At 70.4% G+C, this 56991-nt stretch carries 49 protein-coding genes (2 of these 49 running past the window's edge); 20 read left to right on the top strand and 29 right to left on the bottom strand.

Annotated elements, in window-relative coordinates; all coding sequences use genetic code 11:
- Positions 1 to 402 carry the start of an efflux RND transporter periplasmic adaptor subunit gene (locus tag GGQ91_RS21820; protein WP_182592830.1) on the bottom strand. 921 nt of this gene lie to the left of the window's left edge, so 402 of the gene's 1323 nt are visible here — the first part of the coding sequence; its start codon is at positions 400 to 402; its stop codon lies beyond the left edge, outside the window.
- 294 nt (positions 403 to 696) lie between these two features.
- Here GGQ91_RS21820 and GGQ91_RS21825 point away from each other — a divergent pair, with 294 nt between their 5' ends.
- The 3 genes from GGQ91_RS21825 (at position 697) to GGQ91_RS21835 (ending at position 6494) form a co-directional block, all read left to right on the top strand.
- Positions 697 to 1704 (top strand): CobW family GTP-binding protein, encoded by a 1008-nt coding sequence (locus GGQ91_RS21825; protein ID WP_043385135.1) that lies wholly within the window; start codon positions 697 to 699, stop codon positions 1702 to 1704.
- A gap of 125 nt (positions 1705 to 1829) precedes the next feature.
- On the top strand, positions 1830 to 3101 hold the full coding sequence (locus tag GGQ91_RS21830) for an O-antigen ligase family protein (protein WP_182592831.1): 1272 nt from the start codon (positions 1830 to 1832) through the stop codon (positions 3099 to 3101).
- A 54-nt stretch (positions 3102 to 3155) separates the two neighbouring features.
- Complete coding sequence (locus tag GGQ91_RS21835) at positions 3156 to 6494, top strand: ATP-binding protein (RefSeq protein WP_182592832.1); 3339 nt, start codon at positions 3156 to 3158, stop codon at positions 6492 to 6494.
- A gap of 60 nt (positions 6495 to 6554) precedes the next feature.
- On the opposite strand, the gene GGQ91_RS21840 is transcribed toward GGQ91_RS21835, so the two are convergent.
- The 4 genes from GGQ91_RS21840 to maiA all read right to left on the bottom strand — a co-directional run bounded on the left by GGQ91_RS21840 (position 6555) and on the right by maiA (position 9344).
- Positions 6555 to 6860 carry a hypothetical protein gene (locus GGQ91_RS21840; RefSeq protein WP_043355733.1) on the bottom strand — a complete coding sequence of 102 codons (306 nt, stop codon included), beginning with the start codon at positions 6858 to 6860 and terminating at the stop codon, positions 6555 to 6557.
- Complete coding sequence (locus GGQ91_RS21845) at positions 6857 to 7168, bottom strand: EthD family reductase (protein WP_043355731.1); 312 nt, start codon at positions 7166 to 7168, stop codon at positions 6857 to 6859. Before GGQ91_RS21845 ends, GGQ91_RS21840 begins: the two co-directional genes overlap by 4 nt.
- A 65-nt stretch (positions 7169 to 7233) precedes the next feature.
- Complete coding sequence (locus GGQ91_RS21850) at positions 7234 to 8565, bottom strand: NAD(P)/FAD-dependent oxidoreductase (RefSeq protein ID WP_182592833.1); 1332 nt, start codon at positions 8563 to 8565, stop codon at positions 7234 to 7236.
- Positions 8566 to 8696: 131 nt separating this feature from the next.
- Positions 8697 to 9344, bottom strand: coding sequence for a maleylacetoacetate isomerase (gene maiA / locus GGQ91_RS21855; RefSeq protein WP_182592834.1), 648 nt, complete (start codon positions 9342 to 9344; stop codon positions 8697 to 8699).
- Positions 9345 to 9484: 140 nt separating this feature from the next.
- On the opposite strand from maiA, the gene moaB reads away from it, so the two are divergent.
- Positions 9485 to 10042, top strand: coding sequence for a molybdenum cofactor biosynthesis protein B (moaB, locus tag GGQ91_RS21860; RefSeq protein ID WP_182592835.1), 558 nt, complete (start codon positions 9485 to 9487; stop codon positions 10040 to 10042).
- A gap of 85 nt (positions 10043 to 10127) precedes the next feature.
- Here the strand turns inward: moaB and GGQ91_RS21865 are convergent, their stop codons facing one another.
- Positions 10128 to 11576, bottom strand: a complete 1449-nt coding sequence (locus GGQ91_RS21865; RefSeq protein WP_043385144.1) for an amino acid permease — start codon at positions 11574 to 11576, stop codon at positions 10128 to 10130.
- A 134-nt stretch (positions 11577 to 11710) separates the two neighbouring features.
- Positions 11711 to 12241 carry a hypothetical protein gene (locus tag GGQ91_RS21870; protein WP_083683565.1) on the bottom strand — a complete coding sequence of 177 codons (531 nt, stop codon included), beginning with the start codon at positions 12239 to 12241 and terminating at the stop codon, positions 11711 to 11713.
- Positions 12242 to 12398: 157 nt separating this feature from the next.
- On the opposite strand from GGQ91_RS21870, the gene GGQ91_RS21875 reads away from it, so the two are divergent.
- Both GGQ91_RS21875 and GGQ91_RS21880 read left to right on the top strand, forming a co-directional pair.
- Positions 12399 to 13514, top strand: a complete 1116-nt coding sequence (locus GGQ91_RS21875) for a PA0069 family radical SAM protein (RefSeq protein ID WP_051976158.1) — start codon at positions 12399 to 12401, stop codon at positions 13512 to 13514.
- 366 nt (positions 13515 to 13880) lie between these two features.
- Positions 13881 to 15926 carry a methyl-accepting chemotaxis protein gene (locus GGQ91_RS21880; protein WP_246410860.1) on the top strand — a complete coding sequence of 682 codons (2046 nt, stop codon included), beginning with the start codon at positions 13881 to 13883 and terminating at the stop codon, positions 15924 to 15926.
- A 16-nt stretch (positions 15927 to 15942) separates the two neighbouring features.
- On the opposite strand, the gene GGQ91_RS21885 is transcribed toward GGQ91_RS21880, so the two are convergent.
- The 3 genes from GGQ91_RS21885 to GGQ91_RS21895 form a co-directional block, all read right to left on the bottom strand.
- The gene (locus tag GGQ91_RS21885; protein ID WP_043385177.1) at positions 15943 to 16542 is read right to left on the bottom strand and encodes a ribonuclease HII; all 600 of its coding nucleotides are present in this window, start codon (positions 16540 to 16542) and stop codon (positions 15943 to 15945) included.
- Positions 16543 to 16673: 131 nt separating this feature from the next.
- On the bottom strand, positions 16674 to 17720 hold the full coding sequence (locus GGQ91_RS21890; protein WP_043385150.1) for a glycosyltransferase family 4 protein: 1047 nt from the start codon (positions 17718 to 17720) through the stop codon (positions 16674 to 16676).
- 10 nt (positions 17721 to 17730) lie between these two features.
- Positions 17731 to 18528 (bottom strand): UDP-2,3-diacylglucosamine diphosphatase, encoded by a 798-nt coding sequence (locus tag GGQ91_RS21895; protein ID WP_210274854.1) that lies wholly within the window; start codon positions 18526 to 18528, stop codon positions 17731 to 17733.
- 537 nt (positions 18529 to 19065) lie between these two features.
- Between GGQ91_RS21895 and GGQ91_RS21900 the strand changes: the two genes are divergently transcribed.
- The 8 genes from GGQ91_RS21900 to GGQ91_RS21935 all read left to right on the top strand — a co-directional run bounded on the left by GGQ91_RS21900 (position 19066) and on the right by GGQ91_RS21935 (position 29555).
- Positions 19066 to 20274 (top strand): aminotransferase class V-fold PLP-dependent enzyme, encoded by a 1209-nt coding sequence (locus tag GGQ91_RS21900; protein ID WP_043385155.1) that lies wholly within the window; start codon positions 19066 to 19068, stop codon positions 20272 to 20274.
- 103 nt (positions 20275 to 20377) lie between these two features.
- Positions 20378 to 21319 carry a D-2-hydroxyacid dehydrogenase gene (locus tag GGQ91_RS21905; protein WP_043355704.1) on the top strand — a complete coding sequence of 314 codons (942 nt, stop codon included), beginning with the start codon at positions 20378 to 20380 and terminating at the stop codon, positions 21317 to 21319.
- Positions 21320 to 21553: 234 nt separating this feature from the next.
- The gene (locus GGQ91_RS21910) at positions 21554 to 22417 is read left to right on the top strand and encodes an NADP-dependent methylenetetrahydromethanopterin/methylenetetrahydrofolate dehydrogenase (protein WP_043381233.1); all 864 of its coding nucleotides are present in this window, start codon (positions 21554 to 21556) and stop codon (positions 22415 to 22417) included.
- A gap of 14 nt (positions 22418 to 22431) precedes the next feature.
- Positions 22432 to 23076, top strand: coding sequence for a methenyltetrahydrofolate cyclohydrolase (fchA, locus tag GGQ91_RS21915; RefSeq protein WP_111473640.1), 645 nt, complete (start codon positions 22432 to 22434; stop codon positions 23074 to 23076).
- A 237-nt stretch (positions 23077 to 23313) separates the two neighbouring features.
- A complete protein-coding gene (locus GGQ91_RS21920) occupies positions 23314 to 24492 on the top strand; it encodes a malate--CoA ligase subunit beta (RefSeq protein WP_111473641.1) in 1179 nt (392 codons plus the stop codon).
- Between the two features lie 15 nt (positions 24493 to 24507).
- Positions 24508 to 25398 carry a succinate--CoA ligase subunit alpha gene (gene sucD, locus GGQ91_RS21925; RefSeq protein WP_043355698.1) on the top strand — a complete coding sequence of 297 codons (891 nt, stop codon included), beginning with the start codon at positions 24508 to 24510 and terminating at the stop codon, positions 25396 to 25398.
- Positions 25399 to 25685: 287 nt separating this feature from the next.
- Complete coding sequence (locus GGQ91_RS21930; protein WP_053609022.1) at positions 25686 to 28436, top strand: phosphoenolpyruvate carboxylase; 2751 nt, start codon at positions 25686 to 25688, stop codon at positions 28434 to 28436.
- Positions 28437 to 28583: 147 nt separating this feature from the next.
- The gene (locus GGQ91_RS21935) at positions 28584 to 29555 is read left to right on the top strand and encodes an HpcH/HpaI aldolase/citrate lyase family protein (protein WP_043355694.1); all 972 of its coding nucleotides are present in this window, start codon (positions 28584 to 28586) and stop codon (positions 29553 to 29555) included.
- 204 nt (positions 29556 to 29759) lie between these two features.
- On the opposite strand, the gene GGQ91_RS21940 is transcribed toward GGQ91_RS21935, so the two are convergent.
- The 4 genes from GGQ91_RS21940 to GGQ91_RS21955 all read right to left on the bottom strand — a co-directional run bounded on the left by GGQ91_RS21940 (position 29760) and on the right by GGQ91_RS21955 (position 32430).
- Positions 29760 to 30611 (bottom strand): glycosyltransferase family 2 protein, encoded by an 852-nt coding sequence (locus tag GGQ91_RS21940; RefSeq protein WP_179697110.1) that lies wholly within the window; start codon positions 30609 to 30611, stop codon positions 29760 to 29762.
- A complete protein-coding gene (locus GGQ91_RS21945; RefSeq protein WP_182592837.1) occupies positions 30608 to 31201 on the bottom strand; it encodes a class I SAM-dependent methyltransferase in 594 nt (197 codons plus the stop codon). Before GGQ91_RS21945 ends, GGQ91_RS21940 begins: the two co-directional genes overlap by 4 nt.
- Positions 31198 to 31935: a PIG-L deacetylase family protein gene (locus tag GGQ91_RS21950; protein ID WP_182592838.1), complete on the bottom strand. Its 738-nt coding sequence runs from the start codon at positions 31933 to 31935 to the stop codon at positions 31198 to 31200. Before GGQ91_RS21950 ends, GGQ91_RS21945 begins: the two co-directional genes overlap by 4 nt.
- 171 nt (positions 31936 to 32106) lie before the next feature.
- Positions 32107 to 32430 (bottom strand): helix-turn-helix domain-containing protein, encoded by a 324-nt coding sequence (locus GGQ91_RS21955; protein WP_043355970.1) that lies wholly within the window; start codon positions 32428 to 32430, stop codon positions 32107 to 32109.
- A gap of 221 nt (positions 32431 to 32651) precedes the next feature.
- Here GGQ91_RS21955 and GGQ91_RS21960 point away from each other — a divergent pair, with 221 nt between their 5' ends.
- Positions 32652 to 33167: an META domain-containing protein gene (locus GGQ91_RS21960; RefSeq protein ID WP_043381219.1), complete on the top strand. Its 516-nt coding sequence runs from the start codon at positions 32652 to 32654 to the stop codon at positions 33165 to 33167.
- 605 nt (positions 33168 to 33772) lie between these two features.
- Here GGQ91_RS21960 and GGQ91_RS21965 read toward each other — a convergent pair.
- Positions 33773 to 34051, bottom strand: a complete 279-nt coding sequence (locus GGQ91_RS21965) for a hypothetical protein (protein WP_043758962.1) — start codon at positions 34049 to 34051, stop codon at positions 33773 to 33775.
- Positions 34052 to 34208: 157 nt separating this feature from the next.
- Here GGQ91_RS21965 and GGQ91_RS21970 point away from each other — a divergent pair, with 157 nt between their 5' ends.
- Positions 34209 to 34742 (top strand): gamma carbonic anhydrase family protein, encoded by a 534-nt coding sequence (locus tag GGQ91_RS21970; protein ID WP_182592839.1) that lies wholly within the window; start codon positions 34209 to 34211, stop codon positions 34740 to 34742.
- Positions 34743 to 34781: 39 nt separating this feature from the next.
- Here GGQ91_RS21970 and ppa read toward each other — a convergent pair whose 3' ends face one another.
- Both ppa and GGQ91_RS21980 read right to left on the bottom strand, forming a co-directional pair.
- On the bottom strand, positions 34782 to 35315 hold the full coding sequence (ppa, locus tag GGQ91_RS21975) for an inorganic diphosphatase (protein ID WP_043347104.1): 534 nt from the start codon (positions 35313 to 35315) through the stop codon (positions 34782 to 34784).
- Positions 35316 to 35426: 111 nt separating this feature from the next.
- Positions 35427 to 35933: a GNAT family N-acetyltransferase gene (locus GGQ91_RS21980; protein ID WP_043347102.1), complete on the bottom strand. Its 507-nt coding sequence runs from the start codon at positions 35931 to 35933 to the stop codon at positions 35427 to 35429.
- A gap of 215 nt (positions 35934 to 36148) precedes the next feature.
- Between GGQ91_RS21980 and GGQ91_RS21985 the strand changes: the two genes are divergently transcribed.
- Positions 36149 to 36874 (top strand): tyrosine-protein phosphatase, encoded by a 726-nt coding sequence (locus tag GGQ91_RS21985; RefSeq protein WP_043381213.1) that lies wholly within the window; start codon positions 36149 to 36151, stop codon positions 36872 to 36874.
- 3 nt (positions 36875 to 36877) lie between these two features.
- Here the strand turns inward: GGQ91_RS21985 and GGQ91_RS21990 are convergent, their stop codons facing one another.
- Together GGQ91_RS21990 and GGQ91_RS21995 are read right to left on the bottom strand one after the other, a co-directional pair.
- A complete protein-coding gene (locus GGQ91_RS21990) occupies positions 36878 to 37735 on the bottom strand; it encodes a prephenate dehydratase (protein WP_043347099.1) in 858 nt (285 codons plus the stop codon).
- Positions 37736 to 37759: 24 nt separating this feature from the next.
- Positions 37760 to 38503: a 3-deoxy-manno-octulosonate cytidylyltransferase gene (locus GGQ91_RS21995; protein ID WP_043347096.1), complete on the bottom strand. Its 744-nt coding sequence runs from the start codon at positions 38501 to 38503 to the stop codon at positions 37760 to 37762.
- Positions 38504 to 38811: 308 nt separating this feature from the next.
- On the opposite strand from GGQ91_RS21995, the gene GGQ91_RS22000 reads away from it, so the two are divergent.
- Complete coding sequence (locus tag GGQ91_RS22000) at positions 38812 to 39789, top strand: c-type cytochrome (protein ID WP_179697108.1); 978 nt, start codon at positions 38812 to 38814, stop codon at positions 39787 to 39789.
- Between the two features lie 143 nt (positions 39790 to 39932).
- The gene (locus GGQ91_RS22005) at positions 39933 to 41114 is read left to right on the top strand and encodes a multidrug effflux MFS transporter (RefSeq protein ID WP_043381210.1); all 1182 of its coding nucleotides are present in this window, start codon (positions 39933 to 39935) and stop codon (positions 41112 to 41114) included.
- A gap of 81 nt (positions 41115 to 41195) precedes the next feature.
- Here GGQ91_RS22005 and GGQ91_RS22010 read toward each other — a convergent pair whose 3' ends face one another.
- Positions 41196 to 41705, bottom strand: coding sequence for a GNAT family N-acetyltransferase (locus GGQ91_RS22010; RefSeq protein ID WP_043350027.1), 510 nt, complete (start codon positions 41703 to 41705; stop codon positions 41196 to 41198).
- A gap of 64 nt (positions 41706 to 41769) precedes the next feature.
- Positions 41770 to 42966 carry an MFS transporter gene (locus tag GGQ91_RS22015; RefSeq protein ID WP_043758956.1) on the bottom strand — a complete coding sequence of 399 codons (1197 nt, stop codon included), beginning with the start codon at positions 42964 to 42966 and terminating at the stop codon, positions 41770 to 41772.
- A gap of 80 nt (positions 42967 to 43046) precedes the next feature.
- Between GGQ91_RS22015 and GGQ91_RS22020 the strand changes: the two genes are divergently transcribed.
- The gene (locus GGQ91_RS22020; RefSeq protein WP_043350024.1) at positions 43047 to 43838 is read left to right on the top strand and encodes an AraC family transcriptional regulator; all 792 of its coding nucleotides are present in this window, start codon (positions 43047 to 43049) and stop codon (positions 43836 to 43838) included.
- Between the two features lie 13 nt (positions 43839 to 43851).
- On the opposite strand, the gene GGQ91_RS22025 is transcribed toward GGQ91_RS22020, so the two are convergent.
- The 8 genes from GGQ91_RS22025 to GGQ91_RS22060 form a co-directional block, all read right to left on the bottom strand.
- Entirely contained in the window at positions 43852 to 45294 is a 1443-nt protein-coding gene (locus GGQ91_RS22025) for an FAD/NAD(P)-binding protein (RefSeq protein ID WP_043381205.1), read from the bottom strand.
- A gap of 245 nt (positions 45295 to 45539) precedes the next feature.
- Entirely contained in the window at positions 45540 to 46646 is a 1107-nt protein-coding gene (locus GGQ91_RS22030; protein ID WP_043350022.1) for a microcin C ABC transporter permease YejB, read from the bottom strand.
- A gap of 4 nt (positions 46647 to 46650) precedes the next feature.
- Positions 46651 to 48450: an extracellular solute-binding protein gene (locus GGQ91_RS22035; protein WP_246410862.1), complete on the bottom strand. Its 1800-nt coding sequence runs from the start codon at positions 48448 to 48450 to the stop codon at positions 46651 to 46653.
- 62 nt (positions 48451 to 48512) lie between these two features.
- Positions 48513 to 50426, bottom strand: coding sequence for an ABC transporter substrate-binding protein (locus tag GGQ91_RS22040; RefSeq protein WP_053609031.1), 1914 nt, complete (start codon positions 50424 to 50426; stop codon positions 48513 to 48515).
- 150 nt (positions 50427 to 50576) lie between these two features.
- Entirely contained in the window at positions 50577 to 52661 is a 2085-nt protein-coding gene (locus tag GGQ91_RS22045; protein ID WP_182592841.1) for a hypothetical protein, read from the bottom strand.
- 214 nt (positions 52662 to 52875) lie between these two features.
- Positions 52876 to 55695 (bottom strand): DUF4159 domain-containing protein, encoded by a 2820-nt coding sequence (locus tag GGQ91_RS22050; RefSeq protein WP_043381194.1) that lies wholly within the window; start codon positions 55693 to 55695, stop codon positions 52876 to 52878.
- Between the two features lie 7 nt (positions 55696 to 55702).
- A complete protein-coding gene (locus GGQ91_RS22055; protein ID WP_053609034.1) occupies positions 55703 to 56614 on the bottom strand; it encodes a DUF58 domain-containing protein in 912 nt (303 codons plus the stop codon).
- A gap of 103 nt (positions 56615 to 56717) precedes the next feature.
- A protein-coding gene (locus tag GGQ91_RS22060) for an AAA family ATPase (RefSeq protein WP_182592842.1) crosses the window boundary here: on the bottom strand, positions 56718 to 56991 show its final stretch. 731 nt of this gene lie beyond the right edge of the window; the window shows 274 of its 1005 coding nt (coding positions 732–1005); its start codon lies beyond the right edge, outside the window — the gene reads right to left on this strand; its stop codon occupies positions 56718 to 56720.

Raw genomic sequence — 56991 nt, forward strand, 5'->3', positions numbered from 1 at the left:
CAGGACCTTCGTCACGCGGCCGGCATAGGGCGAGACGACAGGGACGTTGTCGTCCTCGTTGAGGGCGATCCGTCCCTCGGCGGTGCCCTCGGGCCGGAACACCAGGTTGGCGACCGGCAGGATCTCGAAGGCGGCACGCTGCTCCTTGGAGGGCCGGAACACCCGTTCCACCGGGCCGGCCTTCTCCACATCGATGCCCGGGTCAGGGTTGGCTGGTGCGAACAGCCCCGTCAGCGCGGCGACGAGGTTCGAGGCCGTCTCGCGGGTCCGGTCGGAGAACGCGAAGGCCAGGCCCGCAGCGGCCGCGAGCAGGACGGCGACGACCAGGAGGCGGGCCCACCGACGGTTGCGCGGGGGCACGGTGACGGCCTCGTCCTGGTCCAGCGGATTTCGGGCGTCCATGCGGATGATCTTCTAGGTCCGGGCCATGGGACCGGGCTGATTGACGAGGGTACGATTCGTGCCAGGACGACGCCGAGATCAATGCGATCGCTGGTGCTTTTCTATGGCGCTCCGCGGGATGGTTCCCGGCAGCAACGCGTGCCTAGAGCAAAGCTTGTCAGACAGGCAATCGATCTGGCGCCCCAGTCGCGAAACCGTGTGGCCCCGTCTTCCTTTGACGGGATTTGTTACAATATGACAACGCTCGCGGGGCCTGACCCGCCCGATCCCGATTCCGTCACCGAAGAACCCGTCATGTCCGAAACGAGCAACGCTCCCGCCCCGGCCGCATCCGGCTCAGCCGCCGGCAAGATCCCGGTCACCGTGCTCACCGGCTATCTCGGCGCTGGCAAGACCACGCTCCTCAACCGGATCCTCACCGAGAATCACGGTAAGCGCTACGCCGTGATCGTCAACGAGTTCGGCGAGATCGGCATCGACAACGACCTCGTCGTCGGCGCGGACGAGGAAGTGTTCGAGATGAACAACGGCTGCGTCTGCTGCACGGTGCGCGGCGACCTGATCCGGATCATGGATGGGCTGGTCAAGCGCCGAGGCAAGTTCGACGCGATCATCGTCGAGACCACCGGCCTCGCCGATCCGGCCCCCGTGGCGCAGACCTTCTTCGTCGACCAGGACGTGGGCGAGGCCGCCCGCCTCGATGCGGTGGTGACGGTGGCCGACGCCAAGTGGTTGTCCGACCGCCTGAAGGACGCCCCCGAGGCGAAGAACCAGATCGCCTTCGCGGACGTGATCCTGCTCAACAAGAGCGATCTCGTCTCCCCGGCCGACCTCGACCGGGTCGAGGCCGAGATCCGCACGATCAACCCCCTGGCCAAGCTCCACCGCACGCAGAACTGCGCGGTGCCCCTCGAGGCCGTGCTGGAGCGCAACGCCTTCGACCTCGACCGCATCCTCGACGTCGAACCCGACTTCCTGGAGGCGGGACACCACCACCATCACGATTCCGACATCCGCTCGGTCTCGGCCAAGATCGAGGGTGAGGTCGATCCCGACAAGTTCATGCCGTGGATCTCGAACCTGACCCAGTCGCAGGGTCCGGACATCCTCCGGTGCAAGGGGATCGTGGCCTTCCCGAACGAGCCGAAGCGCTTCGTCTTCCAGGGCGTGCACATGATCCTCGACGGCGACGTGCAGGGCGACTGGGGGAAGGACGAAAAGCGGGTCTCGCGGGTGGTGTTCATCGGGCGCAACCTCGATCCGGCGGCGATCACGGAGGGCTTCGAGGCCTGCCGCGCGTGAGCCGACCGGCCGCCTCCCACGGGGGCGGCCGGGCCCTGAGCGCCGCCCGAAGGCGATTCTCAACGATTGGATGGCATCACGGCACGAGCGGGCCAGCGTAACCGGCCCGTGGAGCCCGCGTAGCCATGGCCCACACCGCAGCGCCTGCAGGCCCGGTCCCGTCCGGGATCGCGGGCGGACTCCCGCTCATCGTGGCCGTCGAGGGGCTGGCCAAGGCGCTGTTTGCGGCGTTCATCTTCTTCGCCTGCTTCGCCTTCTCGGAGACCTCCCCGTACGACGCGGTGGCGATCCCCACGATCCTGCTCTGGCTCTGCCTCGGCGTGCGGCTGCACCGCGGGGCGGTGCCGCTGGTCGCACTCCTCCTGCTCTACCTCGCGGCCATCGTCTCCGCGCTGCTGCCCTACCTGAACGAGGAGTTCCCGGTCACCTGGACGGTGCAGCTGATCTACCTCGCGATCACCTGCATCTTCTTCGCGATGTTCTTCGCGGACGACACCCACGCCCGGATGGAGCTGGCGCTCAAGGCCTACACGGCGAGCTGCGTGTTCTCGGCGGTGCTCGGCATCGTCGGCTATCTCCAGTGGCTCGGGATCGAGGACCTGTTCTACAAATACGACCGGGCCTCGGGCACCTTCCAGGACCCGAACGTGTTCGGCTCCTTCCTGACGCTCGGCGCCCTCTACCTGATGCACGGCCTGCTCACCGGCTCGACCCGGCGACCGCTGGTCTCGCTCGTCGGCCTGCTGATCATCGTCGCCGGCATCTTCCTGTCGTTCTCGCGGGGCTCCTGGGGCGGGAGCGTCGTCGCAGTGCTTCTGATGGTGGGATCGGTCTATGCCGGCAGCACCGCCCCGCGCCTGCGCCGCCGCATCGTGCTCCTGACCCTCGCCACGGTCGTCCTCGGCACCGTCGCGGTGATCGGGCTGCTCTCGGTCGACCACGTCCACAAGATGTTCGAAACCCGCGCGGCCCTGACCCAGGACTACGACCAGGGCGAGACCGGCCGCTTCGGCAACCAGATCCGCGGCTTCGCGATGCTGCTGGAGCGGCCGTTCGGCATGGGGCCGATGCACTGGCGGCTGACCTTCGGGCTCGAACCGCACAATTCGTATATCGGCTCCTTCGCCAACGGGGGCTGGCTCGGGGGCACGGTGTTCATCGGCCTCGTGGTGATCACCGGCATCGTCGGGTTCCGGCTCCTGGCACGGCCGTCGCCCGTCCGGGCGCACGCGCAGATCGTCTGGCCGGCGCTGCTGATGTTCTTCCTGCAGGCGGTCCAGATCGATATCGAGAAGTGGCGCCACGTCTACATGATGCTGGGCATGGTCTGGGCGCTGGAGGCGGCGCGGCTGCGCGCGGGCGCGCCGCAGGCGGGTGCGCTTGAAACGCGGCGCTAGGCGCGGCATCGCTCGGCTCCGGCCGAGCTGCCAATCCGCACCCGGAGACGGTACGTGAACACACAGCCGGACAACGAGGGCGATCGGGTCGCCGCCCTTGAGGCCCTCGGGATCGTGGGCACGCCGCCCGAGCCGCATTTCGAGGCCGTCTGCCGGACAGCCTGCCGCCTGTTCGGCGTGCGCCACGCGTTCGTGGCCTTCCTCGGTGACACGCATCAGTGGCTCAAGACGCCCTGCCAGGCCTTGCCGACCACGATGCGGCGGGATCAGAGCCTGTGCCAGCACACGATCCGCAGCGATGCCCTGCTCGTCGTACCCGACACCCGTCTCGACGCGCGCTTCCGTGACCTGCCCGCCGTCGCTGCGCCGGACGGGATCCGGTTCTATGCCGGTATCCCGCTGAGCCTCGAGCCCGGCCTGCGGATCGGCACCTTCTGCCTCGCCGACCCGGAACCCCGAGCCGGTCTCTCGCCGGCGGACGCCGCCGCCTTCCGCGACCTCGCCGCGATCGTCGTGGCCCATCTGAGGCTGACGGAGGCCAATGCCAAGCGCGAACGCGAGATCGCGCAGGCCGCGATCCGCGAGGCGGTGATCCGCGAGCAGCATCGCGAGATCCATGCCCGGTCCCGCACTCAGGAGGCGGCGAACCACCAGCTCCTGATGGCCGAGCAACTCGCCAGCGTCGGAAACTGGCGCGTGGACCTCTCGGACGGTCAGCCGGTCTGGTCGGCCAGCCTCTACGCCATCGCCGGTCGCGACCCCGCGACACCGCCGCCGCGTCTCGACGCCTTCTCGCAGATCTACCATCCCGACGACCGCGCCCGGCTCGAGGCGATCGTCGCCGACGCGGTCGCCCGCAGAACGCGATTCGATTTCGAGGCGCGGCTGATCCGTCCGGACGGCGAGCTCCGCGACGTGGTCGTCCGCGGCATGTGCCGGGGAGAGGACCCCAATGCCGGCCTCGTCGGCGTTCTCATCGACGTGACCGAGCGCCGGCGCGCCGAAGACGAGGTGCGCCGGAGCGAGCTGCGCTATCGCGGCCTCGCCGAGGCGCTGCCGCTGCTGGTCTGGACCATGCGGGTCGGGGACGGACAGTCCACTTACGCCAACGCCCAGTTCCAGTCCTATTACGGGCCGATCGGGCCCGAGCGCGCGGAGCGCCTGATCCGGAACCACCCGGAGGATGCGCCCGCTATGGAGGCGGCCTGGACCCGGGCGGTCGAGACCGGGACGGGCTATAGCGGCCAGTGGCGGATCCGCCGCCACGACGGCCTCTACCGGTGGCACAAGATCTCGCTGATTCCGATCCGCCTCGATCCGGCGGACGGCGCTGTGGCGGAGTGGCTCGGGACCGCACTCGATGTCGACGACATCATCACGGCGCGGCTCGCCGTCGAGGAGGCCCGCGGCCTGCTGGGCATTGCCCTGGACGCCGCCGAGGCCGGCACCTGGGACTGGGACATGCGCACCGGGCTCGTCACGCTGAGCCCGGAAAGCGCCCGGATGCACGGTCTGCGGGATAACGGCGCCGCACACACGCTGTCGGCGTCCGAATGGACCGCGTTGATTCATCCCGACGACGTCGCCGATGTCTGGATCGAGATCCGACGGGCGGTCGAGTCCGGGACCTCCTATGCGGCCGAATTCCGGGCCGGCGGGCGCTGGCTCTACGCGCGCGGGCGGACGCTCTGCGGCGCCGAGGGGCACCCTCAGAGCATGGTCGGCCTTCATCTCGACATCACCGAGCGCAAGGCGGTCGAGGCGGCCCTGCGCACCGCCACGCGGGATGCCGAGGCGGCCCGCACCGAGGCGGAGCGCGCGAGCGCGGCCAAGAGCGAGTTCCTCGCCGCGATGAGCCACGAGATCCGCACGCCGCTCAACGGCATCCTCGGCTATGCCGAGCTGCTCCTCGACGGCGATGCGATCCAGAGCGAGGACCGGCGGCGCCTGGAGCTGATCCAGAGTTCCGGAGCGGCCTTGCTCACGGTCGTCAACGACATCCTCGACTTCTCGAAGATCGAGGCGGGCGAGCTGACCCTCGATCCGGTCCCCTTCCCGCTGGTCTCGATCGTGGACGGGACGGTCTCGATCGTGCGCGGCAGTGCGCTGCGCAGCGGCCTCGCCATCGAGGCCCGGATCGACCCGGCCCTTCCGACCTTCGTGATCGGTGACGCGGGACGCTTGCGTCAGGTGCTGCTCAACCTCCTGAACAACGCCGTGAAGTTCACGCCCGAGGGTTCCGTTACGGTGACCGTGGAGCGGGAAGGCGATGATCGCGCCGCCGACGGTCGCCCCGGCGACGCGGTGCGGTTTTCCGTGATCGATACCGGCATCGGCATCGCGCCGGCGCAGCAGGACAGGCTGTTCAAGCGGTTCAGTCAGGTCGACGGCTCCATCAGCCGGCGGTTCGGCGGCACCGGCCTCGGTCTCGCGATCTCCCGGCACCTCGTGACCCTGATGGGCGGCGAGATCGGCGTCGTGAGCCGCGAGGGGGAGGGCTCGACCTTCTGGTTCCGCCTGGTGCTGCCGCGGGGCGAGCAGGGCGCCGACGCGGCGGAGGACCGGATCGAGGCGGATCCGGCGCTGCTGCGGTCGCAGTCCGTGGCCGCCCCGGCGGCCGGCGCCGTGCCAGCCTCCCCGATCCGGCTGCTCCTGGTCGAGGACGTCCCGCTCAACCAGGAACTGGCCTGCGCGGTGCTCGAATCCCAGGGCTACACGGTGGATGTCGCCGGGGACGGGGCCGAGGCGATCACGGCGGTCGGATCGTCCGTCGCGGCGGGGCGCGCCTACGATCTCGTGCTCATGGACGTCCAGATGCCCCGGGTCGACGGGCTCACGGCGACCCGGCGCATCCGCGCCCTGGCGCCGCCCGCCTGCGACATCCCGATCGTGGCCATGACGGCGAACGTCCTGCCGTCGCAGATCGAGGAACTGCGCGAGGCCGGGATGGACGATTATGTCGGCAAGCCGTTCCGGCGGGCCGATCTCTTCGCCACGATCAGCCGCTGGACGGCCCCGGGCGCGCGCCGCCCGGCGCGGGCCGAGGAGCCGCGCACCGTACCCGACATCGATTCCGCCGTCCTCGATGCCGCGGTTCTCACCGAAATGACGGCGAGCTTCGGCTCCGACCGGGTGGGGGCGCTGCTCGATCTCCTGGCCAACGAGCTGTCCGAGCGGTTCCGGCCGAGCGAGACCGACCGTCTTCAGATCGCTCACGACGCGCACGCCCTGGTGGCGGCGGCGGGGCTCCTGGGCTTCGTCGGCCTGTCGAGCCTGTGCCGCGAGGTCGAGGCCGCCGCCCATGCGGGGGCCGACCTGATGCCGCTGATCCGGCGCCTGGAAATCCAGCGGGCGACGGCGCTGCGCGCCATCCGGCAGCTGCGCGCGGCCTGATGCGACGCGGCTGAGGCGCGGGCCGGCGCCCCGACAGGGGCCGCCCCGCGCGGTTGGGACCTATGCCTCGTCGGTCTCGGGCAGCGGGTCGCCGGTCCAGGTCGTCGCGAAGGCGGCGAGCTCCCGGGCGTCGGTGAAGGCCGCCACGGTGACCTCCCGCTCCGCCGGTTCCGCGCCCGGATAGGGCGCGAGCAGGATCCGCACCCGCGCCAGCCGGCCGCTGGGCGCCTTGTCGGCGATCCAGGCCTGCGCGTCCGGCGTAAAGCGTTCCGGGCCGTCGAGGGCCCGGGCGTCGGTGCGCAGCACGACCACGTAGGTGCCGAGGCTCGGATCGGCCTCCTGAACAGCCTTGACGATGTCGATCACGGGCTTTCCGCGAAGTCGTTGATTTGAACCTGGGCCTGCGCCGACGTGAAGTTAGGGATGTCCGCGAAGATCTCCTCGCCATGGGCGGCGACGGCTTTCTGGAAGGCGTCGACCGACGCGAAGGTCAGCAGCGCCATCACCTGGAACGGGGCGGTGCCGCCGTCCGGCGTGCCGGCGCCCTTGACCACCTTGGCCTCGTGCAGGCCGAGGGACGACCAGCGCTCGCGCACCAGCGGCATGTGATGGCCGAGATAGTAGCCCATGTCGAAGCTCGGGCCGGCCGGATACATCACGCTTACCAGGATCATGGGGCTTCCTTTCTGTGTCACGCCCGGTCCGCCCGGGCGCCCGTCCTCGGTTCGTGGGGCGACGGTCAGTGCAGCTTCACTCGCGGCTCGGTGCGCCGGGTCAGCGCGCGCGCCAGGGTGTCGAGGACCGTCTTGGCCGTGCCGTGGAGCGCCCGCTCGTGCATCTTGTAGAGCGAGCGGTACATCATGCGGGCGAACAGGCCGGCGATGAGCATGTTCTTGCCGCGGACGAACCCCATCAGGCTGCCCACGGTCGAGTACTCGCCGAGCGAGACCAGCGAGCCGAAATCCTTGTACCGGAACGGCTTCAGCGGCTTCCCGGCGATCTTGGCCGGGATCTGGCTGATGAGGTGGCTCGCCTGCTGGTGGGCCGCCTGGGCGCGGGGCGGCACCGGCGTGTCGGAGCCGGCCTCCACCAGATAGGCGCAGTCGCCGATGGCGAAGATATCCGGGTCGCGGGTCGTCTGCAGCGTCGGGGTCACCACCAGCTGATTGGTCCGCGTGGTCTCCAGGCCGCCGATACCCTGCAGGAAGGGTGGCGCCTTCACCCCCGCCGCCCACACGACCAGCTCGGACGGGATGAAGGTCCCGTCGGCGAGCTGGACGCCGTCGGCGCGCACCTCGGTCACCCGGGCCTTCACGCGCACGTCGACGCCGATCTTGTTGAGGAGCTGCATCACCTCGGCCGAGAGGCGCTGCGGCACCGCCGGCAGGATCCGGTCCGCGGCCTCCACCAGGGTGATGCGGATGTCCTTGCCCGGGTCGATCTTGTCGAGCCCGGTGGAGACGACGTGGCGCAGCGTCCGGTGCAACTCGGCGGCGAGTTCGGTTCCGGTGGCGCCCGCGCCGATCACCGTGACGTGGAGCTGGCCGGGCCGGACCGGGCCGACCTGGGTGTGGGCCCGCAGCGAGGCGTTCACGAGGCGCTGGTGGAAGCGCACCGCCTGCTCCTGGGTGTCGAGGGCGATGGCATGCTCGGCGACGCCCGTCGTGCCGAAATCGTTCGTGGTGGAGCCCACCGCCATCACCAGCGTGTCGTAGGGGACGGCGCGCTCGGGCGTGACCTCGCGCCCTTCCGCGTCGTGGCTCGCCGCGAGCTGGACCGTGCGCGCGTCGCGGTCGAGGCCGGTCATGCGCCCGATCCGGTAGCGGAAGCCGTGCATGTGGGCGTGATGCAGGTAATCCACCGCGTGGTGGCCCACATCGAGGCTGCCGGCCGCCACCTCGTGAAGCAGCGGCTTCCAGATATGCGTCCGGGCGCGGTCCACGAGGGTGATGTGCGCGCGCTTGCCGCGCCCGAGCTTGTCGCCGAGCTTCGTCACCAGCTGGAGGCCGGCGGCGCCGCCGCCGACCACCACGACACGATGCAGGCCGGACTCGTTCTCGACGGATGCCATCGACACTCTTTCTTTCCCCGGACCGGGATTAATCGCCGGCCTCCTTACACGGCCTGGGCCGCCGAATTCCACAACCGCTTGTCGCGGCCCCAGGTCACCAGCGCGGATTCACGCGCACGCGTGGCGCGCGATCACGCCGACGGGGCACCCGGCTGACGCAACGGGTGTGCCTCCGCGACCGCGGGCAGGGCGAGGCAGGCCTCGGCGATTCGCGCGACAGTCGGGTAGGCCGCCGTGTCGATGCCGAAGATGCCGGTCCCGACCCAGAGGCTGACGAGGCAGAGATCGGCATGGCTCACCGAATCGCCCTGGCAGAAGCGTCCCGTGCCCGCCTCGGTGGACAGCCGCGTCTCCAGGGTCACGAGGCCGGTCGTGAAGGCGTTGCGCAGGAAATCCAGCATCCGCTCCCGGGGCAGACCGTAATGCTCCATCAGGAAGGTGCGCACCCGGGGCACGTAGAGCGGGTGGGTATCGCACGCGACCACCTGTGCCAGCGAGCGGGCCCGGGCCCGCGCCCGGGGCTCCTCCGGCAGGAGGCGCACGCCGCCCCGCGTCTCCTCCAGGTAATCGAGGATCGCGAGCGACTGGGTGAGCGGCGGCCCGTCGCCGTCGAACAGGGCCGGTACCGCGCCCTGCGGGTTGATCCTCCGGAACTCCGGCTTGTGCTGGTCGCCCGCGTCGAGATCGATGAAGGTCTCCTCGTAGGCGATGCCCTTCAGCTTCAGGGCGATCCGCACCCGGAAGGCCGCAGCCGAGCGCCAGTTGCCGTACATGTGCATGGGGAGCGATCTCCGACGGGATCGGAAGAGCACAGCCGAGTTTGCCGCGCACCGCAAGTGGGACGTGGACGCGGCCGCCCGGGGGCGACAAGCGGCTTCGGCCGGCCCATATCGGTCTTCCGTCCCGGAGAGCCCGCACGATGGCCGATCAGACCGACGCCCGCCGCTTCATCCCCCTGAACATCGCGGTCCTGACCGTCTCCGACACGCGCCGCCCGGAGGACGACCGCTCGGGGGACACCCTGACGCAGCGCCTCACCGAGGCGGGGCATCGTCTGGCGGCCCGGTCGATCGTGCCGGACGAGGTCCCGGCGATCCGCGGCCAGGTGGAGGCGTGGCTGCGCGATCCCGGCGTCGACGTGGTGATCACCACCGGCGGGACCGGCTTCACCGGCCGCGACGTCACCCCCGAGGCGCTGGAGCCGCTGTTCGAGAAACGGATGGACGGCTTCTCGGCCGTGTTCCACCGGATCTCGTACGACAAGATCGGCACCTCGACCCTGCAATCCCGCGCCACCGCGGGGGTCGCGCAGGCGACCTACGTGTTCGTGCTGCCGGGCTCACCGGGCGCCTGCCGGGACGCCTGGGACGGGATCCTGGCCCAGCAGCTCGACTACCGGCACCGGCCCTGCAACTTCGTGGAGATCATGCCGCGTCTCGACGAGCACCTGCGGCGCGGGGCCAGCATCGCGGTGTGAGCATGAGCCTCAGTCCGGGCCCGCCCGCGGCGGCCCGGAATGACGGGATCGTCATGGAGGATCGTGAGGGGCCGGTCCGTCTGACCTACGCCGCGTTCCCCTCCTTCCGGCGCAGGACCGAGTGCTTGCGGCCGTAGAAGAAGTACACGACGAGGCCGATCGCCATCCAGATCACCAGCCGCAGCCACGTGTCGAGGGGCAGGCCGATCATCAGGAGCAGGCAGAACAGGATGCCGAGGATCGGCACGACCGGCACGGCGGGGGCCCGGAACGGCCGCTTCATGTGGCGCTCGGTCCGCCGCAGGTAGAGCACCGAGCCGCAGACGAGGATGAAGGCGGCGAGCGTGCCGATGCTCACCATCTCCCCGAGGATGTGGATCGGCACCAGGGCCGCCACCACGGCGACCACGGCCCCGATCAGCGCCTGGCTGCGATACGGCGTCTGGTAGGTCGGATGGACGTGGGAGAACATCTTCGGCAGCAGGCCGTCCTGGGCCATGGTGAAGAAGATCCGGCTCTGGCCGTAGAGCAGGACGAGGATCACCGTCGTGAGCCCGGTCAGCGCCCCGAGCTTGATCAGGAGGGCGAACCAGCCGATGCCGATCACGTCGACGCCCTTGGCGATCGGGTCGGGGACGTTCAGCTCCTTGTAGGGGACGAGGCCGGTGAGCACGGCGGCGACGAGCACGTACAGGATCGTGCAGACCGCCAGCGAGCCCAGGATGCCGATGGGCATGTCCTTCTGGGGCTTGCGCGCCTCCTGGGCGGCGGTGGAGACCGCGTCGAAGCCGATGAAGGCGAAGAACACCACGCCGGCGCCGCGCAGGATGCCGCTGGCGCCGAAATGCCCGAAGGTGCCGTCGTTGTCGGGGATCAGCGGGCTCCAGTTCGCGGTGTCGACGTGGCCCCAGCCCAGCGCGATGAAGGCCACCACCACGGTGAGCTTCACCGCGACCATGATGTTGTTGAAGCGCGCCGATTCCTTGGTCCCGCGCATCAGCAGAATCGTGATCAGCGCCACGATCAGCACCGCCGGCAGGTTGAACAGAGCCGTCCCGCCGCCGTCGATCGGCGTGCCGGGCGCGTTCGCGAACTGGGCCGGGATCACGATCCCGACGGTCTTCAGGATGCTGATGACGTAGCCCGACCAGCCCACCGCCACGGTGGCGGCACCCATGGCGTATTCGAGGATCAGGTCCCAGCCGATGAGCCACGCGAAAAACTCGCCCAGCGTCGCGTAGGTGTAGGTGTAGCTCGACCCCGCCACCGGGATCAGCGCGGCCATCTCGGAATAGCACAGGCCGACGAAGGCGCAGGCGATGCCGCCGAGCACAAAGGACAGCATGATCCCCGGTCCGGCATACTGGGCCGCCGCCGTGCCGGTGAGAACGAAGATGCCGGCGCCGATGATCGCCCCGATGCCCATCGCGGTGATCGAGAGGGCGCCGAGCGACTTCGAGAGCTGCTGCTCGCCCTCACCGCTCTCGACGATGTCGTCGACCGATTTGCGCCCCATCAGGCCCGACGATTCCATTGCACCATCCTTCCAGGTCGAGCCAGGTCAGCCCGCTTCCACAGATGTAGAGTCGGCGAAATTTCTGCCGCGCTTCAAGTGTTGTAGAGGCGGACTGACCGACAACAACGAGGGCCGGCGCAAGATTCTGCCGGTCAGGCGCGTTCGATCCGGGCGATCAAGGGCCGGACCTTGAGGCGCGCCGCGAACGGGCCGCCGCTCATTAGGGCCTCGCGCCGGACGACGTCCCCGGCCCGGGCCTGCCGGGCGCCCATCACGCTCTCCAACCGGCCCACGAGCCGTTCGAGCCAGCCTGCGGCCGTACGGTGCAGGCGGCCGAGGGCCGTCTCCGGCCGCGCCGTCCCGACGAAGCGGTCGAGGGTGCGGATCCAGCCCTCGGCCGGAACGTCCCCGGCCTCAAGGCACAGGATCCAGTCCCGGCGGGCTGCGGCAGCGCCCGCGGCGTAGGGATTGCCGCCCCGGTGCAGCACGAGCGTCGCGCCCGTGGCCTCCGCGACGGCTGCCACGGCTTCACTCTCGCTGCCCGAAACGATCACCGCGTCGCCGATGAGGCCGCCGGCCACGCCGGAGACCAGCACGCTGAGCGTGTCGGCCAAGCGATCGATCGCGTCCGGATCGGCCGGGTCGGCCAGATAGGTCACGGCGGAGAGCATGAGCGCGCGCATAGACGATTCTGCGCCGCCGTAAACCGCCCGGCCGCCGTCGGGCGGCCGTGTCGCTGTCCGGACAGGCGACAAAGCTGTGTCTGCCTGAAAAAGAGGCGTTCGGCCGACGGTTGTTCGCTCTATGTTCCGAGCGGGATCGGGCAGGAGACGAGTCGCCATGGTGTCGATACCCGATGACGTCTCGGGCCGGCCCGCCCAGCGACTCGGCCCGAGCGGTGTGCCGCGGGATGCTCGGCGCGGGCGTGGTGCCACGGCCAATCCCACCGGCCGCCACGAGCCGGCCCGGCGGGAGACGTTCCACGAGGAGACCGGGATGGCGGACGCGCCGGCGCCCCTGCGCACGCAGGTCACCCCGGAGCGCTCCACGCGGATCATCGCCCGCAACAGCTCGCCCGACATCCCCTTCGACCGGTCGATCAACCCTTATCGGGGCTGCGAGCACGGCTGCATCTACTGCTACGCGCGCCCCACCCATGCCTGGCTCGGCCTGTCGCCGGGGCTCGACTTCGAGTCGCGGATCTTCACCAAGCCGGACGCCGCAAGGCTGCTGGCCCGCGAGATGGCCGCGCCGGGCTACCGGCCCGAAACGATCGCCCTCGGCACCGCCACAGATCCCTACCAGCCCGTCGAGCGCGCGCACCGGATCACCCGCGCGGTGCTGGAGGTGCTGCGGGACGCCCGACATCCCGTCAGCATCACCACCAAGTCGGACCTCGTGCTGCGCGACCTCGATATCCTGGCGGCGATGGCGGCGGACAATCTCGTGCTGGCGGCGATCTCGTTGCCGACGCTGGATCCGGACCTCGCCCGCCGCCTCGACCCGCGGGCGCCGCGGCCGGACAAGCGGCTCGCGGCGATGCGCGCGCTGAGCGCGGCGGGGGTGCCCGTCATGGTCAACGTCTCGCCGATCATTCCCGGCCTGACCGATCACGAGATCGAATCGATCCTGGCCGAGGCGCGTGCGCACGGGGCGAGTCGCATCGGCCACGCGCTGCTGCGCCTCCCCGGCGAAGTCGCCGACCTCGTGGCCGACTGGTTCGCCGAGCACTATCCGGAGCGCAGGGCGCGGGCCTTCGCGCTCCTGCGGGAAGCCCGGGGCGGGCGCGAGAACGACCCGCGCTTCGGCCACCGCTTCCGCGGGGAGGGGGCCTACGCGGCGATGATCGGCCAGCGGGTCCGGCTCGCCGGCACGCGACTCGGCTTCGCCTTCGGGCGGATGGCGCTGAACCGGGAGTTCTTCCGCAGACCGGGGGCACAGTTGTCGCTGTTCTGAGACGGCGCGGCGTCGAGCCCGGCTGGCCAGGATCGTATGAGCGGAGCGCCTGCCGGGCCAGATGAATCCGCCGTCGGTGCAGCAGCTTATCGATCATCCATCTCCAATTCCGCTGGAAATGGCGACGTACCGCACTCGTCGCGTCAATCGGGACTTCGATTGCGCGAATACTCGGCTTGTTGACTCTAGGTTTAATCTTAATTGCCAAAATACATATTTCGATTGAGTCTTGAATTCGAGGTTGACAGCAAAGATCTTTTGTCCTCTATGAAGTCGTTTTCTAGGTTTGTATTGAGAAGGACTTACGTTTTGTCTCGATATTTCAGATTTTCAATAGGATCGATTATCGGATTAGTATTGCTGAGTATGGGAGTAATGCTGCTTGCCGTGCGTACAGACACGCTCCTGAGCGCTGTGGAGCACGCGCGAGAGGGGCAGCGCGTCGTCACGCTCACGCGGGTCAGCCGCACGCTGCTCCGGTCGGTGATCGCGACCCGCATGGCGCGGGGCATCGTTCAGAAGGTCCTGGCCGTCGAGGGTCCGATCTCGGTGGCCGACAGGGCGGATCAGCTGTCCGAGCGGCAGGCCCTGATGGACGCGGAGACGGAATTCTGGACCCTTGTGCGCGACCTCGCCGTGCCGTCGGTCCAGGCGACGCTGGAGCCCCTTCGGAGCGCGCAGGCGACCTTGGCGGCGCTGAGGCCACAGATCGACGCGGTCGTCGCGCTCCCGAGGGAACGCCGCGATGCGGCGTTCAGACAGACCTTCGACACAGCCGTCACGAGCCTCCTCAATGCCTTCGCGGCAACCAACGCCGCGGTGGACGCGGCCATCCCGCGCCGGGACACGGCGGTCGCGCAGGCCCTCGACATCAAGCGTGCCAGCTGGGCGACGCGGGTCGCACTCGGCAACTCCTGGCGCCGTATGGAAACCTCGGTGGCCGCCAAGGCGTCTTGGTCGCAGGAGGAGATCATCGCGGCGGCCGAGGAGCGGGGACGCCTGATGGCGGACTGGGGTAAAGTCGTCGACCTATTCACGGAAGACGTCCCGGTCGCCCTGCGTGCCGCCTTCCAGAAGGCGCAGGCCAGCAACTTCGAGGGCGAGTCGGCGCGGCGGCGCGTCGTGATCACGGACGCGCTCAGCCGGGGCAGGGCGCCCGGCATCGAGGCCGATGCGTTGCGTGCGCGCGACATCGCCGACGGGAGGGCGCTTCTCGATCTGGCCCACGCGGGTCTCGACGCGATGATCGAACGGGCCCAGCTCCTCGCCGCCGAGTCGCAGCGCGCGCTTTTCGGGGCCGTGCTGTTCCTGACCGCAGCGGTCCTGCTGGCGGTCGGCGGTATCGTCATCGTGTTCCGTTGGGTGCTCCGGCCGTTGCGGGCCATGACCCAGGCCATGCAGGCGCTCGCGGGAGGAGACGCCGACGTGCCGATCCCGGCCCGAGAGCGGCGGGACGAGATCGGCGCGATGGCGGCGGCCGTGCAGGTCTTCCGGGACAACCTCGTCCGCACCCGCGCCCTGGAGGCCGAGGCGGCCGAGGCGGCGCTGGCCGCGGAGGCGCAGCGTCGGAGCATGACGCTCACGATGGCGCAGGGTTTCGAGTCGGCGGTGGCCGGCATCGTCGGTCAGGTCTCCGCCGCCGCGGCCGAATTGCAGACCACGGCCTGGCAGATGACCACGACCGCCCAGCAGACCGCCAGCCAGTCCGATACCGTGGCTGCCGCCGCCGAGGAGGCGTCCACCGGCGTCAGAACCGTGGCCGCCGCCGTGGAGGAACTCGGCACCTCCGTCCAAGAGATTGCGCGCCAGGTCCAGGGCTCGTCCGAACTGGCGCGGGCCGCCGTCGGCGAGGCCGACCGGACCGCCGTGCTGGTGGCCGCGCTCAACACGGCGGCCGCCCGGGTCGACGCGGTGGTCGAGCTGATCGCCGGCATCGCCGCACAGACGAATCTGCTGGCGCTCAACGCCACCATCGAGGCGGCGCGGGCCGGCGAGGCGGGGCGGGGCTTCGCGGTGGTCGCCACCGAGGTGAAGGACCTTGCAGCCCAGACAGGCCGCGCCACCGAGGAGATCGGGCGGCAGATCTGCGACATCCAGACCGTCACCGGTCAGGCGGTGGAGGCGATCGGGACGATCACCGGCCGGATCGGGGAGATCAGTGCGGTGGCCGCCGCGATCGCGGCGGCGGTGGAGCAGCAGGGGGTGGCCACGCAGGAGATTGTCCGCAACATCACGCAGGTCTCTACGGGGACGCAGGAGGTGACCGGCACCATCGCCGGGGTTGCGCAGGCGGCCGACCAGACGGGGCGCGCGGCCGACCACGTCCTGACGGCCGCGACCGCGCTCACGCGTCAGTCGGAGCAGCTCGCCGTCGAGGTTGGTCGCTTCCTGGCCGGCGTCCGGGCTGCGTGACCCTTGGGGGCCGGGATCAGTCGAAGGCCCGGGTGAAGCTGAGTCGGTGATGCGGGCTGCGGCCGAGTTGCGTCAGGCCGGCGCGGTGGACGGCCGTGCCGTAGCCGACGTTGCGCTCCCAGCCGTAGCCGGGATGGCGCTGAGCCAGGCGCCGCATCAGCCGGTCGCGGAACACCTTGGCGACGATCGATGCGGCGGCGATCTGCGGCACCAGCCGGTCGCCGCCGACCACGGCGCGACCCGGAAGGCCCGGCAGGGCGTCGCGCCCGTCGACCAGCACGGGCGCGGCGAGGCCGAGCCGGGCGACCGCCCGCGCCATTGCATCGAGGGTTGCGCCGCGGATGTTGATCTGGTCGATCAGCGCCCGGGAGCCCGCCGCCACCGCGACCCGGGCATGGGTGTGGATCATGGGGGCCAGACGTTCCCGGGCCGGCTCCGGGACGCGCTTGCTGTCGTCGAGGGCGCCCAGCAGGTCGGCGGGGATCGCCGCCGGATCGAACCAGACCGCGGCCACCACGACCGGCCCACAGAGTGCGCCGCGACCGACCTCGTCGCAGCCGATCACCGCCGGGTAGGCTGCGGCCCGGTTGGGATCGAAGGGCGGCCGGCCCGCCATCGGCTTGGTCGGCGACGTGGCGGCGACCGACTTGCCGACCGACTTAACAGTCGATTTGGCGATGGGCGGGGCGGACGGCTTGGCGGGCGGCATGACGCCGTCCTGCCATCCCGCGCGGGCGCCGTCACGGGTCAGGCGGCGTCCCGGGTGCCGCGCGCGCCGCCATGCGCCTCGATGATATTGCCGAAGAACTGCCGCGCGCTCACGTCCCAGCCGCAGCGCAGGGCCTCGGCCCGGCACTCGGCCCGCGACAGCCGCAGGGCCGCCAGCGCGGCAGCCCGGAGATCCTGATCGAGAACCCCGACGCGACGGCCGCCGACCACGTCGTTGGGGCCCGGCACCGGGAAGGCCGCCACCGGAAGGCCGCTGGCCAGGGCCTCGAGGAGCACGATGCCGAACGTGTCGGTGAGGCTCGGGAACACGAAGACGTCGCAGGCGGCGTAGACCGCCGCGAGGTCCGCGCCGGTGCGGGTGCCGAGGAAGCGCGCCCCCGGCGCGAGACCCCGTAGGCGCGCGCGGTCCGGCCCGTCGCCCACCACGACCTTGGTGCCGGGCAGGTCGAGGGCGAGGAAGGCGGCGACGTTCTTCTCCACCGCCAGCCGCCCGACATAGAGGAACAGCGGCCCGGGCAGGTCCGCGAGTTCCGCCGGCACGGGCGTCCCCGGTCCGGCGGGCCGGAACCGTTCCGTGTCTACGCCCCGGGTCCAGCGCATCAGCCGGCCGAATCCCCGCGCCGCCAGTTCACCCTGGAGCGAGGCGGTGCTGACCATCGTTCCCCGCGCCGCGCTGTGGAACCGGCGCAGATAGGCGTAGGACCACGCTTCCGGCACCGGCGCGCGGGCCGCGAGATATTCCGGGAAGCGGGTGTGGTAGCTCGTCGTGAACGGCAGGTTGTGCGCCAGGCAATGGCGCCGCACGGCCAACCCCACGGGCCCCTCCGTGGCGATATGCACGTGGGTCGGCCGTTCCGCCGTCCAGCGCGCCGCCACCCGCTCCCGGCTGGCATAGGCGAGGCGGATCTCGGGATAGCCCGGGAGCGGCAGCGAGCGGAAATCCGCCACGGAGAGCAGGGCCGTCGCGAAGCCGTGTTCCGGGGCGCGGCGGACCATCTGCTCCAGGGAGCGGACGACGCCGTTCACCTGGGGATGCCACGCGTCGCTGGCGATCAGAAGCTTCACGGCGGTGCCCTCAAGCCACCGCGCGCCGGCCCGCCAGGGGTTGCGGCACGGCCTCGGCCGCCTGCGCCCGCAGGAGGCTCGGATAGTGCAGAACCTCTATCCGGCCGTCGTAATGCTCCACGAGACCGGTGCAGGATTCCACCCAGTCGCCGGTGTTGAGGTAGCGCAGGTCGCCGATCGGCCGGTCCGCAGCATGGTGGATGTGGCCGCAGATCACCCCGTCGGCACCCTGGCGGCGCGCCTCCTCGGCCAGGATCGTCTCGAAGCGGCCGATGAAGCTCACGGCGTTCTTCACGCGCAGCTTCGCCCAGGCGGAGAGCGACCAGTAGGACAGGCCGAGGCGCCGCCGCACCTTGTTGATCAAGGTGTTGAGGGACAGGGCCAGGGTGTAGGCGCCGTCGCCGAGATGGGCGAGCCAGCGCGAGTGCCGCACGACCATGTCGAACTGGTCGCCGTGGATCACGAGGTAGCGCTTGCCGTCCGCCGCCTCGTGGATCGCGGTCTCGGCCAGCTCGATGCCGCCGAAGCTCGTGCCCACATAGTCGCGCAGGAACTCGTCGTGGTTCCCGGGCAGGTAGACGATCCGCGCGCCCTTGCGGACCTTGCGCAGGAGCTTCTGCACCACGTCGTTGTGCTCCTGCGGCCAGTACCAGCCCGAGCGCAACTGCCACCCGTCCACGATGTCGCCGACGAGATAGATCGTGTCGGCGTCGTAATCCTTCAGGAACGACAGGAGCAGGCCGGCTTGGCAGCCGCGCGTTCCGAGATGCAGGTCGGACAGGAACAGCGTCCGCACGCGGACCGGCATCTCCTCAACCTCGGCCACGGCAACCCTCTCCCGGCGGCTGAACGGTGCCGGGATCCAGAGCGCGATCCCATCTCAGTTTGATGACGCGGAGTCCCGGCGGGGCCACCCGTCCGCGTTGCGGCGCCGCAAAGCATCTCAACCGGACCTCGGCTTCGTTGCGCCGCACAAAAAATTTTTTTGCCAAGTTCTGGAAGTTTTTCCGGTTTTCCTTTCGAGCTTCGCCCGCTCATAATACCAGGAACCGGCGGCTCGGCACGAGTTCGGCCGGACCTTGACAGGAAGGCGGCGAGGACGGCCCTGAGGCCGTTGGACGGGACGGCATTTCGGAGGCGACCGGCGCGCGGGGGCGTGCCGCGACGCGAGCGGCGTGAGGCCGCCTGCCGCTCCGCGGAGGCCCCCCGATCACGGCAGAGGATGGCGTTCGAGGGGGCGCGGCGCGAGCCGCTTTCGACGGCGCCGGACCGACTCCCTGAGGACGCTTGGACAACCCGGCGCGGGTTCACGCCCGCGCACAATGGATTTTTCGGAGGAAACATCATGGCCGCAACCCGGCGCCCCGGTCGCAACCACCTCTTCATTCCCGGCCCCACGAACATCCCGGAGCGCGTCCTGCGCGCCATGCATGTGCCGTCGGAGGATCACCGCTCGCCGAGCTTCCCCGAGCTGGTGAAGCCGCTGCTCCAGGACTCCAAGATGGTGTTCGGCTCGACCGCCGGGACGGTCATCCTGTTCCCGTCCTCGGGCACCGGCATCTGGGAATCGGCCCTGTCCAACACCCTCTGCCGCGGCGACACGGTGCTGACCTCGCGCTACGGCCAGTTCAGCCACCTCTGGGTCGACATGGCCCAGCGCCTCGGCCTCGACGTGGTCGTCCAGGAGGAGGAGTGGGGCACCGGCGCCGATCCGCAGAAGATCGAGGAGGCCCTGCGCGCCGACAAGGACCATAAGATCAAGGCCGTCATGGTCGTCCACAACGAGACCGCCACGGGCGTCACCAGCGACATCGGCGCGGTGCGCAAGGCGATCGACGCCGCCGGCCACCCGGCCCTGCTGTTCGTGGACGGCATCTCGTCGATCGGCTCGCTGCCGTTCTACATGGACGACTGGAAGGTCGACTGCGCCATCGCGGGCTCCCAGAAGGGCTTCATGCTGCCGGCCGGCCTCGGCCTGATCTGCATCAGCCCGAAGGCGCTCAAGATCGCCGAGGGCGGCACCGGCCGCAACGACCGGCTCGGCCATGCCTACTTCGCCTGGAAGGACCAGCTGGCCGCCAACGCCACCGGCTACTTCCCCTACACCCCCGTCCTGCCGCTGCTCTACGGCCTGCGTGAGGCCCTGGCGATCGTGAAGGAGGAGGGGCTGGAGAACGTCTACCACCGCCATCACGTGCTCGCCGAGGCGACCCGTCAGGCGGTGGCGGCCTGGGGCCTCAAGCCCTGCGCCAAGGAGCCGAAGTGGAACTCCGACACGGTCACGGCGATCGTGGTGCCGGAGGGCGCCGACGCCGCCAAGGTGATCATCCACGCCTACGAGCGCTACAACCTGTCGCTCGGGGCCGGCCTCTCGAAAGTCGCCGGCAAGGTGTTCCGCATCGGCCACCTGGGCGACCTGAACGAGCTCTCGCTGCTGGGCGCCATCGCGGGCGCCGAGATGGCCATGATCGATTGCGGCATCAAGGTCACGCCGGGCTCGGGCGTCGCCGCCGCCTCCAGCTATCTGCGCGAGAATCCGCTGCATAAGGCGTAATCGGCGCACGCGATCGGGGCGGGGCCGGGTTGCCGGGCCCGCCCCGACGCGCAAGTAAGAACAAGACTATCGAGGAAACTGCCCGTCGTACGAGAGGGGTCCTATGACCAAGAAGATCGTGTTCCTGGATCGTGAATCCCTCGATGCCAGGGTCCGACCGTTCAACTTCCCGCACGAATACGTCGAGCACGACTCGACCTGGACGCCGGAAGAGATCGTCTCCCGCCTCCAGGGGGCGGAGATCGCGCTGATCAACAAGGTCCCGATGCGGGCCGAGACGCTGAAGCAGCTCCCCGACCTGAAGCTGATCGCCGTCGCCGCCACCGGCACCGACGTGGTCGACAAGGCCGCGGCCAAGGCGCAGGGCATCACCGTCGTCAACATCCGCAACTACGCCTTCAACACCGTGCCGGAGCACGTGGTCGGGCTGATGTTCGCCCTGCGCCGGGCGATCGTGCCCTACGCGAACTCGGTGAAGCGGGGCGACTGGGCGAAGTCCAAGCAGTTCTGCTACTTCGACTACCCGATCTACGACATCGCCGGCTCGACGCTGGGCATCGTCGGCTACGGGGCGCTCGGCAAGTCGATCGCCAAGCGCGCCGAGGCGCTCGGCATGACGGTCATCGCCTACGACGTGTTCCCGCAGGACGGGCTGGTCGATTTCGAGACGATCCTGACGCAGTCCGACGTGATCACGCTGCACGTGCCGCTGACCCCCGAGACCAAGGGGATGATCGGCGCGGCCGAATTCAAGAAGATGAAGAAGAGCGCCATCCTCATCAACACGGCCCGGGGCGGGCTCGTGGACGAGGCGGCCCTGCTCGAAGCGCTCAAGGACGGCACCATCGCGGGCGCCGGCTTCGACGTGGTGGCGCAGGAGCCGCCCAAGGACGGCAACATCCTGTGCGAGGCCGACCTGCCGAACCTGATCGTCACGCCGCACGTCGCCTGGGCCAGCAAGGAGGCGATGCAAATCCTGGCCGACCAGCTCGTCGACAACGTCGAGGCCTTCGTGGCGGGTAAGCCGCAGAACGTGGTCGAGTAGGCGCGACAGGCCCCCTCTCCCGTGCGGGAGAGGGTTGGGGTGAGGGAGGACAATTCTCCGGATGAGGCACGCCCCTCACCCTGTCCCTCTCCCGCACGGGAGAGGGGGCCCGCGCCTCGCCCGCTATGCCATCTGAAAGCTCGGGCGCACGATGACGCGGATGGGTCGCGCGCTGCGACCGCCCTTTGAAAACAAGACGATAGCGCCGCAGGGCGCGACAGAAAGGTCTGAATCGTGACGAAGAAGCTGCTGTTCCTGTTCGACACCGATGCCGTGCCGAACGTGTTCGACACGGTCGTCGGCTACGACGGCGGCGCCGACCACATCGCCGGCTACGGTGGCGTGAACCCCGACAATGTCGGCGCTCTGGTCGACGGCACGATCTACACCCGTGGCGGTTCCGAAAAGAAGTCGACGGCGATCTTCGTCGGCGGCGGCAGCATGGCGGCCGGCGAGGAGCTGTTCACCGCGGTCAAGAAGCGGTTCTTCGGCCCGTTCCGCGTCTCGGTCATGCTCGATTCCAACGGCTCCAACACCACGGCCGCCGCGGGCGTCGCGCTGGTGGCGAAGGCCGCAGGCTCGCTCCAGGGCAAGAAGGCCGTCGTGCTGGCCGGCACCGGCCCGGTCGGCATGCGCTCGGCCGCGCTGCTCGCCGGCGAGGGCGCCGAGGTCACCATCGCGGGCCGCGCCCTCGACAAGACCCAGGCTGCCGCGGACCAGATCAACAAGCGCTTCAAGGTCAACGTGAAGGCCGCCGCCACCCCCGACGAGGCGTCCCGCGTGGCCCTCGTGAAGGGCACGAACCTCGTGTTCACGGCCGGCGCCATCGGCGTCGAGCTGCTGCCCGAATCCGCCTGGGCGCAGGAATCGTCCATCGAGTTCGTCGCCGACTACAACGCCCAGCCCCCGACGGGCATCGGCGGCATCGACGTGATGGACAAGGGCAAGGAGCGCAACGGCAAGCAGGCCTTCGGCGCGCTGGGCATCGGCGGGTTGAAGCTCAAGCTGCACCGGGCCTGCGTGGGCCAGCTCTTCGAGAGCACCGACAAGGTGCTCGACGCCGAGGAGATTTATTCGCTCGCCAAGTCGATGGCCTGACGGGAGGGACGCCCATGTCGGACACGCAGCAGGCGCCGGAAAACGCGTCCATCCAGACCTTCCTGACGGAACTCGCCAGCGCCGCCCCGACCCCCGGCGGTGGCGGCGCGGCGGCGATCTCCGGCGCCATGGGCGCGGCTCTGGTGTCGATGGTCTGCAACCTCACCATCGGCAAGAAGAAGTATGTCGAGGTCGAGGCCGAGCTGAAGGAAGTCCTGGCCAAGTCCGAGGGCCTGCGGGTCGTGCTCACCGGCATGATCGGGGAGGACGTCCAGGCCTTCGACGCCGTGATGGGTGCCTACGGCCTGCCCAAGGCCACCGACGACGAGAAGGCGGCCCGCGCGGAGAAAATCCAGGCGGCCCTCAAGACGGCCTGCGACGTGCCGCTCGCCTGCTGCCGGGCGTGCCGCGCGGTGATCGACCTCGCGGCGATCACCGCCGACAAGGGCAACCTCAACGTCGTGTCGGATGCCGGCGTGGCCGTGCTCTCCGCCCATGCCGGACTGCGCAGCGCGGCGCTCAACGTCTACGTGAACGCGAAGGGTCTCGAGGACCGGGACTTCGCCGACGAGCGGCTGAAGGAACTCGAAGACCTTCTGGCCGGGGCCGGGGCCTTGACCGAGAAGGTCTACGAGGTGGTGAAGACCAAAGTGAACTGACGCCCGCGGCGCTTGATCCTGGCGCCGGCAAACCATCGACAGTCGAGGCCGGGTGCATCATGCCCCGGCCTCGTTGTTTTTGAGTATGCCGCAACGCAGCATCGACTACGATCCGTGCTGCAACCGCGAAAAAGTCGTCGTCAAGCCCGAGATCAAAAAATTTGACGGGCTTATTCCTTCGACTCAACTAAAGTGAAGGGCATCAACGGCGGCAACGAACCGCGGAGGAGGCGCCGAATGGACGTCCACGAGTATCAGGCCAAGGAGCTGCTTGCGAGCTTCGGCGTGGCCGTCCCGAAGGGCGCGATCGCGTTCAGCCCGGATCAGGCGGTCTACGCGGCTACGGAATTGGGCGGATCCTTCTGGGCCGTGAAGGCGCAGATCCACGCGGGTGCCCGCGGAAAGGCCGGCGGCATCAAGCTCTGCCGGACTTATAACGAGGTCCGCGACGCCGCCAAGGATCTCCTCGGCAAGCGCCTCGTCACCCACCAGACCGGTCCCGAGGGTAAGCCGGTCCAGCGGGTCTACGTCGAAACCGCCGACCCGTTCGAGCGTGAGCTCTACCTCGGCTACGTGCTGGACCGGAAGGCCGAGCGCGTGCGCGTCATCGCCAGCCAGCGCGGTGGCATGGACATCGAGGAGATCGCCGCGAACGAGCCCGACGCCCTGATCCAGGTGGTGGTCGAGCCGGCGGTGGGCCTGCAGCAGTTCCAGGCCCGGGAGATCGCCTTCCAGCTCGGTCTCAACATCAAGCAGGTCTCGGCCGCGGTGAAGACGATCATGAACGCCTACCGGGCGTTCCGCGACTGCGACGGCACGATGCTGGAGATCAATCCGCTGGTCGTCACCAAGGACGACCGGGTGCTCGCGCTCGATGCCAAGATGTCCTTCGACGACAACGCGATGTTCCGCCGGCCGGGCATCGCCGACATGCACGACCCCTCGCAGGGTGATCCCCGCGAGGCGCAGGCCGCCGAGCACAACCTCAGCTACATCGGCCTCGAGGGCGAGATCGGCTGCATCGTCAACGGCGCCGGGCTGGCCATGGCCACCATGGACATGATCAAGCACGCGGGCGGCGAGCCGGCGAACTTCTTGGATGTCGGCGGCGGCGCCTCGCCCGAGCGGGTGGCCACGGCCTTCCGGCTGGTCCTGTCGGACCGCAACGTGAAGGCGATCCTCGTCAACATCTTCGCCGGCATCAACCGCTGCGACTGGGTCGCCGAGGGTGTGGTCCAGGCGGCGCGCGAAGTGAAGATCGACGTGCCGCTGGTGGTCCGGCTCGCCGGTACGAACGTGGAGGCGGGCAAGAAGATCCTGGCCGAGAGCGGCCTCGACCTGATCACCGCCGACACCCTGTCGGAGGCGGCCAAGAAGGCGGTCGACGCCTGCGCCACCGCCCAGACGCAGCACTGAAGGGGAGACCGCGCCATGAGCATCCTCATCGACGAGACCACCCCGATCATCGTCCAGGGCATCACGGGCGACAAGGGCACCTTCCACGCCAAGGAGATGCTGGATTACGGCACGAACGTCGTCGGCGGCGTCACCCCGGGCAAGGGCGGCCGCACCCATCTCGGCCTGCCGGTGTTCAACACCGTCAAGGAGGCGGTGGCGGCGACCGGCGCCACCACGTCCATCACCTTCGTGGCGCCTCCCTTCGCGGCCGACGCCATCATGGAGGCGGCCGATGCCGGCCTGCGGCTGGTCTGCTCGATCACGGACGGCATCCCGGCCCAGGACATGATGCGGGTGAAGCGCTACTTGATGCGCTATCCGCGGGATCGCCGCACGATGGTGGTCGGCCCGAACTGTGCCGGCATCATCTCCCCCGGCAAGGCGATGCTCGGCATCATGCCCGGTCACATCTATCTCCCCGGCAATGTCGGGGTGATCTCCCGGTCGGGGACGCTCGGCTACGAGGCGGCCTCGCAGCTCAAGGAGCTCGGGCTCGGGATCTCCACCTCGGTGGGGATCGGCGGCGATCCGATCAACGGCTCGTCCTTCCTCGACCACCTCGCCCTGTTCGAGACCGATCCGGACACGGACGCGGTGCTGATGATCGGCGAGATCGGCGGCCCGCAGGAGGCCGAGGCGTCGGCCTGGATCCGCGAGAACATGTCGAAGCCGGTGATCGGCTTCGTGGCGGGGCTCACGGCGCCGAAGGGCCGCCGCATGGGCCATGCGGGGGCGATCATCTCGGCTGCCGGCGACAGCGCCGCCGAGAAGGCCGAGATCATGCGCTCCTACGGCCTCACCGTGGCGCCCGATCCGGGTTCCTTCGGCCAGACGGTGGCCGACGTGCTGGCCCGGGCGGCGTAGCCGCAACCAGCCTGCCGCACAGGCTCAGAATGCGGCGTGGGTCCCCCTCCCGTGCGGGAGAGGGACAGGGTGAGGGATCGGATCCTTCCGGAGAAGGCGCGGTCCATCGGCGTACCGGCGGCGCGCTCGATCCTGAACCATCGCGTCCCTCACCCCGACCCTCTCCCGCACGGGAGAGGGGGCTCGTCGCGCTGGGCGCCGGCCGATGCGCGTACCTCCCGAGCCGGTGGTGACGACGCTTCGCGCTCAACATCCTCCAAGAAAACCGCGCGCCACGAGGTGGCCTCATGACCCGCACCCTTCACGCACATCCAGGTCTCGTCGACGCGACAGCCTTCGCGCCGCCGGTGATCGTCGGCACCTCGGCCGAGCAGGCGCTGGACATCCTGTTCCAGGCGCTGCTCGATGTCGCCCGCCGGCACGATCCCGACCTCGAGGCGGTCCTGCACGGCACGGCCGACATCTCGCGCTTCTCGCCGCAGATGCTGGCGCGCGCGCTGCAGGTGCAGGGCATCTGGTTCCAGCTGATCTCCATCGCCGAGCAGAACGCCGCGATGCGCCGCCGCCGGCACGTGGAGCGCACGGAAGGCCGTGCCGCGCTCAGCGGCTCCTTCGCCAAGGTCTTCGCGGATGCCCGCCGGCAGGGCGTGCCCCCGGAGAAGATCCAGGCGCTGCTCAGCGACCTGCGCATCCGCCCGACGCTCACCGCGCACCCCACCGAGGGCAAGCGCGTGACGGTGCTGGAGAAGTTCCGCCGGATCTACCTCGTGCTGCGCGAGCTGGAGATGCCGCGCTGGACCGATCGTGAGCGCAACGGGCTCATGAACGAGCTCCGCGACCAGATCGAGCTGGTCTGGATGACGGGCGAGCTGCACCTGGAGAAGGCGACGGTCGAGCGGGAAGTGGCCTGGGGGCTGCACTTCTTCGACGAGACCCTGTTCGAGATGCTGCCCGAGACCCTGGAGACCCTGCACGAGGCCCTCGCCGAGACCTATCCGGGCACGGACTTCAAGGTGCCGCCGTTCTTCCAGTTCGGCTCCTGGATCGGCGGCGACCGGGACGGCAACCCCTACGTCACGGCCGCGGTCACCCGGCAGACCCTGCACCGCAACGCCCTGGCCTCGCTCACCCGCTACCGCGACGGCGTGCGCGAACTGGGCCGGACCCTCTCGCTCACCGAGCGCTCGCTGCCGCTGCCCGAAAGCTTTCACGCGGAACTCGAACGGCAGCTCGCCGAGAGCGGCCAGGCCCGCGCCATCACCCGGCGCAACCCGGGCGAGCCTTATCGCCAATATCTCTCCTGCGTCCTGCGCAAGATCGAGGCGACGATCGCCCGCAACGAAGGTGAGCACCCGTCCGGTCCCGACTACGCCAGCGCCGACGGCTTGATCGAGGACCTGCGCACGCTGGAGCGCGGCCTGACGGAGGCCAAGTGCGGGGCGCTGGCGCGGGATCTCGTCCGCCCTGTCCGGCGCATGGTGGAAATCTTCCGCTTCTCGACGGTCCGGCTCGACCTGCGCGAGAACACCACGCGGACCACCGACACGCTCCATGCCCTCTGGCGCCAGCGCAACGGCGACGGCGAGCCGCCGGCCCTCGGTTCGACCGCGTGGCGCCAGTGGCTCGATACCGAACTCGCCCGGCCCCGTGATCCCGAGCGGTCCTTCGAGGACCTGCCCGACGCCGCCCGGGAGACCCTCGCCACCTTCGCCCTCGTCGCCGAGATGCGCGAGGCCCTCGACCGGGAGGCGTTCGGCGCCTTCGTGCTGTCGATGACCCGCTCGGTGGAGGACGTCCTCGGCGCCTACCTGCTGGCCAAGGAGGCGGGGGTGTTCCTCGACGCGGCCGGGACGGAGATCTGCCCGCTGCCGATCGTGCCCCTGTTCGAGACCATCGACGACCTGCGTGCCGCCCCGGCGATCATGCGGGCGCTGCTCGGCGTGCCGGTGGTGCGCCGCTCCACCCGCTGGCAGGGCGGGGTCCAGGAGGTCATGATCGGCTATTCCGACTCCAACAAGGACGGCGGCTTCGTCGCCGCCAACTGGGAGCTCTACAAGGCGCAGAGCAAGCTGACCCGGCTCGGCGAGGAACTCGGTGTCGGCATCGCCTTCTTCCACGGGCGCGGCGGCTCGGTGAGCCGCGGCGGCGTGCCGACCCATCGCGGCATCATGGCCCAGCCGCCGGGCTCGATCCGCGGCCGGTTCCGCACCACCGAGCAGGGCGAGGTCGTCTCGTTCAAGTACGCCAACCGCGGCACCGCCGCCTACCAGATGGAGCTGCTCGCCGCCTCGGTGTTCGAGCACGCGCTCGCCGGCGACGGCGAGCGGGCGGGCCCCGGCCACGACGACGCCCTGGAGGCGCTGGCCGGCGCGTCCCGGGCGGCCTACGTCCAGCTGCTCCAGACCGACGGCCTCGTCGACTACTTCCAGGCGGCGAGCCCGCTGGACGAGATCGCGCTCCTCAACATCGGCTCGCGGCCGGCCCGCCGGTTCGGCGCCCGCTCGCTCTCGGACCTGCGGGCGATCCCCTGGGTGTTCGCGTGGTCGCAGAACCGGCACGTGATCACCGGCTGGTACGGGGTCGGGTCCGGGCTCGCGAGCTTCATCGACGTGCGCGGCCGCGACGGCGAGGCGACCCTCAAGCGGCTGTTCAACGAATCCCGCATCCTCCGCCTCGTCCTCGACGAGGTCGAGAAGACGCTGATGATGGTCGATCTCGACATCGCCCGCGCCTATGCGGGCCTCGTCCCGGATGCGGCGATCCGGGACCGGATCTTCTCGATGATCGAGGCCGAATACGCACTGACCCGGGAGATGGTGCTGCGGGTGAGCGGCGGCGCGGATCTCGCCGAGCGCTTCCCCCTGTTCCGGGACCGCCTGAAGGGGCGGCTTCCGACCATCAACCAGGTCAGCCGCGAGCAGGTGGAACTGCTCGCCCGCTACCGCGCCGAGACCGACGAGGACCGGCGCGAGGCGGTGAAGTCGGCCCTGCTCCTGTCCATCAACTGCATCGCGGTCGGCTTCGGGGCGACCGGGTGAGGCGGTGCGGGCCTCGCACGTTGAGGGATCGGATCGAAACGCGCCTGCGCGCCCTGTCAGGCAGCCCAGTGCGCGCCATTTGCCGCCGGTGAACGGGGTCCAGCCCCGCAACGGCATCAGAACCGTCACCAGGAGAGAGAATCCAAGATGAGCTTCACCCTGATCCAGCAGGCCAAGCCGCGCCTGCACCGGTCCGAACTCGCGGTCCCCGGCTCCAACCCGACCTTCATGGAGAAGTCGGCGCAGTCGGCCGCCGACGTGATCTTCCTCGACCTCGAGGACGCGGTCGCCCCCGACGACAAGGAGAAGGCCCGCACCAACATCATCCAGGCGCTCAACGACCTGGATTGGGGCAACAAGACCATGATGATCCGCATCAACGGTCTCGACACCCACTACATGTACCGCGACGTGGTCGACATCGTCGAAGCCTGCCCGCGCCTCGACATGGTGCTGATCCCCAAGGTCGGCGTGCCGGCCGACGTCTACGCCATCGACGTGCTGGTCACCCAGATCGAGCAGGCCAAGAAGCGTGACAAGCAGATCGGCTTCGAGGTGCTGATCGAGACCGCGCTCGGCATGGCCAATGTCGAGGCGATCGCCCAGTCGTCGAAGCGCCTGGAGGCGATGTCCTTCGGCGTGGCCGATTACGCCGCCTCGACCCGCGCCCGCTCGACGGTGATCGGCGGCGTGAACCCCGACTTCTCGGTGCTCACTGACAAGGACGAGGCCGGCAATCGCCAGACCCACTGGCAGGATCCGTGGCTGTTCGCTCAGAACCGCATGCTGGTGGCCTGCCGCGCCTACGGCCTGCGCCCGATCGACGGACCGTTCGGCGACTTCTCGGATCCGGATGGCTACCGCTCGGCGGCCCGCCGCTGCGCCGCCCTCGGCTTCGAAGGGAAGTGGGCGATCCACCCGTCGCAGATCGATCTCGCCAACGAGGTGTTCACCCCCTCGGAAGCCGAGGTCACCAAGGCCCGCCGCATTCTCGAGGCCATGGAAGAGGCCGCCAAGGCCGGCCGCGGCGCCGTGTCCCTGGACGGACGCCTCATCGACATCGCCTCGATCCGCATGGCCGAGGCGCTGATCGAGAAGGCGAACGCCATGAAGGGCTGAGGCCGCCCGAACGGCGCGCCAAGCAGCTGCATGACCGGGGCCGGGCTTGCCGGGCCCCGGGGCAGATCGGAGCGGATCGCGGGCAAGCCCGTGACCGCGTGACAGGTTCGGATGAGGGTTGGAGAAGGCCCCGGAGCGGGTTCACCCCTCACCAGTCTCTTCGGGAGAAGGGACAAACTCTGCGGCGCGGCGGCCGCGACGGCCCTAGAACGGCCGATCGTCCGGCAGCCGCGCCGCAGCCATCTCGTCCGGAGTCGGGTCGCGATGGATGACGATCCCGTTCGACCGATCCGCCGCGATCAGCCCGAGCCGGGCGAACCCGTCGAGCCAGCCGTCCATCGGCCAGATCCCGTGCCGGTCGTGAAAGCGGGCCGCGTTGGCGACGATGTCGCGGAAATGCTGCAGCGGCGGGTCGTAGCCCGGATGATGCTGGTGGTAGGCCCGGGGGCCTCCCAGGAACAGGATCGGCACCCCCGCCTTCTCCGCCCGGAACGCCAGATCGGTGTCCTCCGCGCCGTAGCCGGAAAAGGTTTCGTCGAACCCGCCGAGGCGGTCATAGGTCTCGGCGCGCACCGCGAAGGCGAGCGACCAGAACAGCCCGGCCTGCGGTGCCGGCGCCACCACGCCTGCGGGCGGGAAGGCCCGCACCGGGTGCGGCTGGCCGAACCGCTCCAGATCCGCCGCGCACCATCCATCCGCCACCGCGCCGGCCGGCAGGTAGCCGATCTCGCAGCAGATCAGGCCGTCCTGCTCGGCCACCGCCCGCGACAGGCCCGCGACGAGCCCCGCCGAGGGGATGCAATCGACGTCGAGGAAGATCAGCGTCTCGGCCTGGGCCGCCCGGCGCCCGGCATTGCGCGCCGCCGCGAGGGGCAGGCCGGCATGCGGGAAAGCGACGCGCTCCACCGGGAAGGGCAGCGCCGGGTAGGGCGCCTCATCGCTGCCGATCTCGACGACGACGCAGCGATCGGGTGGATCGCCGCGACCGAGACCGTCGAGCAGGCGGGTCAGGTGTGCGCGCCGACCTTTGTTGAGCGTGATGACCGCGATGCTCACGAGGCGGCTCCGGCGCGCAGGACATCGATCCGATAATCGGGGGTCCGCGACTGACTCAGGACCTGGGCGAAGGCGGCGGAGAGGCGGATGAAGCCATCGGCGGCACCATCGCCCGAAAGCGGGTAATCGGTCTCGCCCAGCCAGTGCACCAGAACGATGTCCCCGCCGGGCGCGATCGTCTCGCCGGCCCGGCGTACGAGCTCGGCGAAATCCGGCGGGGCCAGGAAGTACAGGAACTCGGAGAGGACGATCAGGTCGAAGGGCCCGGTCGGCCAGTCCGCCGGCATGGTCCCCTGCCGGATCTCGACATGGGGACGATCCGCGCATCGCGCCCGGGCGGCCTCCGCGGCGGCCGGGACCAGATCGGTGGCGAGGAGCCTGGCGCAGCGTTCCGAGAGGGCGCGGGTGAAGACGCCGATCGAGCAGGCCGGCTCGAAGGCGGACCGGTAGCGCGGCTGGGGAAGGGCCGCCAGCGTCGCCGCGTATTTCTCGCGTTCGTAGGGCGAGGAGGTGAAGCGCCAGGGATCCGGGTCGCTGGCGTAGATGCCGCGGAAGTAATCCTCCGGCAGGGTCTGGGTCCGCCGGGTCATGCGGGGATCGCGACGAAGCGCTCGTAGGGACCGCAGAGCCGGTCGATCATGGCGGGCTCGAGCCGGAAGCCCTGGGGATCGTCCGCGATCAGGTCGGTGGTCTGCGATTCGTGCGCCGCCACGGCCCGCGCCTTGGTCTCGCGATAGGCGGAGACGTCGAGGCGCAGGCCGGTCGGGCTTGGGCCGACCTCGGTCTCGGGCGGTAGGGTCCAGCCCCAGACGGGATACTCATAGACCCGGACTCCCGGCATCTGCGGTCGGGCGCGGGCGACGATCGCGGCGGCCGCCTTGTGATCGCAATGGGGATCGTGGCGCCACGTGACGAAGACCGCGCCGGCCCCGATCGCCGCGGCCGCGCGGGCGACGGCCGCCGCAGCCGCGTCGGCCTCCGGCCCGTCGCTCGGGACATGGGCGTCGGGCAGGCGCAGGAAGGTCACGTCCCCGGATCCGAGGCCGAGCACCGCTCCGGCCCGCTGCGTCTCCGCCTCGCGCAGGGCGCGCAGCTTCTCCGGCGGATAGAGGCGGGACTGCGTGTGCGAGCCGCATCCGTCGCTGACCACGACGAGGTGAACGGGCCGCCCGGACGCCCGGGCGGCTGCGATCAGGCCGCCGCATCCGAGGCTCTCGTCATCGGGGTGGGGCGCGACGACCACCAGCCCCCGGCTCCCCAGGAGGGCATCGAGGCTCGCCAGGGGCAACGCGTCGGCGGCGGTCAGAAAGGCGTCGGCGCGCATCACTGGCCTCCGGTCCGTTCGAAGACAGGACGCCGGTCGCGCGGCGACGGGCTGCTGACGAGATCGATCACGGGACGCTCCAAGGACGGTGCGCGGGGTCGGGCGTCCCTGGTTCTCGGATTCTGCGCCTGAACACGCCATGAGCGGCGCGTTCCGGAATTCCGGCGGGCGTTACCGATCGTTCTCCGTGGTGAGCGCGTCGGCGCGGGTGCCCTCGTCGACGCCCGGTCCGGCCGCCAGATGGACGCCGAGGGTCGGGGCGTCGGTGAAGACCGCGCCGGCTGCGCTGAGGGCGCTCCGCAAGGCCTCGATCTGCCCGCTCGGCGGGTCGCTGTAGCCGCCCTCGAAATCCCGCACGAAGTGCTCGTCCAGGCCGACTTTGCCCGCGAGATCGGCCTGCGACCAGCCGAGCAGCCCACGGGCCGCCCGCGACTGCGCGGGGCTCATGATGGGCGCCTGCGTTCCGCTCTGTGCGCCCTCGTCCGATCCTGCCACGCTCACTCTCCTCCTCGGGTATCATCAACAACGATTGCGGTCGCGGATCGTTTCCGGGCACATCCGGTCGGAGCGCGACCATAATTGTGCTGAAATCCTGTCGCATCCGCCAAGGCGCAAGGATTCGGAGCGGTCTCTCGCGGGGCCGTGCTGCGCGGCCGGCGTGGCGCCTCCGGACCGGGACAACCTGCGCGCGGTGCGCGCGACATGGGGACTGGACGATGAGAGGGGTGCTGATCGCGAGCTTGGCCTGTGCCGTGCTGGCTATGGACCTATCCGCGGTGACGCAGGCGCAGGCCCAGATGGGCGGTTCGCCGACGGGCTTCGGCCGGGGCAATCGCCGCCCCGGCGGCGAAGAGGAGAAGAAGCCCCAGTACGTGCCGGGGACCAAGGCCAGCGAGAAGATCTTCCCGCTCGATTCGACCTGGACCGCCGTGAGCCTCAACGGAAAGCCCTTCACGGGTGGCGACCGGCCGAGCTTCATCATCGACAAGCAGTACCGCGCCCGCGGCTACGGCGGTTGCAACACCTTCGCGGCGACCGCATTCCCGCTAAAGGAGCAGCACATCGCCGTGGGCCCGCTCGCACTCACCAAGAAGAGCTGCGACAAGGGCCTCGCCGCCGCCGAGCAGGCGTTCTTCATCGCCCTGCGCACCTCGGCGGTGTGGGACTTGGTCGGCTCGCAGCTCGTGCTCAAGAGCCCGAACGGCGAGCTGAAGTTCGACCGCGCCCTTTAAGGAGCGGTTCACCACGCCGCATGATGGCGGCCGCCGATTCAGACGGCCTTGAGGGGCGCCGGGGCTCATTCCTCGTGTATCGAGGAGGCCACGGATGCCAGTCGGAATCGGGATCGGACGCGGGGACCCCTCGCGTCCCGCGGTGACGCGGAGCCTCCGTTTCACGGGGCCCGAGGGGTTTCATCCCGGCGCCCTATGGCTCGCCACCGCCGTGCCGGCTGTGGCGACGCTTCTCCTTCTCGCGCGGCTGGCTTCCTGACGGGCAGCGCTGGCGGCGTCTTACCGGGACGCCGTCGCGTCCCGGGGCCGGTCGCCCTCGGCATGTCCGCGCGGCTCGGAACGATCCTGCGCTTGCGCCGTTACGGGCGGAAACAGCGAGGCCAAGCCCGCGGCGACACCATATAGAATTGGATCGGCGTTCAGGCCGCCCTCGGGCGGATGAAGATTGCTTGTCAGCAGAGTGCGACGGCGGGCCTCGCGCGCGTTCACGAGCATCTGTGCGCGTCCCCGTTGTTCCAACTGTCCGAGACCGGTCAATGCCGCGCTCCGCGTTTCGTTGCCGCAGCGGGCGGAATTTTCTCCCGGAGACCGGACGCGACGGAAACTCAGCCCCGGCGCCGGAGACCCATCGCCGGTTGGACGTCGGGCGGCCGGCAGACGCTCGGCACGACATCGATGATCGACGCGCTCGGGCAGCGCGCCCGGCAGCCCTGGGCCGCGGCGATCTGGTCGCCGCCGCAGGCATCGGCGAAGCAGAAGGTCGCGAGATCCTCGCAGGTCGCCCGGAACCGGCCCAGGGGCGACCGCTCCCGCAGGTCCGCCGCCCCCGCCCCCTGCGTCAGCAGGATCACCGTCAGACCGATCAGAGCCGGGAATCGCGCCATCTCTGTTTCCCGTCCAGGTCGAGGCTGCTTGCGGAACCAGCCTAGCATTGGCAGCCTGGACGCGCCGTACCATTCCCGCGACAGGCGATGCGCGTCATCCGTCGCGATCCCGGCCGCATCGCGCGGCCGTTAAGCCCGATCCCCACGAAAGGCCGCCATGCCGCTCTACGCCCTCGACGATCACGTCCCCGACCTCGCCGACCCCGCCCGGGTCTGGATCGCGCCCGACGCGCAGGTGGTCGGCCGCGTGCATCTCGGCCTCGATGTCGGCATCTGGTTCGGCGCGGCTCTGCGCGGCGACAACGAGCCGATCCGCATCGGCGATCGCACCAATGTCCAGGAGGGCGTGATCATGCACGTCGATCCCGGGTTTCCCCTCGTCATCGGCAGCGACGTCACGGTCGGCCACGGCGCGATCGTGCACGGCTGCACCATCGGCGACGGCAGCCTCGTCGGCATGGGGGCGACGGTCCTGAACGGCGCCCGGATCGGCCGCGGCTGCCTCATCGGCGCCAACGCGCTGGTCACCGAGGGCAAGGAATTCCCGGATCACAGCCTGATCGTCGGGGCGCCGGCCAAGGCCGTGCGCACCCTCGACGAGGCCGCGGTCGAGGGGCTGCGGCAGGCCGCCCTGCGCTACGTGGAGAATGCCCGGCGCTACAAGGTCGGGCTGCGCCGCATCGACGGCTGAGGGACATGGGCCGCTCCCGGGCGGGAGCGGCCGCCCCGCTTACTTCTTGGCCTTGGCGCGCTCGATCGCTTCCTCGATCAGCCGGTGGGCCTCTTCCTTGTCGCCCCAGCGGACGAACTTGACCCACTTGCCGGGTTCCAGATCCTTGTAGTGCTCGAAGAAGTGCTGGATCTGCTGGATCGTGATCTCGGGCAGGTCGGTGTAGTTCTCGACCCGGTCGTACCGCTTGGTCAGGTGGCGCGAGGGCACCGCGATGATCTTCTCGTCTTCGCCGCCCTCGTCCTGCATCACCATCACGCCCACGGGACGCGCGCTGATGATCGCGCCCGGCAGCACGGCGCGGGTGTTGGCCACCAGCACGTCGCAGGGATCGCCGTCGCCCGACAGGGTGTGGGGGATGAAGCCGTAATTCCCCGGATAGAACATCGGGGTGTAGAGGAACCGGTCGACGACCAGCGCGCCGGATTCCTTGTCCATCTCGTACTTGATCGGTTCGCCGCCGAGCGGCACCTCGACGATCACGTTGACGTCGTGCGGCGGCTTCTTGCCGAGCGGGATGGCGTCGATCTTCATGGCGTGTCGCTTCCGGAATGCGGTCTCGTCCGCTTCTCGGATCTCTTAGTGGCGCCGCTTGGCAAAGCAAATCGGCCGATGGTGCGGCCCGGCAACGAGCGCTGGAAAACGTTAGCCGAACAGGAAGCCCACCTTGGGGAGCGGGATGCCCGCCACGCGGTCGAGCGCCCGCGGGCCGGCGACGCCGCCGAGCCCCTCGTAGAAGGCGCCGGCGCGGACATTGTCCTCCAGGCTCCACACGCCCAGCCGCGTGAGGCCGTGATCCGCGAGGTCGTTGCGCACCGCCCGGAACAGGCGCCGGCCGAGGCCGACGCCCTGATACTCCGGCAACAGGTAGAGTTCGTCGATCTCGGCCTCGGTGCCGAGCGCCCGGCTGCGCGTCCGTCCGTAGGCCGCGTAGCCGACGACGAGTTCGCCCGTCTCCACCACCGCGATCGGCCGGCCGCGGCGCAGGGCGCTCTGCCACCAGGCCCGGTCCCGGGTCGAGATCACCCGCTCCAGGGCGACGCCCGGGATGATGCCGCGATAGGCCTCGCGCCAGGAGGCATCGAACACCTTGGACAAGCCGCCGAGATCGGCCTCGCGGGCCCGGCGGATGCTCGTGGTGCGCGTGCTCATGGGCTTCGGGCCTCCCGTCGTCCGACCGGCGGATAACCCGCGCGGCCCGCGCAGGTTCGATGCCGATCCAGGCGGAGTGAAGGCAAGAATGGCGCCGCGTCGCGTCGGCCTGCGTGACGTCGCGTGACGTCGCGTGATGCCGGTGCCGGCCCGCGAATTGCCGGGCCGGCGGGCGGCTGATAGAGCCCGGGATCGGTTCCCCCGGCAGCACGGCCTTGTTCAACCGCTTCCTCAAGCCCGAGAGGCGCTACGCGCGCCGCATGGCCCGGATCGCCCGCTTCGAGCGGCCGATCGCCGGCCCCGGCGACCGTCTCATGGCCTGGGCCAGCATGCTGCTGATCGACCACGGCGTCTTCCGCCTCGCCTATCTCAACCGGCACCGCGTCGGCTCCGGCGCCCTCTGGCGCTCGGCCCAGCCCGGTCCTCATCAGCTCGCCCGCTTCCGGGCCGAGGGCGTGCGGACGATCATCTCCCTGCGCGGCGGGCGCGAGCACGGGTCCTGGCCGCTGCAGCGCGAGGCCTGCGAGCGCCACGGGCTCAAGCTGGTCGAGTTCGTGCTCCGCTCGCGGGAAGCGCCGGACCGGGCCACCATCCTTGGCGCCAAGGCCTTCTTCGCCGGCATCGAGTACCCGGCGGTGATGCACTGTAAGTCCGGCGCCGACCGGGCCGGCCTCGCCTCGGCCCTCTACCTGATCCTGCACGAGGGGCGCCCGGTGGCCGAGGCCGCCCGGCAGCTCTCCGCCCGCTACGGCCATCTCCGTTTCGCCAAGACCGGCATCCTCGACGCGTTCTTCGCCCGGTATCGCATCGAGGGCGAGGCGAGGGGGCTCGACTTCCTGACCTGGGTCGAGACCGTCTACGACCCCGAGGCGCTCAAGCGCGATTTCCGGCCGGGCTTCTGGTCGGATCTGGCGGTGGACCGGGTGCTCCGGCGGGAGTGAGGATCACTCCGCCGCCGGCCGTGCCATCTCGCGGAAGGGGTGGGCCGGGTAGGTGCCGATCACCCGCAATTCGCGCGAGAAGTAGCCGAGTTCGTCCAGCGCCCGGCTGAGGCCCGGATCGTCCGGATGGCCGTCGACCTCGGCGTAGAACTGCGTGGCGGTGAATTCGCCGTCGACCATGTAGCTCTCGAGCTTCGACATGTTGACGCCGTTGGTCGCGAATCCGCCGAGCGCCTTGTAGAGCGCGGCCGGGATGTTGCGCACGCGGAACACGAAGCTCGTCACACAGGGCACGGTGCCCTGTTCCACCGGCTGAGGCTCCGGGGAGAACACCACGAACCGGGTGGTGTTGTGCGCCTCGTCTTCGACGTCGCGCTCCAGGATGTCGAGGCCGTAGACTCCGGCCGCGAGTGCGGGCGCCAGAGCCGCCCGGCTCGGGTCGCCGATCTCGGCGATCTCGCGGGCGGCCCCGGCGGTGTCGCCGGCGACCACGGCCTTCAGGCCGAGCCGGCGGATGATCCGGCGGCACTGGCCCAGGGCATGGACGTGGCTGTGGACGCTCTTCAAAGCCTCGCGCTGCGTGCCCGGCAGGACCATCAGCTGGAAGTGGATCGGCAGGAAGTGCTCGGCCACGATGTGCAGCGGCGAGATCGGGATCAGGTGGTGGATGTCGGCGACGCGGCCCGCGATCGAGTTCTCGATCGGGATCATCGCCCGCTGGGCGCGCCCCTCTGTCACCGCCGCGAAGGCGTCCTCGAAGGTCGGGCAGGGCAGCGGCGTCCAGTCCGGATACGCCTCCGCGCAGATGATGTGCGAGTTCGCCCCGGGCTCCCCCTGATAGGCGATGGTGCGGTCTGTCATGGCGGTCTGGATTCGTTCGTCGGGTCAGTTCAGGCGCCGGCTCTGGAGCAGGGCGCGGGCGCGCTCCAGGTCGGCGGGGGTGTCGACGCCCAGCGGCAGGTCGTCGACGATGGCGGCGTCGATGCGCATGCCGGCTTCGAGCGCCCGCAGCTGCTCCAGCTTCTCGCGCATCTCCAGCTCGCCGGGCGGCAAGGCCACGAATCGGCTGAGCGCCCTGCGCCGGTAGGCGTACAGGCCGATATGGTGCCAGAGCGGCCCGTCGCCCCAGGGAGCCCGGGCGCGGGTGAAGTACAGGGCGCGCAGGCGCCCCGGACCGACCATGTGGCCGACGAGCTTGACCACGTTCGGGTTGTCGGCCTCGTGGGGGTCGGTGATCGGCGCACAGAGGGTGACGATGTCGACGGTGCGGTCGGCCAACGGCACGATGGAGGCGCCGATGATCGCCGGGTCGATGGTCGGCAGGTCGCCCTGGACGTTGACGACCACGTCGTGGCGACCCTCCGGGTCGACGATGTCGAGCGCCTCGGCGAGGCGGTCGGAGCCCGACGGGTGATCGGCCCGGGTCATCACCGCGAGGCCGCCCGCGGCCTCGACCGTCCGGGCGATCTCCGCCGTGTCGGTGGCCACCACCACGGGGCCGATGCCGGCCTCCATGGCCCGGCGCCAGACATGGACGATCATGGCCTCGCCGGCGATGTCGGCCAGCGGCTTGTTCGGCAGGCGGGTCGCGGCGAGACGGGCCGGGATCAGGACCAGGGGATCGGACATCGAGATTCGGATCCGGATGCGCGGATCGGGGCCGCGGCGGCAGGCGGCCGGCTGCTTAACAGGCCGGCCCCCGATTGTCGTCCCCCCGGAGACGGGCCGGAGCGCAGTGGAGAAAATGTGCCACTCGGTGACAAGCTGGGCAATTCAGTGGAACAATCCTGCGCTGGAGCGACGCGGAGCCCTCTGGTGGCATTGTCAGGAGCCGCCCGGAACCGCTAAGGCAACCTCGAAATCTTCCAATGTCCGGTGTCCGAGCCCGCTCGCCCGTGTCAGGCGCGCGATCGGCACGGCCGAGTTGCGAGAAGAGCATGAACTCGTTCGAGGTGAACAAGGTCCTGGGTGCGGTCCTCGGCGCCCTTCTGTTCGCGGCCGGATCGGGTTTCGTCGCCGAATTGATCTACCACCCGAAGCCGGCGGGCAACGCCGGCTACGACCTCCCCGAGCCGCAGCCCGAGGCCGCCGCCGCGGCGCCCGAGGCCAAGGTCGAGCCGATCGCCGTCCGCCTCGCCAGCGCCAATGTCGAGAAGGGCGAGGCCGGCACCAAGGCCTGCCATGCCTGCCACAATTTCGAGAAGGGCGGCCCGAACAAGGTCGGGCCCGACCTGTACGGGGTCGTGGAGCGGCCGAAGGCCTCACATCCAGGCTTCGACTATTCGGCGGCCCTGAAGGAGAAGGGCGGCACGTGGACCTATGCCGACCTCGACGGGTTCCTCACCAACCCGAAGGGCTACGTGAAGGGCACGAAGATGGCCTACGCCGGCATCGCTTCGCCGCAGGAGCGGGCCAACGTCATCGCCTATCTGCGAACCCTGGCCGAGACGCCGAAGCCGCTCCCCGCCGTCGAGAAGGACGAGGCCCCGTCGGCTGCGCCTGCGGCGGCCAAGCCTGACGACAAGCCCGCGGCTGCGCCCGCCGAGAAGCCGTCCGCCGACAAGCCCGCCGCCGGCAAGGCGTCCGAAGGCAAGGACAGCCCGGCCAAGCCCGCCGATACCGGCACCGCCAAGCCGGTCGAGGCGAAGTCGCCCGGCAGCCCGCGGACGACCGGCGAATCGAGCGACCGCAACGCCCCGGCTCCGCCGGCCGGCGCCCATGACAGCGACCAGCAGGGTCAGCCTTCGAGCCTGATCCCCGCCGAGCCGACCGCGCCGACGGCGCCGGCCGCCAAGGAGCCGCCCGCGCAGGCCAATCCCGAGGCGGTCGACCGGGCGAAGGATCTCGAGGTCGGCGGCCCGACCAAGGACCTGAACGCGCCGCTGCCGACCCCGCAGCCGCTTCCGAAGGAGTAGAGGCACGGGCCGGGTGCGGGGCTCCGGACGGTCCCGCCCCTCGCGTGTCAGGCGCGTTCCGCCGGCATGGCTCCGGGCGCGCCCCTTGCTCTAAGGCGGCCGCGCCCCGGCATCGTGCCGGATTGAAAACCGCGTAGGACCCCTTGGCTGACCGAAGTTCCGTTGGGGAGGAGCGCCGGGCGCCCCTCCCGCTGCTCGTTGCCGTGACCATGACCGGGACGGTGGCGCTGCACATCTTCGTGCCGGCGCTGGCGGCGGCGGCCGTGGACCTCGGCACCAACGCCGCCGGCGCGCAACTGACGATCACCGTCTACCTGATCGGGCTTGCGGGCGGTCAGCTGCTCTACGGCCCGCTCTCGGACCGGTACGGCCGGCGGCCGGTCCTGATCGGCGGCCTCGGCCTCTATCTCGCCGGATTGCTGCTCGCGATCCCGGCGCCGAACATCGGCGTCCTGCTCGTCGCCCGGGTCCTGCAATCGCTCGGCGCCTGCGGCTCCCTGGTGATCGGCCGGGCGATGGTGCGCGACGTCTCCACCCGCGAGGACGCCGCCCGGAAGCTCGCGATCCTCACCACCGCGATGACGCTCACGCCCGCCCTGGCGCCGGCGATCGGCGGCGTCGTGACCGAGGCCTTCGGCTGGCGCGCCGTGTTCGTGGTGCTGGCCGGCCTCGTCGCCCTGCTGGGCGCGCTCGTGGTCTTCACCCTGCCCGAGACCAACCGCCACAAGGTGGCGCTGCCGGGATTCGTCGCGGTTCTGTCCGGGTACCTCCGGCTCGTGCGGATCCCCGTGTTCCGCGCCTATCTGGTGGCGGGGGCCTGCGGCGGGACCAGCCTCTACGCCTTCCTGGCCGTGGCGCCGTTCCTCCTCGTGGACCGGCTCGGGCGCTCCTCTCAGGAGGTGGGATTCGACTGCCTGATCGTCGTGTTCGGCATGGTCGGCGGGGCCGTCCTGGCGAGCCGGCTCGCCACCCGGGTGCCGATCCGAAAGGCAGCGCGGAGCGGCAATCTCCTCTGTATCGCCGCGGCGCTGACGCTGCTGATCGTGGACCGCACCGGGATGCTCGGCGTCGTCAGCCTGATCGTGCCGCTCTTCGCCTACGCGGTGGGCGTCGGCCTGCTCAGCCCCAACGCGGTGGCGGGGCTGATGAACGTCGATCCGCACGCGGCCGGCTCAGCCTCCAGCCTCTACGGCTTCACGCAGATGACCTTCGGGGCGCTGTTCACGGCGGCCGCCTCCGCCTGGCCCGCGACCTCGGCGACGCCGGTGGCGCTGGCGCTCCTCTCCGCCGGGCTGATCGCCGCGCTGGCGCTCCGCCGGGCCTGACGGGCTCGCGCTCGCCGACGGCGTCAGTTTCCGTCGCCGCCATGGCCCCCGCGCGCTGCCGGAGGCGCGCGGCGGTGTCCCTTAAAGCGACGCGCCGCGGGCCTCGACGAGGCCGGACGCGCCTGCGCTGAAGCCGTCGGCCAGTTCCAGCCACAGCAGGCGCGCGGGGTCGACCGGTCCCGGCAGGCTCAGGCGCCCGGGCGGGACCGGCGTGAAGCCGAAGCGGGCGTAGTAGGGCGCGTCGCCGACGAGGATCACGAGACCCTCGCCCGCCTGCCGCGCCCCCTCGATCGCCGCGCGGGTCAGGGTACCGCCGATGCCGCGGCCCGCGAAGCTCGGATCGACGGCCAGCGGACCGAGCATCACGAAGGATGTCGCCCCGGTCCGCACGGGCCCCATCCGGACCGAGCCGACGAGGAAGCTGCCCACCGAGGCGGTGATGCCGAGATCGATCCGCTCGGCCGCGCCCTCGCGGAGGCGGTAGGCGGTACGGGCGAAGCGGCCGGGGCCGAAGGCCCGGGCATGAAGCCGCTCGATGGCGGGGGCATCCTCCGGCCGCTCGGGCCGGATGACGAGGGACAGATCGGTCACGGGTTGCTCGCGGCTCGGACCGGCGCCGCGTAGCAGCGCCGGGCCGGACCCGCAAACCGCCGCGCTACTCGGCGGCCGCCAGAGCGGACTGTCCGCCGCCCTGGGTCAGCCGCAGGAAGCCGAGGGCCGAGAGCCAGATCACCGCGCCGCAGGCGGAGGCGACGCCGAGAACCAGCGCGAAGCCGCCGCGGTCATGCAGGAGGGCGATCGCCGGCACCACGAAGCCGCTCGCCGTGAAGCCCACGAAGTAGCGCAGGCTGTAGGCCCGGGCCCGGTAGACGGGCGGGACGTAGCGGGCGATCATCGCGTCGTTGATCACCACCTGCCCGTAGATCGCCGTCATGGCCAGCACGAGCCCGGCGAGCAGCGGCAGGCCGGTGGAGAGGGCGGCGATCCCGAGCCCCACCGGCTGCAGCACCGAGAGCGCCACGAACAGGGACGGCAGGCTGTAGCGGTCGATGAGGCGGCCCATGGCCAACTGCATCAGCGCGCCGAACAGGAACACGCCGGTGGCGAGGGAGCCGGTGAGCGCCAGCGGCAGCGCCTGCCCGACGCCCTCGTCGATCACCTTCGGCAGGCTGATCGTCGTCAGGTTGAAGGTCAGGCCGCCCGCGAAGATCGACAGGGCGAACATCGCCAGCAGCGCCCAGGGCCGGGTCACCGGGATCACCGCCGCGCCGCCGGCCTTCTGGCCCGAGGCGTCCCCGTCGCCCGGCACCAGGGCCAGGAAGGCGGCCCCGCAGGCGAGGCAGACGAGGCCCGGGACCACGAAGGCCGCGCGCCAACTGACGGCGGCGGCGAGCAGCGCCGTGAGTCCGGAAGCCGAGGCCGCGCCGAAATTGCCCCAGACGCCGTTGATGCCGAGATCGCGCCCGAGCCGGCGGGCATGGGTCACCAGCATGGCCGAGCCGACCGGGTGGTAGATCGCCGAGGCGAGCCCGAGCACGCAGAGCCAGAGGGCGAAGGCCAGCGGCGTCGAGGCGCTCGCCACGCCGAGGCAGGACAGGCCGTAACCGAAGAAGAACACCGCCAGCATGTTGCGCCGCCCGAACCGGTCGGCGAGCGAACCCATCGGGAGGGAGCACAGGCCGAAGGCCACGAAGGCGCCGGTGGCGAGCCCGATCAACTCGCCGTAGCCGAGCCCCGTCTGGGCCGCGATGGCGATGACGGCGGTCGGGTAGATCAGCAGTACGAAATGGTCGAGGGCATGCGCGACGTTGACGAAGCGCAGGGTGCGGCGGGACAGCGTATCGGAATCCATCGCGGCGTATCCTCCGGGACTGCGCGCTGATAGCCTGACCCGATGGTGGTGTTGGGCCGGATATGTATGCGAACGGGCCAATGTTGACGGAGGCACCTGTCGCCGCGAAGCGGTCGACCGAGGCGGCCGACTATCAGGACGTCCCGCGCCCGGTCGCAGTGATGCCCAAGACCTACGCGGCCGGGATGCATCTCGCCCGGCACTTCCATCCCCGCGCGCAGCTGCTCTACGCCACGGCCGGGCTGATGATGGCGTTCGCGGAGGACGGCACCTGGGTCGTTCCCGAGGGGCACGCGCTCTGGATCCCGCCGCGGCTGCCGCACGCGGTCGCGACCCACGGCGCCGTCTCGATGTGCTCGGCCTATCTGGATCCCGCCGCGGTTCGGTCCTTCCCGGCGAGTTGCCGGGTGATCGCGGTGTCGCGGCTCCTCGCCTCCGCGCTCACGGCGCTGGCCGAGGAGCCTGTGCTCTACGCAGAGGATGGCCGCGGCGGCCATCTCGCCGCTCTGGTCCTCGACGAGATCGGCCGGGCCCCCGCCACGCCGCTCGCCCTGCCACTCCCGCGCGACGCACGCCTGCGCCGGGTCTGCCTGGAGCTGATCGAGAATCCGGCCTCGGAGGACGACCTCGATGCCTGGGCCGACCGGGCCGGGGCGAGCCGGCGCACGCTGACCCGGGGGTTCCGCGCCGAGACGGGCCTCAGCTTCGGTGATTGGCGGGCGCGGGCCCGGGTGATCCGTGCGCTGGCGCTCGCGGCCGAAGGACGCCCGCCCCGGGTTGTGGCGGCGGCGGTGGGGTATCGAAGTGTCCAGACACTACGACTGACGGTGGCGCGGGTGCTCGACGCTCACCCTCCCCGCTCGGCAACCTGATCGGGACCGACTCTCAAGCCTGTGCAGAGGGCTCAAGCGATGCGGACGGTTCCTGCGCCGCCGCGACGGACCGAGCCAGGTCGACGGCTTGGTTGCGGATGTCCGGCACGGCCGTGCATTCCCAGTATGCGCCGCGGAGCAACGGGCCCAGAGTCCAGAGGCGCGCCGCTGTATCGGATGCACCCAGGACCGTCAGATCGGGGCGCACGGCAAGACCGAGGCCGAACGGACCGGCTCGGACAAGGCCGCGACCGATCAGATTGCGCAGAAGCGGGTCGGTCGTATCCGCGACCCGTCCGACGCCGCGAACATCGAAGATGCGCTGCACGCCGAGGGTTCTGGGTTCGGATGCCCCCCGCGGCCGGTACGTGACGCGCGCTTCACCGGTCTGATCCTCGATCGCCACCAGCTTTCCGGCGAGCACCTGAAGCGAGCCGGCTTCGATCTCGTCGGCGATGGCCGCGCCCGTGGGCGGTGCGGAGCGGTGCCGATGCGTGTCCCAGAACGGGCGGAGATGGCGCAGGAAGCGCGCCTGGTCGGCTGGCGGCAAGCCGAGCCAGAGGGCGTCCGTAACCGGCCGCAGAGCGTCGATCACCCCATGCCAGGCGATGCGAGCCTCCGCCGCGGAGGCGACCTCCCGGCGGATCCGGGCCAGAAGTTGGGTGATCGAACGGGTCTCGGCGGCCGTGAAGTCCGGACGCGGCCAGGGGGCGGCGCGTACGTGCACGGCCGGGATCTGCCCCCGCCGCGAGAGCGCGATGATCTGCCCGCGAAAGCCTTGGCGCCGAAGACTGATCACCGCATCGACCATGCTGAGACCGGTCCCGATGATGAGAACCGGATGATCCGGATGCAGCCGCGCGTCATGCTCCGGCTTCCACGGATCGCCCCGGAAGCGGCTTTCCGGTTCCTGGGGCAGGGCGAGGTTGCCCATCGCCAGCACCGCACCCGCGACGTCGACGCGTCGGCCGCCCTCGGCAACCATGACCAGACGGTCCTCGTCCGGCACGAGGTCGATGATCATGTCGTTGATCAGGTGCAGCCGCGGCGTCGAACCGCCTGTCACCGCTTCGGTCAGAAGCGCCGCCAGATAATCTCCGTATAGCCCGCGTGCCGCGAAGGTCCCGGCCGGGGTCCGCCAGATGCCCACATGTCCCTGCCCGATCGCGGGGTTGCCGGCACCGGTGCCCGCCTCACCCGCGGCGATCTTCGAAAGCCAGTCTTCGAAATGGGAGGGCCGGTCGGGATAGGCGCTCATGTTGGCGGCGCGCACGTTGAGCAGGTGGTCGGGGTTCCCGGTGGCGTAGGCGCGACCGCTCCCGAAGCGCTCCGCCCGTTCACACAACAGAACCGACTGGTGCGGCGGCAAGCGGGCGAGCAGCTGTATCGCCGCCATCGTGCCGCTGAAGCCTGCCCCGATGACGGCAATGGGAGCGGGGTGCGGCCCGGCTTCCAAGCTTTCGTGCTGGTCCGACATCGACGAAGAGCCTGCGCCAGAAGACAATGCCACGACCCGTCTGCCTAAAGTCGCGGATCAGGATCGATCCTGCCCTGACATTGCCAGCAAAGGCGGTCTGTGTCAGCCGGCGTATGCGTGTTGAAGGGGTCTGGGTCGGGGTGAATCTTTTCTGTCCCGCGGGATGCGGAAGAAATTTCAGCGATCCGTATCCTTTCGTATGGTGTGGGCGCCCTGGAAAATCTTCACGTCGCCCGCGCGGAGAAGTCGATCCGCGGGTCGATCCAGACGTAGATCAGGTCGGAGAGCAGGTTCACCGCGAGACCAAGCAGCGAAAAGATGTAGAGGGTGGCGAACACCACCGGATAGTCGCGCCCGACGATCGCCCGGAACGACAGCTCGCCCAGGCCGTCGAGGGAGAAGATCGTCTCGATCAGCAGCGAGCCGGTGAAGAAGGCCGAGATGAAGGCCCCGGGGAAGCCCGCGATCACGATCAGCATGGCGTTGCGGAACACATGGCCGTAGAGCACGCGCCGCTCGGAGAGCCCCTTCATCCGTGCGGTGAGCACGTACTGCTTGCGGATCTCGTCGAGGAACGAGTTCTTCGTGAGCAGGGTCGAGGTTGCGAAGGCGCCGATCACCAGGGCGGTGAGCGGCAGCACCATGTGCCACGCGTAGTCGGTCACCTTGTGCCAGGTCGAGAAGCTCTCCCAGCCCTCGCTGGTCAGCCCGCGCAGCGGGAACCATTGGTAGAACGATCCGCCGGCGAAGAGGATGATGAGCATCAGTCCGAACATGAAGCCCGGGATCGCGTAGCCGATGATCACCACGAAGGAGGTCGCGCGGTCGAACTGCGTGCCGTCCGCCACCGCCTTGCGGATGCCCAGCGGGATCGAGATCGCGTAGGACAGGAGCGTCATCCACAGGCCGAGCGAGATCGAGACCGGCAGCCGCTCCTTGATCAGCTGGATGACGGTGACATCGCGGAAGTAGCTGCGTCCGAAATCGAACCGGACATAGTCCCAGAGCATCTTGGCGAAGCGCTCGGGTGCAGGCTTGTCGAAGCCGAACTGCTTCTCGAGCTTGGCGATGAATTCCGGGCTCAACCCTTGAGCGCCGCGATAGCGGGAGCTGGCGTCGCCGCCACCGCCCGACGGCCGGCTGGCACCGCCGAGGTCGCCCGATCCGCCGGTGACACGGGACATGGCTCCGTCGCGCTGCCCCTGGAGCTGCGACAGAACCCGCTCCACCGGGCCGCCTGGGGCGAACTGCACGATCGTGAAGGTGATCAGCATGATCCCGAACAGGGTCGGGATCATCAGGCCGATGCGGCGCAGGATGTAGGCGAGCATGGCGTCAGTCCCGGCCGATCCGCTTGGCCTTGTCGGCGTCGAACCACCACGTTCCGGGGGCGCCGAGATCGTATTTCGGCGGCGTGGCCGGGCGGCCGAACACGTCCCACAGGGCGAGGCGGTGGGTCGAGGCGTACCACATCGGCACCCAGTAGCGCCCGGCCCGCAGGACCCGGTCCAGGGCCCGGCAGGCGGTGGTCAGGTCCGCCCGCGACGTCGCGTCGGCGACGGCGGTGAGCAGCGCGTCGATCGCCGGGTTGGCGATCCCCGAGAGGTTGTTGGAGCCCGCGGTCCCGGCAGACCGGGAGCCGTAGGTCTCGCGCAGCTCCGCGCCGGGGGTGAGCCCGCTGCTGTAGCGGCGCGGCGTGACGTCGAAGTCGAAATCCTTGAGCCGCGCCTGGTACTGGGACGGGTCGACCGTGCGCAGGCTCGCCTTGATGCCGAGCAGGCCCAGGTTGCGGATGAACGGCTGCGTGACCGCCTGGAAGACCGGATCCTCATCGAGGAACTCGAGGGTCAGGGGCTGGCCGCCGGGCAGCATGAGGCTGCCACCCTGGCGGGTACAGCCGGCCTCCCGCAGGAGCGCGTCGGCGCGCTTGAGCAGCGCCCGGTCCTGGCCGGACCCGTCGGAGACCGGCGGCGTCCAGGCCTCGCCGAATACCTCCGGCGGCAGGTCCTTGAACGGCTCCAGCAGGGCGAGTTCCTCGGCCGAGGGCTTGCCGGTCGCCTTGAGGTCGGAATTCTCGAAGAACGAGGCCGTGCGCGTGTAGGCGCCGTACATCAGGTTGCGGTTTGACCATTCGAAATCGAAGCACAGGCCGATCGCCTCGCGCACCCGCGGGTCGCGGAACGCCGCGCGGCGGGTGTTGATCCACCAGCCCTGGGTGCCGCTCGGCCGGGCATCCGGCACCATCTCGCGGACCACGCGAGCCTCGGTCATCGCCGGGAAATCGTATCCGGTCGCCCAGACCCGGGCGGTGAACTCCTCGCGGAACGTGAAGGCGCCGCTCTTGAACGCCTCGAACGCCACGGTGCGGTCGCGGAAATACTCGTAGCGGATCGCGTCGAAATTGTTCTGGCCGACATTCACCGGCAGCTCGGCGGCCCAGTAATCCGGCACGCGCTCCAGGCCGATGGACCGGCCCGGATCGACCGTGCCGACCCGGTAGGGCCCGGAGCCGAGGGGCGCGTCCAGGGTCGAGGCCTCGAAGTCCCGGCCGGCGTAGTAGGCGGCGGAGAAGAGCGGCAGCTGCGCGACGAACAGCGGCAGGTCCCGGGCGCGGCCCGGCGCGAAGGTCACCACCAGCCGCCCGTCGCCCTCGGCCCGGGCGTCGGTCATGGGCCGGATCACCTCGGCGATCTCGGGGTGGCCCTTGTCGCGCAGGAGCTTGAGGCTGAAGGCCGCGTCCCGCGCGGTCAGCGGCGAGCCGTCGTGGAACCGCGCCTGCGGGCGCAGGGCGAACGTGTAGGTCAGGCCGTCCGGACTGACCGTGACGGCGCGCGCCACCAGCCCGTAGAGGGCGTCCGGCTCGTCGAGGGCCCGGACCATCAGGCTGTCGAAGGTCAGGGGCATGCCGGCGGCCCCGTCGCCGCGCAGCACGTAGATGTTGAGCGTGTTGAAGGTGTTGAGCGACTGGTTTCCTGTCGTCGCGGCGAGCTGCGCCGAGAAGCGCCCGCCGCGCGGTGCCATCGGGTTCACGTAGTCGAAATGCGCGAAGTCGGGTCCGTATTTCAGCTCGCCGAAGCTGGACAGGCCGTGGCGCTCGGCGGCATCGGCCGCGCGGGCGCGGCGCCACGGCGGCATCGCCGCCAGGGCGCCGGCGCCGAGGACCAGCCCGCGCCGGGTCGGCAACCCGGGACCGCCCGTCAACGGGGCGCCCCGGTCTTGGCCGCGAGCTTCTCGTCGTACCACCACGTCGTCGGGAAGCCGGAGCTGGCATAGAGCGGCAGGATCGCCGGGTGGCCGAACCGGTTCCAGCGCAGCGTCCGCTGCTGGTCGGAGGACCATTGCGGGACGACGTAATCATGCGCCAGGAGCACGCGGTCGAGGGCCCGCGTCGCCGCGATCACGGTGTGCCGGTCCTTGGCGAAGATCACCTTCTCGATCAGGGCGTCGATTCCGGGATCCTTGATGCCGATCAGGTTGCGCGAACCGGGCTTGTCGGCCGCCGCCGAGCCCCAGTACTCGCGCTGCTCGTTGCCCGGCGAAAGCGACTCGCCCCACGACGTCGTGGTGACATCGAAATCGAAGTTGCGGATGCGGTTCTGGTATTGGGCCTGATCGATCACCCGGAGGGTGGCGTCGATGCCGATCAGCTTCAGCTGCGCCGAGAACGGCAGGATCACGCGCTCGAACGTGTTCTGGAACTCGAGGAACTCGACGGTCAGCGGCTCGCCGGTCGCCTTGCTGACCATCTTGCCGCCGCGCAGCTCGAAGCCGGCCTCGCGCAGCAGGCCGACGGCCTCGCGCAGGTTCTTGCGCACCGCCTCCGGGCCGTCGTTGATTGGGTTGGCGTAGGGCGTGGTGAAGACGGCAGGCGGGACCTTGTCCCGGACGCTCTCGAGGATCGCCTTCTCCTCGCCCTCCGGCAGGCCCGATGAGGCGAGTTCCGAGCCGAAGAAGTAGGAGTTGATGCGCTTGTACAGGCCGTAGAACAGGGCCTTGTTCATCTCCTCGTAGTTCATCGCGAGGTTGAAGGCCCGGCGGACGCGCGGGTCCTTGAACTTGTCCCGGCGGGTGTTGAACGCGAAGGCCTGCATGATGCCCATGCCGCGCTCGGGGAAGGCCTCCTTGATGAGCCGCCCCTCCTTCACGGCCGGGAAATCCTCATAGGCGGTCGCCCAGTTCCGGGCGATGTTCTCCACGCGGAAGTCGTAGAGATCGCCTTTCAGCGCCTCGACCAGCACGGTGCCGTCGCGGAAATACTCGTAGCGCTCGGTGTCGAAGTTGTAGCGCCCGGCATTCACCGGCAGGTCCTTGCCCCAGTAGTCGGGGACGCGGGTGTAGGTCGTGGTGCGGCCCGGCTCGAACTTCGCGAGCCGGTAGGGGCCCGAGCCGAGCGGCGGCTCCAGGGTGGTCTCGGTGACGCTGCGCGGCTTGCCGTTGGCGTCCTGGGCGGTCCACCAGTGCTTGGGCAGGACGCGCAGCTGCCCGATCACCTGCGGCAGCTCGCGGTTGCCGGTCTCCGTGAAGGTGAAGGTCACCTCGCGCGGCCCGGTCACCGCGGCCTTGGCCACGGTCTGGTAATAGGCGGCGTAGAACGGGCTGTTGGCCTTCAGCACGTCGAAAGACCAGACCACGTCCTCGGGGGTGATCGGCTTGCCGTCATGCCAGCGGGCGTTTTCGCGCAGCCGGTACGAGACCGAGCCGAGATCGGGGGCGATCCGCACAGCCTCGGCGAGCAGGCCGTAGGAGGTGAACGGCTCGTCCGAGGACTCGGTCATCAGCGAATCGTAGATCTGCTGGATGCCGTTCTCGAGGTCGCCCTTCAGGCCGGCGACGACGATGTTGAAATTGTCGAAGCCGCCCTGGGCCCCGAACCGGACCATCCCGCCCTTGGGCGCGGCCGGGTCGGCATAGTCGAAATGCTTGAAGTCGGGGCCGTATTTCGGCTGGCCCATCAGCGTGATCGCGTGGGTCCACTGGCCGTTGGCGGCCGGCAGGGTGGCCGGCGTCGACGGCATCGCGACCGGTTCCTGCGCGTGGGCCGGAACGAGCTGGAGGCAGGCGAGGAGGAGCGTCGCGGCGAGGAGGCGTCCAGTCACGGTCTGCGCTGTCACGGGCAGGCTGTCTCCGTTGCATCGGGCCCGCGCGGGCGCGGACAACTCGAAAATATCAGGGGGTCATAGGACGCGGGCCGCCATCCGTCGACCATGCGGGGCCGCACGCCGCCCGGCGCGAGCGACGGCCATTCCCCATCCGAAGGCCTGTCACGCCGCCCGGCCCCGTCTGCCCTCGACCAGCCACATGGCGAGCAGGGCGGCCGCCAGGGCGGCCAGCGCCGCGAGGCCGAGTGCCAGGGGATAGACCTCGACGCCGCGGATATTGGCGCTGTCACTCGGCCGGAAGCCGATCCAGTCGCTGCCCGCGAGGCGACCGCCGCGCACCAGGGCGAGGCGCGGGACCTGGATGCCGCCGCCGGCCTCGGCGACCCGGCGCACCGAGCCGCTCGATCCGTCGGCCACGGCCTTCAGGCGGTCGGTGTCGCTGAACACGTCGGCGAGTTCGCGCGGATTAGCCGGGCCGACGCTGACGAAGGCCACGAGGTTTCCCGAGCGCAGCGTGTGCAGCCCCAGTGTTTCCGCATCGAAGGTCGCCGTGAACAGACCCGGTTCACCGGGCTTCAAGGTGAGGGTCGTCACCTTGCCCGTGGGACCGGTGACGGTGACCGGCTCGGCCTGATCCGCCATGGTCTGGCGCTCCACCCGGACCTCGCGGCCGCGTCCGGTGGTCTGCGCGCGCAGCGCCTCCTCCTCCAGGGCCGGCTCCTTCATGAGCCAGTGGCCGAGGCGGCGCAGCAGATCCAGATACGGCCCGCCCTCCTGGTAGCCCCGGGCCCAGAGCCAGGCGTGGTCGGACAGGAGCAGGGCGACCCGGCCCTTGTCCTCGCGCGAGAGGGCGAGCAGCGGCAGCCCCTCGGCCCCCGACAGGATCGGCTGGATGCCGGGGCGGGTGCGCGCCTCCACGATGCGCAGCCAGTCGCCCCAGGCGGGCGGGTTCGCATCCGAGCCCGGCAGGGCGCGGGTCACCGGGTGGCGCTGGCCGACCTGCGTCGGCGTCGCCTTGTAGGGCTTCTCGACCACGCGCCCGTCCGGGTCGCCCGGCAGGATCCCGGCCAGCCGGGTGCGCGCCAGGCTCGCCGGTCCGGCGAATTCGGGCCCGGCCGCGATGAGGAGTGCGCCGCCCTCGCGGACGTAGCGGACGATGTTGTCGAAATAGGCCTGCGGCAGCACGCTCTGATTGGCGTAGCGGTCGAAGATGATCAGGTCGAAGTCCTTGATCTTCTGGACGAACAGCTCGCGCGTCGGGAAGGCGATCAGGGAGAGTTCCGAGATCGGCGTGCCGTCCTGCTTCTCCGGAGGGCGCAGGATGGTGAAGTGGACGAGGTCGACATTGGCGTCCGACTTCAGAAGGTTGCGCCATGTGCGCTCGCCCTGGTGCGGCTCGCCGGAGACGAGGAGCACCCTGAGCTTCTCGCGGATCCCCTCGATGGGCAGGACCGCGCGGTTGTTCACCGTGGTCAGCTCGCCCGGCAGCGGCTCGACCTCGATCTCGACGACGTTCGGGCCGCCATGCTCGATGCGCAGGTTGAGGGAGAACGGCTTGTCGGTGGCGACGTCCCGCCGGCCGATCTCCTCGCCGTCGCGGCGCACGGTGACGACGGCGTGGCCGGTCCCGCCGCGCTCCATGACCTCGGCGCGGATCGTCAGATCCTTGCCGACGATGCCGAAGCGGGGCGCCTCCAGGAGCTTGATCTGCCGGTCGCGCTCGTCCGGATGACCGGTGACGAGGACGTGGAGCGGCGCCTTGATGCCGAGCTGCGCCAGGGAGGCGGGGATGTCGTGCACCACGCCGTCGGTGAGCATCACGATCCCGGCCAGGCGTTCCGGCGGCACGTCGGCGAGGGCCTGGCTCAGGGCCGTGAACAGCTTGGTGCCGTCATCGCCGTCCTTGGAATCCGGCACGTCGATGAAGCGGGGCTCGATGTCGGCGAGCGCACCGAACCGGCGCTGCAACTCGGCACGGACCGCGTCGGTCATCTGCGGCCGGTCGCCCAGGGCCTGGGATCCGGACCGGTCGACTACGATGGCGGCGACGTCCTTCACGGGCTCCCGGTCCTCGCGCACCAGCGCCGGGTTGGTGAGCGCTGCCAGAACGAGAGCGAGGACGAGCACGCGCAGCAGAGCGGTCCGGCCCCGGGCCAGGACGGCGAACACCGCCAAGACGACGACGATGACGCCCAGGACGGCGATCGCCGGCCAGGGCAGGAGGGGGGTGAAGCTGAGGCTCAGCATGATGGTCCGGCCTCCGGGATGCGTATGCGGGACGAGGCGGTCGACCGATCAAATCCCCTCATCCTGAGGCGCCGCGTCGGCGGCCCCGAAGGAGGGCTCCAGGGATCGCCGAGACCTCTGGAGGGCTCCTTCGAGGCGCCCGCTGCGCGGCCGCACCTCAGGATGAGGACGATGGATGGGAGCACGCGCGGCCTTGGGAACGTCGCGACGGTCGTCACTGCCCCAACCGCTCCAGCAGCGCGGGCACGTGGACCTGATCCGCCTTGTAGTTGCCGGTGAGCGTGTACATCACGATGTTCACGCCGCCCCGGAACGCCATCTCGCGCTGGCGCTGGTCACCGCCCACGACGGGATAGAGCGGCTCGCCCCGACGCCCCACTGCCCAGGCGGCGGCGAGGTCGTTGCTCGTGATGATGATCGGGCTCACGCCGTCGCCTGCCCGGGCGGGACGGCGTTCGACGCCATCGGCGGCCGGTGGCAGAGCCTCCACCCAGGTCTGGCCAGTGGCGTAGCGACCCGGAAAGCTGTCCACCAGGTAGAACGCCTTGGTCAGCACGTGGTCGAGGGGCACCGGCTCCAGCTCCGGGACCTCGAGCGTCGCCAGCATCTTGCGGAGATACGCGGCCTCCGGGGTGGGCGGACCGCCAGGACGGGCGGTGAGCCCGTCCCGGGTGTCGAATAGGACGGTCCCGCCGTTGCGCATGAACGCGTCGATCTTGCGGATCGCCACGTCCGAGGGCTGCGGCCGGTTCGGGGCGATCGGCCAGTAGATCAGCGGGTAGAAGGCCAACTCGTCCTTGGCCGGATCGATGCCGGCGGGCTCACCCGGCTCCAGGGCGGAGCGCGCGGCGAGCATCTGGGTCAGCCCGGTGAGGCCGGTCCGGCTCGCCTCGTCGACGGCGGCGTCGCCCGTGATCACGTAGGCGAGGCGCGTGACCAGTGCCGATTCGACGCCGTTCGGCCGGTTGGCCGGCGGCTCCTCGGCCTGGGCAGGGCGCACCGGCAGGGCGGCGAGCAGGAGCAGGGCGCCGAGAGCCAGAGCGGCCGGCCGCCCGCGGAGGCGAGCCGCCAGGCCGCCGCGCCGCAGGAAGCCGCCGAGCCACAGGCCCGCCAGGGTGTCGAGGGCCAGCAGAAGCAGCGCCAGGGTGAACAGGCTCGGTCGCAGGTCCAGGGTCTCGGCGCCCGCCAGGGATCCGAACCGGGCGCCGTCGAGGGCTGCGGCGTCGAGGGGCTTCAACCGATCATCCGGTTTCAGGGCGTTCACGCTGATGCCTCCGTCCGGCGGGCCGTAGAAGCCCGGCGGATGCTCAAGGGTCGCCCGGTCGGCGTAGTCGGCCGACACCGCGGTGGCCGAGGCCGGCGGCGAGCCCAATGCGCCGAACCCGTCGAGGGTCACCCGCGGGGCGAGCACCGGCGCGGTGGCCCGGGAAGGATCCCCCTGCACCGGCGCCGAGGCGCCAGCCAACGCCACGACGCGCCGGAGCATGTCGATGAACAGGCCCGAGAGCGGAAGGTTCGACCACGTCGTGTCGGCGGTGACGTGGAACAGCACGATCGTGCCCTGACCGCGCTTCTGCGCGGTGACGATCGGGGTGCCGTCCTGAAGGGAGGCCCAGGTCCGGTTCGGCAGGTCGCCGTCCGGCTCGGCCAGGATCTGGCGGCGCACGCCGATATCGGCCGGCGGCGTCAGGCCCGCGAAGGGGCTCTCGGGCGGGAACGGCGCCAAGGTCTTGGGGCTATCCCACGAGAGGGTGCCGCCGAGCGTCCGGCCGCCCCGGCGCAACCGCACCGGCACCAGCGGATCGTTGCCGGCAGCGAGCCGCGGGCCGGCGAAGCGCAGCAGCATCCCGCCCTCCTTCACGAAGCTCTCGATCCGGGCGGTGGTCTTCTCGTCCAGCGCGCCGACATCGGCCAGAACGAGGACCGAGACTTGATTGTCGAGGAGCTGGTTGATCGACTCCGCGATCCCCTTGGCGCCCCGCGGCTCCTGAACGTCCGCGAAGGGCTGGAGCGCCCGGGACAGGTAGTAGGTCGGCGCCAGCAGGGGCTGTGCCTGGTCGAGGGTGCCGCCGAAGACGAGGCCGACCCGGCGCCGCTTGCCGCGCTCGTCCTGCAGCACCACCGCGCCGGCCGAGCGCTCGCCCGCGATCTCAAGCCGGCTGATGCTGTTGCGCAGCTCCACCGGCAGCTCGAAGGTCGCGTCCGCCTCGGTGGCGTCGGCCGCGAAGGCGAAGTCGCGCTCGGCGAGCGGCAGGCCCTTCTGGTCGAGCGCCCGGATCAAACCGGTATCGCGCCCGTTCGGTGCGGCCCGCAGGGCGTGCGTGACGAGCTTGCCGGCGTTCTCGGTGGCGGTGAGGGCCAGGGCCGGCGGCCTGTCGGCGCGCAGCACCGTGAGGGCGGCGCCCTTGTCGCCGGCGAGATCGGCGAGACCCTTCGCGAAGCGCGTATCGTTCGCGCCGGCGACGCCGTCGCTGATCCAGACGAGGGCGGCACCCCGGTTCTTGTCCAGGAACGTCTCGATCGTGGCGAGATGCGCGTCGCGGGCGGGGAGGATCGGGCGCGGCGCCAGGGCGCGCAGACGCTCCAGGGCAGCGGCCGGCGTCTTCGCCTCGAAGGCCGATGGCGCGTCGGCGAGCCCGATCACCGCCACCGGACGGCCGTCACGGGCCGCGCCCTCCACGGCGTCGGTGGCGACGCGCAGCCGGTCGCGCCAGTCGTGGGCGGCGGGGAAGCCGTTGTCGAGGAGCACGAGGAGGGCGCTGCGGCCGCCACCGGCCCCGATGCCCCCGGCATTCCAGACCGGGCCGGCCACCGCCAGGATCAGGGCGGCGGCGATCAGAAGCCGGAGGATCAGCAGCCAGGGCGGCGTCCGCGCCGGGGTCTGCCGCTGCGGCATCAGGTCCGCGACGAGCTTCAGCGGCGGGAAATTGATCCGCCGCGGGCGCGGCGGGGTCACCCGCAGCAGGAACCACAGGGCCGGCAGGCCGATCAGGGCGGCGAGCGCCAGCGGGGCGGCGAAGGTCAGACCCAGCATGGCGGCCTCACTCCGTGCCGCGGGCGGCGATCAGCGTGGCGAGCCGCAGGGCCGCCTCGCTCGCCGGCCGGTCCGTCCGATGGATCGTCAGCGTCCAGCCCTGGCCGCGGGTGATCGCCGCAAGGGCGGCCCGGTGCTCGGCGATCCGGGCGCGGTAGCGCGCGCCCCAGGCATCGGCGTCGCCGATATCGAGGCTGAGGCCGCCCTCCAGATCGTGCAGGACCGCCTGCCCGGTGAAGGGGAAGGTCTCCTCGATCGGGTCCACCACCATCAGGAGATGGCCGCGGCTGCCGCGGCCGGCGAGGTTCTGCACGGCGGCGGCGATCCGGTCCGGCTCGGTCAGAAAGTCGCCGATGAGTACCACCTCGTCGAAGCGGGCGGGATTGGCCCGGGGCGGCAGGTCCTGGGTGAGGCCCGCAGGGTCGGCCACCAGCGCCTGGGCCAGACGCTCGACGATCCCCCGCGACGCGCTTGCACGGGTCAACCCGAGGAGGCCCACCCGCTCGCCGCCTTCGACGAAGGCGTCCGCCAGGGCCAGACCGAGGACCAGAGCCCGCTCGATCTTGGACGCCGACGCGAGATCCGAAACGAAGCCCATCGAGGCCGAGCGGTCGATCCACAGCCAGATGTTGTGGGCGGCCTCCCATTCCCGTTCGCGCACGTAGAGCCGGTCGTCCCGGGCCGAGCGGCGCCAGTCGACCCGGGCGGCGGCCTCGCCGGTGACGAAGGGGCGGAACTGCCAGAAGCTTTCGCCCGGCCCGGCCCGGCGGCGGCCGTGGAGGCCGTGGGCGAGCAGGCTCGACACGCGCCGCGCCTCCAGGACGAGGCGGGGCATCTTGTCGGAGAGGGCGGCCGCGCCCTCGCTCTCGCGCCGGCCGGGGCTGCGCCTGCCCGCGTCGAGGGCGTTCGTCGCCACCATCGTCAGCGCAGTCCTTCGGCTGGGTTCCGCGCTGACGACGGCTTTGGACCACGCATGTTCTTCACGTTCGCCGGCATCCGCCTCACTCGATACTGCCGAAGGCTCAGAGCTTCTCCGCAAGCTTGGCGATCAGGCCCTCGATGGTCTCGCTGTCGGCGCGGGCGGTGTAGCTCAGCGCCATGCGGTGCTTGAGCACCGGCTCGGCCAGCGCCTTCACGTCGGCCACGGAGGGCGCGACCCGGCCCTCGATCAGGGCCCGGGCGCGGGCGGCGAGCGTCAGGGCCTGGCTGGCGCGGGGGCCCGGCCCCCAGAGGAGCTTGTCCTTCACCAGGGCGTCGCCGCTATCCGGCCGGGCCGCGCGGACGAGGTCGAGGATC

Source organism: Methylobacterium fujisawaense, from assembly GCF_014138435.1.
In the GTDB taxonomy this organism is placed as follows: Bacteria; Pseudomonadota; Alphaproteobacteria; order Rhizobiales; family Beijerinckiaceae; genus Methylobacterium; species Methylobacterium fujisawaense.

Excerpts from the sequence above, each read along its gene's own strand:
- moaB (WP_182592835.1), top strand. The coding sequence starts at position 9,485 with ATGGCCGATCAGACCGACGCCCGCCGCTTCATCCCCCTGAACATCGCG.
- GGQ91_RS22045 (WP_182592841.1), bottom strand. The coding sequence starts at position 52,661 with ATGCTGAGCCTCAGCTTCACCCCCCTCCTGCCCTGGCCGGCGATCGCC.
- GGQ91_RS21950 (WP_182592838.1), bottom strand. The coding sequence starts at position 31,935 with ATGCGCGCCGACGCCTTTCTGACCGCCGCCGACGCGTTGCCCCTGGCG.
- GGQ91_RS22050 (WP_043381194.1), bottom strand. The coding sequence starts at position 55,695 with ATGCTGGGTCTGACCTTCGCCGCCCCGCTGGCGCTCGCCGCCCTGATC.
- GGQ91_RS21845 (WP_043355731.1), bottom strand. The coding sequence starts at position 7,168 with ATGATCCTGGTAAGCGTGATGTATCCGGCCGGCCCGAGCTTCGACATG.
- GGQ91_RS21990 (WP_043347099.1), bottom strand. The coding sequence starts at position 37,735 with ATGACAGACCGCACCATCGCCTATCAGGGGGAGCCCGGGGCGAACTCG.
- GGQ91_RS21825 (WP_043385135.1), top strand. The coding sequence starts at position 697 with ATGTCCGAAACGAGCAACGCTCCCGCCCCGGCCGCATCCGGCTCAGCC.
- GGQ91_RS21995 (WP_043347096.1), bottom strand. The coding sequence starts at position 38,503 with ATGTCCGATCCCCTGGTCCTGATCCCGGCCCGTCTCGCCGCGACCCGC.
- GGQ91_RS21900 (WP_043385155.1), top strand. The coding sequence starts at position 19,066 with ATGGCCGCAACCCGGCGCCCCGGTCGCAACCACCTCTTCATTCCCGGC.
- GGQ91_RS21895 (WP_210274854.1), bottom strand. The coding sequence starts at position 18,528 with ATGCCGGTCCGCGTGCGGACGCTGTTCCTGTCCGACCTGCATCTCGGA.
- GGQ91_RS21960 (WP_043381219.1), top strand. The coding sequence starts at position 32,652 with ATGAGAGGGGTGCTGATCGCGAGCTTGGCCTGTGCCGTGCTGGCTATG.
- GGQ91_RS21965 (WP_043758962.1), bottom strand. The coding sequence starts at position 34,051 with ATGGCGCGATTCCCGGCTCTGATCGGTCTGACGGTGATCCTGCTGACG.
- GGQ91_RS21870 (WP_083683565.1), bottom strand. The coding sequence starts at position 12,241 with ATGCGCGCGCTCATGCTCTCCGCCGTGACCTATCTGGCCGACCCGGCC.
- GGQ91_RS21880 (WP_246410860.1), top strand. The coding sequence starts at position 13,881 with ATGGGAGTAATGCTGCTTGCCGTGCGTACAGACACGCTCCTGAGCGCT.
- GGQ91_RS22055 (WP_053609034.1), bottom strand. The coding sequence starts at position 56,614 with ATGGTGGCGACGAACGCCCTCGACGCGGGCAGGCGCAGCCCCGGCCGG.
- GGQ91_RS21850 (WP_182592833.1), bottom strand. The coding sequence starts at position 8,565 with ATGGCATCCGTCGAGAACGAGTCCGGCCTGCATCGTGTCGTGGTGGTC.
- GGQ91_RS21980 (WP_043347102.1), bottom strand. The coding sequence starts at position 35,933 with ATGAGCACGCGCACCACGAGCATCCGCCGGGCCCGCGAGGCCGATCTC.
- GGQ91_RS22030 (WP_043350022.1), bottom strand. The coding sequence starts at position 46,646 with ATGCTCGCCTACATCCTGCGCCGCATCGGCCTGATGATCCCGACCCTG.
- GGQ91_RS21930 (WP_053609022.1), top strand. The coding sequence starts at position 25,686 with ATGACCCGCACCCTTCACGCACATCCAGGTCTCGTCGACGCGACAGCC.
- ppa (WP_043347104.1), bottom strand. The coding sequence starts at position 35,315 with ATGAAGATCGACGCCATCCCGCTCGGCAAGAAGCCGCCGCACGACGTC.
- GGQ91_RS21875 (WP_051976158.1), top strand. The coding sequence starts at position 12,399 with ATGGTGTCGATACCCGATGACGTCTCGGGCCGGCCCGCCCAGCGACTC.
- GGQ91_RS21945 (WP_182592837.1), bottom strand. The coding sequence starts at position 31,201 with ATGACCCGGCGGACCCAGACCCTGCCGGAGGATTACTTCCGCGGCATC.
- fchA (WP_111473640.1), top strand. The coding sequence starts at position 22,432 with ATGTCGGACACGCAGCAGGCGCCGGAAAACGCGTCCATCCAGACCTTC.
- GGQ91_RS21885 (WP_043385177.1), bottom strand. The coding sequence starts at position 16,542 with ATGGCGGGCCGGCCGCCCTTCGATCCCAACCGGGCCGCAGCCTACCCG.
- GGQ91_RS21935 (WP_043355694.1), top strand. The coding sequence starts at position 28,584 with ATGAGCTTCACCCTGATCCAGCAGGCCAAGCCGCGCCTGCACCGGTCC.
- maiA (WP_182592834.1), bottom strand. The coding sequence starts at position 9,344 with ATGCACATGTACGGCAACTGGCGCTCGGCTGCGGCCTTCCGGGTGCGG.
- GGQ91_RS22035 (WP_246410862.1), bottom strand. The coding sequence starts at position 48,450 with ATGCCGCCGTGGCGCCGCGCCCGCGCGGCCGATGCCGCCGAGCGCCAC.
- sucD (WP_043355698.1), top strand. The coding sequence starts at position 24,508 with ATGAGCATCCTCATCGACGAGACCACCCCGATCATCGTCCAGGGCATC.
- GGQ91_RS22000 (WP_179697108.1), top strand. The coding sequence starts at position 38,812 with ATGAACTCGTTCGAGGTGAACAAGGTCCTGGGTGCGGTCCTCGGCGCC.
- GGQ91_RS21830 (WP_182592831.1), top strand. The coding sequence starts at position 1,830 with ATGGCCCACACCGCAGCGCCTGCAGGCCCGGTCCCGTCCGGGATCGCG.
- GGQ91_RS21970 (WP_182592839.1), top strand. The coding sequence starts at position 34,209 with ATGCCGCTCTACGCCCTCGACGATCACGTCCCCGACCTCGCCGACCCC.
- GGQ91_RS22015 (WP_043758956.1), bottom strand. The coding sequence starts at position 42,966 with ATGGATTCCGATACGCTGTCCCGCCGCACCCTGCGCTTCGTCAACGTC.
- GGQ91_RS21865 (WP_043385144.1), bottom strand. The coding sequence starts at position 11,576 with ATGGAATCGTCGGGCCTGATGGGGCGCAAATCGGTCGACGACATCGTC.
- GGQ91_RS21905 (WP_043355704.1), top strand. The coding sequence starts at position 20,378 with ATGACCAAGAAGATCGTGTTCCTGGATCGTGAATCCCTCGATGCCAGG.
- GGQ91_RS21920 (WP_111473641.1), top strand. The coding sequence starts at position 23,314 with ATGGACGTCCACGAGTATCAGGCCAAGGAGCTGCTTGCGAGCTTCGGC.
- GGQ91_RS22020 (WP_043350024.1), top strand. The coding sequence starts at position 43,047 with ATGTTGACGGAGGCACCTGTCGCCGCGAAGCGGTCGACCGAGGCGGCC.